The following is a 55,070-nucleotide window of genomic DNA, read 5'->3' as shown; positions in this document are numbered from 1 at the left end:
AGGTCGTGCTGGAGGGCGAGCCGCTCGTTGCCGTGCACGCGCAGCCCGAACCGCAGGTCCCGGCCACCCGGACCCACCGCGTGCGTCTGGACGTCGATCGAGGCTTCCCACTGCTCGTTGGGTTCCAGGTGCACGGTGTACGCGAAACCCTCGCGGTCGTACCGGGCCGACATCGACGAGGAGATGACCGTCTCCCGCCGGAAGTTGCCCCGGCGGTAGCCCAGCCGGAGCCGGTCGGACTCGACCTCGGCGTAGATCTCGCCCTTCTTGTTGAGGATCTCGTCCTTGACCTGGAACAGGTCGGCGAAGTCCGACGCCGCGTCCATCCGGACTTCCAGATCGACAGGCTTCTCGTCGTGGTTGAGGATGGTGAGCTGCTCGCAGAAACTGCCGCCCACCGCGCGCTCGCGGATGATCGACAGCTTCGCGTCCACGTAGTGCGTGGCCATCCCCGGGACGAGGAAGAACCGGGACTCGAAGTACTGGAGATCGTCGTAGGAGAGCGAGTTGAGCCGCTCACCGTTGATCGTCAGCACCCAGGTGGACAGAAACCGAGTGTCGAGGGAGAAGAGCCCGGTCGGCTCGCTCGGAGTCGCCTCGATGTCGCCGGTGTCCTCGCAGACGACGAACGTGTTGCCGTCCAGGATCCGGACCGTGTTGGACTGCCCCATCAGTACCCCTCCCCCGCGAAGCGTCGACGGGGCCCCCGGGCGTCCGGCGAACTCGGGAAGATCCGCTCCACCTGCACCACCAGCCGGGCGTCACCGGTCACCGTCATGTCCCCGCGCAACAGCGCGGCGAGGCCGTGCTCGCGACCCGCGGCGATGTCGTCGAAGAGGACGGGGCTCGCGCCGATGACCGTGTCGGCCTCCCGGTCCTCCTGGCTCACGTCGACCCGGCCGTGGTCGATTCTCAGCAGCCAGTGCCGGGTCTGCGCCCCCTCGTGCAGGTCGATACGCAGTGTCCCGGAGGTCTTCGCCAGCAGGGGGTCGTACCCCCGCCGGTCCAGGTCCTCGAAGAACCTCGTGGTCGCGTCCACCATCGAGTCCACTCCTCCCAGTTGCCGGGCCCCAGATCCCGCACCGCGCCCGCGCGTCGCGCGGCCGACCGGCGTTGCACGTCCCCGCACGGGTCCCCGCCGATCCTCCGGTCAACCTCGCCCGGATCGGGTGAGCGGCGTCGTCGTCCCGACAGCGCGGCGCCGGCCCTCCCGCGAGGGGAGAGCCGGCGCGCGCCCGCGGCGGACGGTCAGTTGTTCGGATCGTCGGCGCTGATGTCCGCGAGCACCGACTGCGGTTCGCGCTCGACCGCGAGGTCACCCATCGAGATCAGACCGACCAGGCGCCCGTCGTCGATCACCGGAAGCCGGCGTACGGCGTACGTGCGCATCAGGTCCGCGGCGGCCACCGCGTCGTCGTACTGACTCACGGTGATCACATCGCGGGTGGTGATCTGGCTGAGTCGGGTCGAGCCGGGATCCATGTTCTCCGCGACGCCACGCACCGTGATGTCCCGGTCCGTGACGATGCCGACCACGTTGTCGCCATCGGTCACCACCACGTCACCAATCGCACTGTCGCGCATCTCCTGCGCGGCGGCGATGAGCGTCTCGTTGCCGTCCATCGTCACCAACCGGGTCGTCATGAACTCTCCGACCGTTGTCATGGTGCTCCCCTCTCGGTGTCGGCACGGCCGTCTACCCGCCGCCCGGGAGGGGGTAACGCCGACCGCCGGTGCCTATCTGCGCGAGTGCGGGTGCCCCGGGTGCGGGCGCCGCGGATGCCGCAGGCGCCGCAACTCGTACAGCCCACTGCTGGTCAGCGAGAAGAAGATCGGCAGCAGCAGGAAGACCACAAGTGCGAGCAGCGGGTTGACCAGGTATCCGACGAGAACCGCCAGCCCGTACCCCAGGACGCCGGCCACGGCTCGCACCCGTTCACTGGGAAAGAACGAACCCGTCACGGCCTCGTCCAACAGATCACGATGTCGGGCCAGGTAGTGGTACAGCCCCAACCAGGTCACCGAGAGAAACGCGCCGGCCAGACCGTAGAGGAGCACGCCGGTCCGCTGGTCCGCCCGGTCCCCCTCCCGCAGGGCCTGCGAGAGCACCGAGGTGGCGAACGGCAGCAGCGCGGTGCTGAACAGCACCCCGAGGTTGTACCACTGGAGGCCCTTGCTACTGCTTGTCACCCGATTGAACGTGGCCCGGTGGTTGATCCAACTGACCGCCACGAAGACGTACGACGTGACGTAGGCGAGGTACGCCGGCCACTGCTCGACAAGCGCGTGCAGCAACTGACCGCGTCCCACCCGGGGTGGCTGGAGGTCGAGCACCAGCAGCGTGATGATGATGGCGAAGACACCGTCGCTGAACGACAGCAGACGGGACGTCTCCCGACGCAGGGTTGGGCCGCCGGGGCGGGCCTCGTCACCTGTCGTGTCGTCACCCATCCCACTCCTGCTCCTCCCCCCGCGTTCCTGCTCTTCCGCGAGTCGGCGCGGCAGCGCGTTATACCCGTCGGCGGGCGGCACACCCACCCGGGGGCGACACTCCTCGCGCTCCGCCGCCTACCGTGGGCGGGTGATGCCGGGCGAGGGGGAGCTGCGGGAACTTGTCAACGGCAGCCGTTGGCTGACCCGGGCGCTGGGCGTGGTACGTGACTCCGGGCTGCCGGACGCCTGGATCGGCGCGGGCGCCCTGCGCGACCTCGTCTGGGGCGAGCGCTATGGCGAAGGGTTCGACCCGACGGCCGTCCGGGACGTGGACGTGGTCTTCTTCGACCCGGCGAGGCTGACCCGCGACGACGACCACGAGGCCACCGCCCTCCTCGCGCGGACGTGGCCGCAGCCGCCGTGGGAGGCACGGAACCAGGCGGCGGTGCACACCTGGTACGCGGCGAAGTTCGGCGGTGACCCGATCGCCCCGTACCGCAGCGTCGCCGAGGCGATCGCCACCTGGCCGGAGTACGCGACAGCGGTGGCCGTCCGCCTGGACTCGACCGATCGGCTGGAGGTCTGCGCACCGTACGGTCTGGCGGATCTGCTGGGCGGGATCTGGCGGCACAACCCGGCCCGGGTGGACGTGGCCGGGTCTCGACAGCGGTTGGCCCGGCACCGCCCGGCGCGGCGCTGGCCCGGGGTGACCGTGATCGAACCAGGCTGACCAGCGACGGGCGCATCAGCCACGATGACGAGCGCGTCGACCCACCGCCACGGGCGCGGCAGCCGACCGCGACGGGCGCGCGTCAGCCCCGGGGCGGCATTCCGTAGATCCGCTCCACGTGCAGGCGCAACACGAGCCGCCCGTCGTCGACCATGGCCTGGCGGTACTCGTCCCAGTCCGGGTGCTCGCCGCTGAGCGCCCGGTAGAGCGCCACCAGCTCCTCCACCGTCTCGTCGCCGGGCTCGGCGGCGGGCGCGGTCAACTCGGCGCGCCCCTCGACAACGGCGTAGGCCCAACCGTCCTCGCTGCCGACGTGGAAGCTGGCGCGCGGGTCCCGGCGCAGGTTGGCGGTCTTGGCGCGGCCGGCGGTGACCGAGACCCGGATCAGGCCGGCGTCCCGGTCGAAGGAGTAGACCACCGTGGACAGCTGCGGCCGCCCGTCCCGCTTGATCGTCGCCAGCACGCCCATCGAACGGCCGGAGATCAGGTCGGTCAGCGCCTGCTGGGTGCGGTCATCCGGCACGGTTTCCTCCAACGGGGTCGGCTTCGTCCCATCAAAGCACGCCCATCCGACCGCCGCTCCGCCCGTACACGCCCGCTCGGACGCTGCCTCGCCCGGACACGACCGAGCCCCCGCCGGTCGTCGGCGAGGGCTCGGGGTGACCGCGAGGGTCAGCGTCGCTCGGCGGCGACCAGCTCGGCGAGCTGCACCGCGTTGAGCGCGGCGCCCTTGCGCAGGTTGTCGTTGGAGCAGAACAGGGCCAGCCCGTACTCGGCGGTCTCGTCGGCGCGGATCCGGCCCACGTAGGTCGGGTCCTGTCCGGCGGCCTGCAACGGCGTCGGCACGTCGGTCAACGCCACCCCGGGCGCGTCGGCCAACAACTCGTGGGCGCGCTGCGGGGTGAGCGGCCGGGCGAACCGGGCGTTGATCTGCAGCGAATGGCCGGTGAAGACCGGCACCCGGACGCAGGTGCCGGAAACCTTGAGGTCGGGGATCTCCAGGATCTTGCGGCTCTCGTTGCGCAGCTTCTGTTCCTCGTCGGTCTCGAACGAGCCGTCGTCGACGATCGAACCCGCCAGCGGGAGGACGTTGAAGGCGATCGGCTGGCTGAACGAGCGCGGCGCGGGAAACTCCACGGCCGACCCGTCGAAGGCCAGCCCGGCGGCGTGCTCGGCGACCTTGCGGACCTGCTCGTCCAGCTCGGCGACGCCGGCCAGCCCGGCACCGGAGACCGCCTGGTAGGTGGAGACGACCAGACCGACAAGCCCCGCCTCGGCGTGCAGCGGGCGCAGCACCGGCATCGCGGCCATCGTGGTGCAGTTGGGGTTGGCGATGATGCCCTTGGGGCGATCGAGGGCCGCGTGCGGGTTGACCTCGGCGACCACCAACGGCACCTGCGGGTCCATCCGGAACGCCGAGGAATTGTCGATCACCACGGCGCCGGCCTCGGCGACTCGGGGGGCCAACTCCCGGGCGGTGCCCTTGCCGGCCGAGAAGAGCACGATGTCCAGCCCGGAATAGTCGGCGGTCGCGGCCTCCTCGACTGTCACCTCACCGTCGCGCCACGGCAGCGCCCGCCCGGCCGACCGCGCCGAGGCGAACAACCGCACCTGCTCCGCCGGGAACTCCCGTTCCGCCAGCACCTGCCGCATCACGCCACCGACCTGGCCGGTGGCCCCCACAATGCCGATCCTCATGCCCGCGAGGCTACCGACCCCACCCCCGAACCCGGCACCCCTTTCCCACCGCCGGGCCGCACATCACAGAACCCACCCACCCACCACCACCCCCGGTTGATCATGAGGTTGTTGTCTCGCGCCGCGGCGTGTCGCGACTACAACCTCATGATCAACGAGCAGTGGGCGGGGTGCGCGGGGCGAGAAACGGCTGGTTAGGGGAGCAGGTCGCCTAGGGCTGCTGCGGTCAGGTCGTCGCGGATGACGGCGGCGTCGCCCTCGATGACCAGGGTCAGCGCGTCCGGGTGCAGGTGGGTGGCCGCCGCCGCGGAGACCTGCTCCACGTCGGCGGCGAGCAACGACTCCCGCAGCCGGGCGTGGTAGTCGTCCGGCAGGTCGTGCACCACGAGCGTGGTCAGCGCGGACGCGATCGCCCGAGGGCTCTGCAACTCGACCGAGAGCTGCCCGGCCCGCCAGGACCGGGCCACCGCCAACTCGTCCTCGGTCACCCCACCGGCCTGGGTACGGCTGATCTCACCCACCGCCTCGATCAGGGCCGGCACGGTGACCGCGGTCTGCACGCCGGAGCTGACCCCGAACCGACCGAAGCGGCGGGACGAGGCGAAGTCACCCCGAACGCCGTAGGTGTAGCCGTGCACCTCGCGGAGCAGGTGATTGAGGCGGGAGGTGAACGCCCCGCCGAGGACCGTGCCGGCGAGCGTCATCGGCACGTGGTCGGGGTGCGCCCGGTGCGGCGACGGGTGGCCCAGCCGCAGCGTGGACTGCACCGAGCCGGGTCGGTCCACCAGGATGATCCGCCGTCCGGCGTGCAGCGGCACGTCGATCGGGCCACCCCGCTCGGCCGGGCCGCCACCGGTGCCGGCGAACGCCGCGGCGGCCAGCGCGTCCAGGTCGATCCGGTCCAGGTCACCGGCGACGATCAGGGTGCCGGGACGCAGGAACCACTCGGAGTGGAAGACCGTCATGTCCTCCACGTCCAGCGCGGCGACCGACTCCGGATCGCCGTACATCGGCCGGCCCCACCGGTTCTGTGCGCCGAACAGGTCACCGCGCAGCGCGGCGTCGGCGCGGGGGCCCGGGTTGGCCCAGTCCATCCGCAGCGCGGTCGCCTCGTCGTCCCGGACCCGGCGCACGTCGGCGGGGTCCAGCCTCGGCGTCCGGACCGCTTCGGCGAGCAACTCCACGGCGGCGCTGAGCCGGTCCACCGGGACCACCACGCTGGCCTGGAACGAGTCCCAGTCCAGCCCGGTCGACAACGCGGTGCCCAGCCCTTCGACGGCGAGCGCGTACGCGGCGGCGTCCCGCTGCGCGGTCCCCTCCTCCAACGCCTTGGCCAGCACGCCGGACAGGCCCTCCTTGCCGACCGGCTCCTGGCTCGCGCCCACGTCGAGCAGCAGCAGGGCCACGGCGAGGTTCTGCCCGGGCAGGTGCGCGGCGACGACCTGACCACCGGCCACGGCGCGGCGGACCACCGGCGGGAACCGGTACGGACGGGCGGCACCCGGGCCGGGACGGTCGGCGATCAGCGTCATGAGGTCTCCTCGGGCAGGTAGGTCAGCAGCACCCGGTCGGTGGCGAGCACGTCGGCGGCGGCCTCGGCGACCTGCTCGGCGGTGACCGCGAGCAGACCCGGCAGCTGGTCGGCGATGCGAGCCGGGTCACCGAACTGCGTGGCGTACCGGCCGAGCAGATCCGCGCGACCATCCACGGTGGACAGTTGACGCCACCACCCGGTGCTGAGCATCGCCTTGGCCCGATCCAGCTCGGCGGCGGTGACCGGCACGGTGGCCAACTCGTCGACGACCTCGGCCAGCCCCTCGGCCAGTCGCTCGGCGCTCACTCCGGGGCGGGCGGTGGCGGTGGCGATCAGCGGTGCCGGGGCGTGCGCGAGGTCCACCCCGTACGCCCCGACCAGGTCCGGCTGCGCGATCCGTTCACCGTCGGCGAGTCGCTGGTAGAGCCGGCTGCCCCGACCGCTGCCGAGGACGGTGGCCAGCACGTTGATCACGTGGTATTCCGGGCTGCCGAACGGGTAGGTGCGGTGGGCGACGTACACCCGGGGCGCAGGCACGTCGGCGCTTACCGACTCGACCGCCGTCATCCCGGTCGCCGGGACGGTGCGTCCGTCCGGGGCGGCCGGGATGTCGTCGCGTGCCGGCAGCGCGCCGAAATACTTGTCGGCGAGCGCGAACACGTCGGAGGCGGTGGCGTCGCCGACCACGGTGAGCACCGCGTTGTTGGGCGCGTAGTAGGTCTGGTGGAACGCCTGGAAGGTGGCGAGGTCGGCGGCGTTCAGGTCGGCCATCGAGCCGATCGTCGCGTGGTGGTACGGGTGTCCCGCCGGGTAGAGCAGCGGCAGCAGACGCAGCCAGGCGTCGCCGTACGGCACGTTCTCGTACCGCTGCCGGCGCTCGTTCTTGACCACGTCCCGCTGGTTGTCGAGCGTCTCCTGGGTGAGCGCGGGGACCAGGCCGCCCATCCGGTCGGCCTCCAGCCAGAGCGCCAACTCCAGGTGCTCGGTCGGGACCGTCTCGAAGTAGTTGGTCCGGTCCGGGTTGGTGGTGGCGTTGAGCGAGCCGCCGGAGCCCTGGATCAGTTTCATGTGCTCGGTCTTCGCCACGTTGACCGAGCCCTCGAACATCAGATGCTCGAAGAGGTGGGCGAAGCCGGTCTGCCCGGTCGGCTCGTGTCGGGAACCGACGTCGTACCAGAGGTTGACGGCCACGGCGGGCGCGGTGCGGTCCTCACTCACCACCACGCGCAGGCCGTTGTCCAGTCGGGACGTCTCAATGGGCCAGGGGTAACCACTGTCGGGCATACCCCGACGCTATCCGATCTCGCGGGCGGAAAGGTGACGTGTGGTGGGTCGAGCGCGCCGACCCCGGGCATCGAGACCGCCGTCCGGGGTACCGGAGGGCCATGACCGTCACCCCGCCCCCGTCCCGGTCCGCCGCCGTCGTCGAACGTGCCAGCGCCGCGCTCGGCCGGCTGCGCCACGGCCGGCTGCTGCATCCGGCCGGTCGCTCGTTCGTCGGCGAGGTGGTGATCTGGGGTACGCCCGGACCACCCACCGGGGTCGGCCTGCTCGACGACCCCGGCCGGTACCGGGCCACCGTCCGGTTCTCCAAGGGCACCCCCACGCCCGGCGGCTGGCCGGACGTGCTGGGCGTCGCGCTGCGCCTGCACCGAGACGCCTGCCGACCGTTCGACCTACTGGTCAGCTCCAGCGGCGCGGCCCCGCTGCTGCGGAACCTGCCGCTGCCCCGACGCGGCTTCACCGGGACGTACAGCACGATCGTGGGTTACCGCGTGGGCCGGCGCCGGCTCTGGCTGGCGGCGCTTGCCGACCCCGACTCCATCGACCTCGGGCGCAGCCTGCGCACGGTGGCCGCCGCGACCAGGACGGACACGCCACGGCTGGTGCTCGCGGTCGCGTCCGCCGTCGGGCCGTGGCGGCCGGTGGGGCAGGTCGAGTTCGGTGCCCCGCTCGGCGCCGAGGAGGACGCCGCGCTCGCGTTCGACCCGGTGCGGAACCTGCCACCCGAACTGCGGGCGGCAGGTCCGCTGGCCTGGCTGCGGGAGCACACCTACCGGGGGTCCCGCCGGGCACGTGGGGCCGCCGCTCAGTCCGGCGGCTCGACCGCGACGACTGTCTGATCCGAGGTACGACGTTCCAGCACCGTGTCGGGCGCCGCGTTCTGGTCCGCCTCCCGGATGTCCGACTCGGCGAGGATGGCCGCGGCCTGCGCCTCCGGGTCGTCGCTGCCCACGGCGACCTCCTCGGGCAGGAGGTGGTGGGCGCGGGACTCCACCCGTTCCTGATCGCTCTGCTCGTCAGTCATGGCACCCCTGTTACCCCGACCCCGCCCCCGGCACGCGGTCTCCGCCCCGCATCTTGGGACGACGGGCCGGCGGTTCCCGTCGGGTCGGGTAGGCTCTCCCCCGTGACGCGTTCCTATCGATGGTTTAGGCAGCCGGCTCGCACGCCGGTGACTTCACCATGAACTGACGTCACCACGGACCGAGCCGGCTGGGCAGGAGCTGTCGTTCCTGCCCTTTTGCGTACGAGCAGCCGGCTCGTCCCGGGCACCGGCCCCGGGCACGGTCGGCGGAAGGATGCCCACCGTGACGACCCCGGAGACCGATCGGGTCAGCGATCAGCGAATCGACCGTGTCGTGCCGCTGACCACACCCGCCCTCCTACACCACGAGTTACCCCTGGACGCCTCGCTCGCGTCGGCCGTGCTGACCGGTCGCCGCGCGGTGGGTCGCGTGCTCGATCGCGAGGACGACCGCCTGCTGGTGGTGGTCGGCCCCTGCTCGGTGCACGACCCCGCCGCCGCCCTCGACTACGCGCGGCGTCTGCGTACGGCAGCCGACCGGCTGGCCGACGACCTGCTGATCGTCATGCGGGTCTACTTCGAGAAGCCGCGCTCCACTGTCGGTTGGAAGGGCCTGATCAACGACCCGGGCCTGGACGGCAGCGGGGACGTCAACACCGGTCTGCGGCTGGCCCGGGCGCTGCTGCTCGACGTGCTGCGCGTCGGTCTGCCGGTGGGCTGCGAGTTCCTCGACCCGATCACGCCGCAGTACATCGCGGACACGGTGGCCTGGGGTGCGATCGGCGCCCGTACCGTGGAGAGTCAGGTGCACCGCCAGCTCTCCTCGGGTCTGTCCATGCCGATCGGCATGAAGAACCGCCCGGACGGCAGCATCAGCACCGCTGTCGACGCGATCCGCGCCGCCGGGGTGCCACACGTCTTCCCCGGCATCGACTTCTCCGGCACCCCGGCGATCATGCACACGCGGGGCAACACCGACGGCCACCTGGTGCTGCGCGGTGGGGGCGGCCGGCCCAACTACGACGCGGATTCGGTCGCCGGAGCGCTCGACCTGCTCCGCGCGGCCGGGTTGCCGGAGCGGCTGGTGATCGACGCCAGTCACGCCAACAGCGGCAAGGATCACCGCAACCAGCCGCGTGTCGCCGCCGACGTGGCCGCCCAGCTGGCCGCCGGCCAGCGCGGGATCACCGGGGTGATGTTGGAGTCGTTCCTGCTGCCTGGCCGGCAGGATCTCGATCCGACCCGGGAGCTGGAGTACGGCCGGTCGGTCACCGACGCCTGCCTCGGCTGGGACGACACCGTCGAGGTCCTCGACCACCTGGCCTCCGCCGTGCAGGCCCGGCGGGCCACCCTGCCGGCGACGGTGTGACCGCCGCCACTGCGGCTCGTGGAACACGGGCGGGGGTCGACTCGTTGACCGAGGTGTCGGTGTGTCATGTGTCCCCGGGCCTCACCTAAATAGCCTTCGCGGAATACCGTCCGGCTGGAGCCGCGTAGTGCCACTCGCCGAGAGGCGACCTGCACACCGACACCAGCGCCGCCCCCGGCCCACAAGGCCGGGGGCGGCGCTGTCTCTGTGCCGGAAACCTCGCCCCCGCCGGCGGCACCGGAGCGAGGCAGCGGTCGGGCCACCCGCGTGACGTTTGACCGATTCCGGCCCGGGTAGCTGATCGACGTGACCGACGACGCACCCGTGACCGACGAGCCGGACACCCAGGCCCTCGACGACCTGCTCGACGACATCTACCGGGCGCAGGAGCGGGTCACCCAGGCGGAGATCTACCGCCGGGCGGTGGCCGCCGAACTCCCGCCCGACCTGCTCGCCCGCGTCGACGCGCTGCCCGAGGGCGAGTACTCGGTGGACGAGGCCAGCGACCTGCTGGGCGGTTCCATCGGCTGACCGACCGCAGAAGGGACACCGACATGACACGCCACGAGGACCATGACGAGAAGGTGCCGGCGCTGGGTCAACCACCGAAGGGCCGGGACACCACCCCCGAGCCGGACTTCGCGAACGAACACGACCGCACCGCCGTCGACCGGGACATCATCACCGGGGCGGACGAGGACGAACGGGAACCGGAGTCGCCGCACGGCTGGTCCGGCATGCAGCGCTGAGGTGGGTACGACGAAGGGGGCCGGCGTCTGCCGGCCCCCTTTCGCGTCCACTCGTCAGTCGTCGTCGTGGTGCCCACCCTCGGCGGCCTGCTGTGCCATCGCGTACGCCATCTGGAGGAAGTCGGACGCGGCGACCGCCGTCAGCGCGGTGGCCACCAGACGAGTCAGCCGGGGCGCCAGCACCAGGCCCCCGGTCAGCCCGGTGGCCACCCAGACCGCCAGGCAGAAGGGGCAGCTCAGCAGCTCGCCGATGGCATGCCGGGTCGGGCTGCCCGAGTCGCGGACCTGCTCCATCACCTCACCGCTGCCGATCGGGCGGTCGTAGCGGGTGAACGGCGCGCGGAGAGGGCTGGTCACGGCGTCCTTGGACAGCAGCCGGCTCAGCTTGTGCGTGGCGATGGAGAGCAACACGACGTCGGACGGGGCGGGACGCTCCGGCACCTGTCGACCTGTCACCTTGACCAGACCGGCAAGTGCCCCGGTCACTCCGGCGTAGGCGCCCATCGCCACCAGATAGCCGCCGAGCGGCCGGTGTTCGTGCGGCGCGTACGCCCGGCGCAGCCGCGCCGCCTTCTGTCGCAGGCCGGTGTCGCTCACCCGGTCTCCTTACCTCTCGTGGTGGTGTGGGAGCGGCGTGCCGCGGGGGCCGGCTCAGCCGGCCTGAAGGTTGTCGGCGACCTCGCGTGCCAGGTTGGTGAGCGCCTCGTCGGCCAGTTGGTCCGGACCCGAACCGTCCGACCCGTCGGCCAGGTCGAGCTGGATCCGGGCGCCGCCGGAATCGGCCGACTCCACCCGGATCTCGGCGGACCAGTCGGCGTCGCCACCCCACCGGGCTCGCAACTCGGCACCGTTGATATCCGCGGCGGGGGCGTCGCCTCCGCGCAGCGGTTCCGGCAGCCAGGCCGCGGCCCGGTCGGGGTCGGTGGCCGTGTTGAAGACCACCTCGGGTGGCGCGGACATCCCGCGCACGGCGCGCGCCGGCATCAGGAGTCCCGCAGACGGTTGGGGTCGACCTCTCGGCCCGGGTGACGCGCCAGGTATTCGGTCTCGAGCTCGGCCGTGCGCCGCAGGTGGTTGGCGAGCGCGGAGTCCGCCGCGTGCCGCAGGGTGTCCAGGCGGGTGCGGTGCAGGCTGTGCATCTCGCGGATCAGGTCCTCGTCGGTCAACTCCGTCGGGTCGATGCCGAGCAGGTCGCCGTCGAGAACGCCCGCCGGGTCGGCGAGGTGATCGCCACCCCACTCGGGCACCCGCTGCTCCGGGCTCATATCCGTGCTGCCGTTGGACGCAAAGCCGTCCTCACGTACCGATCCGGTCATCATCGCCCCCCTTGATCTCGGCTGGGCTGGCGTCTAGACGATTGCCCAGGCGTGGTGACGCCAAACCCTCCCGGCCGCGCGACAACTACGACACCGTGTCGGAGACCGGCGGCGCCCCCGGTACTCTCGGTGCCATGAGGCGGCTCTGGACCCCGGCGTGGATCGCACGTCACGTGGCCATGGTCGTGCTGGTCGTGGGCTTCCTCGGGCTGGGCTGGTGGCAGGTCAGCCGGGCCGCCGCCGGCAACAGCCTGAGCTGGGGGTACGCGGTCGAGTGGCCGATCTTCGCCGGCTTCGTGGTCTACGTCTGGTGGCGCGAGGTGAAGCTGGCCCGTCGCCGGACTACCGACACCGACGTGCCCTCGGCCGAGCCGGCCGCCGAGCCCGCGCCGGCGGTCATCGCGGGGTCCCGACCGGCGGTACGCCGGCCGGTGCGGGTGTCCCGGGCACCGTCCGGCGGCGACGCCGTCGAGGACACGGACCTGGCCGCCTACAACCACTACCTGTCATGGTTGAGCGCCAATCCGGGCGCCCGACCCGGTGACTATCCCGGCTGAGCCGGGCTCGGAAGGACGGACGACTGTGGGCGCTGCCCTTACCCGCTACCGCGCGATCGCCTGGATCGTGGGCGTCGTGCTGATCCTGTTGGTCGTGATCGGCATGCCGCTGAAGTACGTGTTCGACAACGCGGTCGTGGTGGAGACGGTGGGGCCCGCGCACGGGTTCCTCTACATGATCTATCTGGTGGCCGCGTTCGACCTGAGCCGTCGGGCCGACTGGCCGCTGAAGCGGATGCTGCTGGTGATGTTGGCCGGCACCGTGCCGTTCGTCTCGTTCTACGCCGAGCGCCGGGTCAGCGCCTGGGTGGCCGCGCCGCAGGAGACCCGGGCCCCGGAGCCGGTCGCCCGTTGAGCGGGCCGGTGGGCCGACGCCCGCTGAGCGGGCCGGTGGGCCGACGCCAGTGAGCGCGGGCCCACCGTTCGTCGGCTCAGCGGCTGGGCCGCCACGGCTCGGCGGAGGCGAGCGGGTCGACCCAGCCGCCGTACCTGTTCACTTCGCGGGCCCGCAACAGCGCCCGGGTGACCTGGCCGAACTGCCGCTCGTCGTCGGCACTGAACAGCAGCACCTCCGCTCCCCCGTACCACCCCCACAGCTCGTGCGGCGGTGGGCGCCAGCGATCGCCGACCAGGGCCAGCGCAGCCGGCAGCAGGAACACCGCACCGAGGATGAGGTAGGCCCCGGCGGTCAGGCGTTGCAGCCCGCCGGTGAAGCCGAGCAGCAGCCCGACACCGCCGAGCATGCTGGCGGTGATGATGACGGCCCGGACGGCGATCCGGTCGTGCGGGCCCCGGGTGGTGCGCAGATGGGTCAGGTCGGCGACCCGGTAACTGGTTCGGCCGACGGTGAACCTGTCGACGGTCACGATGATGCCGGGCCGGGCGTACAGCAGGGTCGACCGGTTACCCGGCACCGTTCGCGGCGGTCGCACCCTTGCGCCTTCACGATTCACGGTTCCTCCCGCGGGGGGACGCTTGGCCGAGGTGACCGACGGGTGACGGCTGCCGCTGTCTGCCGACGGGATTCCCGGCGTCAGCACCCATTGTGTTTGTGCCCCGCCAGCCGACCTGGGCAGTTACCGGTTCTCGACAGCTCACCCCGACGAGGGACATCGCCCAGAAACAGCATCCATTTCACCTTTTATCGGTTATGGCGAGCCATCATGCGGCGGCATACGCCCGGAACGACGAAAGTCGCATATCCGTCAGTGGGCTTTAAAGAGGGCGTTATCCCGCTGCAGCAGGTGTCAGCAGCGCCACCCAGCGCAGGAACACGAGAGGCCACTCGCCCAACTTTCGCCCCTGCTTCAACTGCGAGCGACATCCGTCCCGGGTTAGGTTGGGTGCGCCGGTCCGGCCCAGTGCCGTCCGCCCGGGTGGCCCCGGCCGGTGTCGCCGAGGGCGTCAGCAGCCCCGGCGGCCGTGGGAGAGGGGCCTTTCGCTCTTGTCATCCCTGAGAAACCTGCTGCGTACCGTGGCGCTGGCCGGCATGTCGGCCGCGCTTATCGCCCCGACGGCGGTGGCGCGCGCCGAGCCGTCCCCCGCCGACCTGACCCGCCGGATCGAGACATCTTCGGCCGAGTTGGAACGGGTGGTGGAGTCGTACAACAAGCTGCGTGAGGAGATCAAGGCCAACGAGGCCTCGGTGGCCCGGTTGAAGGCCCGCATCGGCCCGCTGGAGCAGCAGGCCGAGCAGAGCCGGGCCGACGTGACCGAGCTGGCCACCACGGCGTACAAGAGCGGCGGCCTGCGGACCGCGGACGCCCTGCTGCGTGCCGGCGGCTCCGCCGCCCTACTGGACCGGCTGGGCACGCTCGATCAGCTCACCCGCCAACGGCAGGAGAGCATCTCCGGCTTCACGGCCGACCAGCGACGACTGCTGGACGAGAAGGCCAGCCTGGACGCCACCCTGACCCGGCAGGCCGCGCGGGCCCGTCAGCTCACGGCGGGTAAGAAGCAGATCGAACAGGACCTGGCCAAGCTGTACGAGCTGCGTCGGCAGGCGTACGGGGCGGCCACCGAGCGTCCCGAGCCGAAGGCCGCGGCGGCGGTGGCCAAGGACGTTCCCGCGGTGGCCGGTGACGCCGGCGCCGCGGTGCGCTACGCGTTCGGCGCGGTGGGCAAGCCGTACGTCTGGGCAGCCGACGGGCCCAACGGCTACGACTGTTCCGGGCTGACCTCGGCGGCCTGGCGGGCGGCCGGCAAGTCCCTGCCGCACAACACCCGGATGCAGTGGGGTGCCGTCGCACACATCGGGCGGGGCGACCTGCGTCCAGGTGACCTCGTCTTCTACAGCGGGCTCGGGCACGTCGCCCTCTACGTGGGCGACGGCCAGGTGATCGACGCGCCGAGCGCGGGCCGCAACGTGCTCAAACGGGGCATGAACATGATGTCCATCCAGGGCTACGGCCGGGTCCGCTAGCGGACCCGGCAACGGCGAACGGCCAGCGTCCCCCTATCGGACGCCGGCCGTTCGCCGTCATTACTACCAGGTCAGGCTGCCTGCAGCCCCTCCGCCCGGGCCAGCTCACGCAGCCGGCCGAGGGCCTGGATCTCCAACTGCCGGATCCGCTCGCGGGACAGCGAGAACCGGGACGCGACCTCGGTGAGCGAGTGCTCCCGGCCGTCCTCCAGCCCGTAGCGGGCCCGCATGATGCCGGCGGACCTGTCGTCGAGGTGGTTGAGCAGCCCCTCGATGCGCTGCCGCTCCAGGCCGCTGAGGACGATGTCCTCCGGCGACGGCGCGTCGCTGTCGGCGACCAGGTCGCCGAGGCTGGTGTCGCCGTCGTCGCCCACCGGGGTGTCCAGCGAGACGGTGTCCTGCGACCAGCGGCGCAGTTCGTTGACCCGCTCGACCGTGACGCCGAGGGAGGCCGCGATCTGCTCCGGCTCCGGGTCGGCGCCCAGCTCGCGGGTCAACTGCCGGGCCACGTTGCGCATCCGGTTGACGTCCTCCACCAGGTGCACCGGCAGACGGACGGTGCGCTCCTGCTGCGCGATCGCCCGGCTGATCGCCTGGCGGATCCACCAGGTGGCGTAGGTGGAGAACTTGTAACCGCGCTCGTAGTCGAACTTCTCGACCGCCCGGACCAGGCCGGTGTTGCCCTCCTGGATCAGGTCCAGCATGGGCATGCCCGACCGCACGTACCGGCGGGCGATCGACACGACAAGTCGGAGGTTGGCGCGGATGAAGAGATCCTTCGCGCGCTCCCCCTCGACGACAAGCCACTCCAGGTCAGCCCGATCCCGCTCGGTACCGCCGGGGGCGGCATCCTCACCGAGCAGGTGCTCGGCGTAGAGGCCGGCCTCGATAGCCTTGGAGAGATCGACCTCCCGGGCGGCGTCCAGCAGTGGCGTCCGAGAGATCTCGTGCAGGTAGACACCGACCAGGTCGCGCTCCTCGGCCACCTGATCGGTGCGCATGCCGATGTTCTTGTCCACGTTGCCCACGGTCCCCTCGCTCGCGCCGGTTGCCCGGTTCCTTGCCATACCCCACGTCCGTCAACCCCTGGTAACTTCTGCTGTGCCCATCGGTGCTGACACCTACACAACAGATGAGACGTGTCGGGGATTCCGTGTGGTGAGTCGAAAGTGTCACGAATGCCTGAGTCTTAGCTGAGAGCACGGTCCACGTTTGCTGTCAGCATCCCGTCGGGTGGCTCGCCGCTGGGCACCACGCACGGGTCACACACCATGGCAACACCGCCCGCCGTGGGGGCACAGCGACCCGGGTCACCACCACGCTGCGATCCTGGTCACTGCCAGATACGCGCCGAAGGACCGGTCGGTTCATCCTCCGGGGTGTATTACCCCTCGGCCAGATGAACAATCCGAAGCCCCGTTCGCTTCCCGGGGCGCGTGCGCCCTACGGGGCGAGCAGGGCGAGGGCCCCGCGTACCTGGTCGGCGGAGCGGGCCAGCGCGGCCCGGGCGGCGTCCACCTCGGCACCGGAGACCAGCGAGACGAGCGCCGTCTTCAGGTCACCGTCGGCCTCGGCGAGCGCCTGCCGGGAAACCTCCTCCGAGCAGTCGGTCGCCTCGACCAGAATCGAGATCATTCGTCCGCGGAGCTTCGCGTTGGTGGCCACCATATCGATCATGAGGTTCGAGTAGACCCGCCCCAGGCGCACCATGACGGCTGTCGAGAACGTGTTGAGCACCAACTTCTGCGCCGTGCCTGCCTTCATCCGAGTCGACCCGGTGACCACCTCGGGTCCGGTGTCCACCCCGATGAACACGTCCACCGACCGGGCGGCCTCCGCCTCCGGATTGGCGCAGAGCAACACCGTCGAGGCGCCCTTGGCGCGGGCCGCGGCGAGCGCCCCGAGCACGTACGGCGTGCGTCCGCTCGCCGCCAGACCCACCACCAGGTCGTCGGTGCGCACACAACTGGCCGCCTCGACCGCGCCGCCCCGCTCGTCGTCCTCGGCGTCCTCCACGGCCCGCCACATGGCGTCCGGACCACCGGCGAGGTGGGCGCAGAACCAGTGCCGGGGTGAGTTGAAGGTGGGGGCGAGTTCGGCCGCGTCGAGGACGCCGAGCCGACCGGACGTGCCGGCCCCGAAGTAGTGCACCCGGTGGCCGCCGCGCAGCGCCTCGACCGCCAGGTCGACGGTGGCGGCGATCTCGTCGAGCACCGCGGCGACCGCCGCCGGCACCCGCCGGTCCGCCTCGTTGATCACGGTGAGCACGTCCCGGGTCGACATCAGGTCGAGGTCGACGCTCAGCGGGTTGCGGCGTTCGGTGGGTGCGCCCACCCGGACCGTCGGGCGGGCGTGCGGTGCGGGCAGGTCCTCGTCCGGTTCCACCGCACCGGGCGTCACGGCCGCCTCCGGTTGGCACCCACCCGGTGCGACTGGACCGCCTCGGCGGTCGACTCCAGGGCCTTGCGGGCCCGCGCCCGGTTACGGGCGGCCACCCCGACGAACAGACAGTCGACCACGGTGAGCTGGGCGAGCCGGCTGGCCGTCGCCCCGGAGCGGTAGGTGGTCTCCCGGGCCGCCGTGGTCAACACGAAGTCCGCCACGTCGGTGATCGGCGACCGCGGGAAGTTGGTGAGCGCCACGGTGACGGCACCCCGCGTACGGGCCTGCTCCAGCACCTCGATCACGTCGGAGGTCGTGCCGCTGTGCGAGATGCCGATCGCCACGTCGCCCCGGCCCAGGAGGGCAGCCGAGGTCAGCGCGGTGTGCACGTCCGGAAAGTAGAAGGCGATCCGGCCGATGCGGTGCAGCTTCTGCTGGAAGTCCGATGCGACGAACCCGCTGGCGCCAGCACCGTAGATGTCGATCCGACCGGCGCTGTTGATCGCCTCGACCACCTGCTCACAGATGGCGGGGTCGAGCTGCTCGGCAGTCTCCTCGACCGCCCGGGCGTCGTTGAACGCGATGGTGGCGATGATCTGGGCGAGGTCGGCGCCGGGCGGGATGTCACCGCCGACCACCCGGGCGTCCGGTGGCTCGATGCGGCGGGCGGCCTCGGCAGCGAGCCGGATCCGCAGCTGGGGGTAACCGTCCATGCCGACCGAGCGGCAGAACCGGATGACCGTCGCCTCCGAGGTCTCCGCCGCGGTGGCGAGGTCGGTGATGGTCCGCCGGGACGCGGCGGCCGGGTCGGAGACGACCAGCCGGGCAACCCGCTGCTCGGCGGGCGACAGCGACGGCAGCAGCCCACTGATGTGGACGATCAGCCCACCGGGCTCCTGACTCGCAGAAATCTTCGGACTCTTCGCCACGGATGAAACTTACTTTCACCTGGCGTGAGCGTCAACCATGACCGGCCGGGACGACGAAAACACCTCGACGGCCGGATCACCGGTCCCGCACAGCCTGCCACTCCCGCAGCACCGCCGCCTCATCCGCCGGGTCCAGTCCCCCCTGCCGGACGGCGGCCGGGTCCGCTGTCATCCAGGCCGCCGTCGCCCGAACAGTGTCGGACAGTGGACGGACCGCCAGCCCGGCGCCCAGAGCCGGTCTCGCGTCCCGGTCCATCAGGCCACCGGACTCCGGCAGCCGCACCCACAGCGGCAGGGCCCGCTCCCCCGACCACTCGCGGACGTCGTGGGCCAGCAGGAACTCCTGGTCCACCCAGGTGAGGACCGGATCGGCGACTCCCAGCCCGGCGGCCACCCCGTGCAGCAGGTCGGCGCGGGACATCGCCGGCCCGGTGCCGTCGTACGTGCCGGCGAGGCCGATGCCGGCGGCGTGCAGCAGCCAGCCGGCCAGATCGGCCACGTCCACGAACTGCACCCGGTCGGTCGGCCGGCCGGGCGCGAGCACCTCTCCGCCGGCCGACAGCCGCCGCACCCAGTACGGAAAGCGATCGCTCGGATCCTCCGCGCCGACGATCAGCCCCGCCCGGCAGATGAACGAGCGGTCCACACCCATCCGCTCCCGGACCAGCCGCTCGATGCTCACCTTGCACTCGCCGTACCAACGGTTGTCCGGGTCGGGCAGGCCGTCCACCTCCGGTGGGGCCGGCGGCAGCACCGGTGCGTCCGACGCGGTCTGACCCGGGGTGGTGTTGTCCGCGTACACCGAGATCGTCGACACGAAGGACCAGTGTCCGACCCGCTCGGCAAGGGCGGTGAGCGCGTACCGGGCGTGACTGATCTGGCGGGTCACGTCGACCACGGCGTCGAAACCGGCGTCGGCGAGCGGCGCCAGCGCCGCGGGATCGTCCCGGTCCACAGGCACGAACCGGACGCCGGCCGGCGCGGCTCCGGACACGCCCCGGGCCGCGCAGGTCACGTCGTGCCCCCGCGCGGCGGCGAGTCGAGCCACCGCCCGGCCGAGGAACCGGGTACCACCGAGAACGAGGATCCGCATCCGCCGATCCTGCGCCCTCAACCCCCGAACGAACCAACGAATCTGCCCACCGCAGACCGTGATCATGAGGTTGTTGCCACTCCGATCGGCGTGTCACGGCAATAACTCCATGATCGACGGAGGGGGAGGGGTGGGGTGGGGGGTGGGGGTGGGGTGGGGGCAGTAGGTTGGGGGTATGGCTGGGCGGAGCGTGTTGGTTACCGGGGGTACCGGTGGGCTTGGCGGGGCCGTTGTGGGCGCGTTCGTCGAGGCGGGCTGGCGGGTGGTCGTACCGGAGCGGAGCGCCCGGCCCAGCTCGGGCCCGGCGGCGGACGACCTGGTCCGACTGGTCGCGGACCTGAGCGAGCCGGCGGGCGCCGCGCGGGCGGTCGAGGCCGCCGCCGGTGATTCGGCCGCGCCGCTGCGGGCGGTGGTCAACCTGGTCGGCGGGTACGCCAGCGGCGGTCTGGTGCACGAGACGCCGGTCGAGGACTTCGAGCGGATGCTCACCGTCAACCTGCGACCCACCTACCTGGTCACCCAGGCCGCGTTGCCCCACCTGGTGGCGGCCGGTGGCGGCGCGGTGGTCTGCGTGGCGGCCCGCGCGGCGGTCGCCCCGTTCCCCGGCGCCGCCGGCTACGTGACGGCCAAGGCGGCGGTGCTGGCGCTGGCCAACGCGATCGCGGTGGAGTACCGGTCCCGCGACGTGCGCTGCAACACGGTGCTGCCAAGCGTCATCGACACCCCGGCAAACCGGGCCGCCCAGCCCGACGCCGACCACTCCCGCTGGGTGGCCCCGGCCGAGATCGCGTCGGTGATCCGGTTCCTCGCGTCGGCCGAGTCCGCGCCGACGAGCGGCGCCACCGTGCCGGTCTACGGGCGGGCCTGAGCCACCATCGGGTCACCATCCCCCTCCGCCGCCCGGGGGGACGCCGGCAGCCAGCTCCCCAGGTGCGCCTGGATCTGCTCGGTCACCTCCTCGGCCGGACGGCCCGCGTCCACGAGCACGAAGCTCGGATATTCGGGCAGGGCCCGGTAGGCGGTGTCCGCCGCGGTCAGCCAGCCCATCGTCTCGTGGTCGGTGCCGCGCTCCTCGATGCGCCGGTACGCCTCCGCCGGGTCGACCGCGAGCAGGAATGTCACCTGTGGGGTCGGGAACAGTCGGTAGCCGGCTCGGGCCAGCCGCTCCCAGCGGTGCCCGCCGTGGGCGCGGATGCTCGCGTACTGGCAGGCCGAGTAGCGGTCCATCACTGCCGTCCGGCCGGTGAGCAGGCAGGTGACCAGGGCTAGGGCGATGGCGAGCCAGCGCAGCACGGACTCCACCGCCAGCATGCCGTCGCGCCCGACGAGCCGCTGCGCGTCCGGCCGGCCGAGCCGGTGGGCGACCCGGCCGAGCCAGCGGCGCCCGCTGGCGTTGCGGCGGTAGGTGGCGGGGCTCCCGGCGGCCGTCAGCGCGTCGGCCAGCCGGTGCGCCTGCGTGGTCTTGCCCGAACCGTCGATGCCGATCAGGGCGACGGTGCGCAACCGGCCCCTGCCGCGTCGCATCCCCGATGATCTGGCCACCCTCCACAGATTATCCGACCGGCGCACCGACTCCGCGAGGTTTGTGCTGTTTCGACCCTGTTGACGCCCGACCGAGTCCCAAGCAGGTGTGGCCGACCGGAATGCCGGGTACGGGAGTCTGAAACCCAAACCGCCGGTCCACCAACACGACGACGGGAGATCCAGATGGCTGAGCGCGGGGACGAGAGTCTGGTGCACACCCTCAAGAAGGTCGCCGCCGTGCTCAAGCAGTCCGAGATCCCGTTCGCCCTGGGCGGCAGCTTCGCCGTCTACGCCCACGGGGGCCACTCCAGCGAGCACGACGTCGACTTCCTGATCCGGGAGGCCGACGTGGAGCAGGCCCTGGAGGCCCTGGTGGCCGCCGGCTTCGTCGCCCAGCGACCACCCGAGGACTGGCTGGTGAAGGTCTTCGACGACGGCCGGATGGTGGACCTCATCCACCGGCCGATCGAGACACCGGTGACCGAGGAGACGTTCGCCGACACGGTCATCCGGCCGGTGGACGCGATCCACATGCCGGTGCTGTCCGCCACCCAGCTGATGGTGCACAAACTGCTCAGCTTTTCCCAGCACTACTGCGACTTCGCCCGCGGCCTGCCGCTGGCCCGGTCACTGCGGGAGCAGATCGACTGGGAAAGGGTACGCAAGGAGACGCAGCACTCGCCGTACGCCGAGGCGTTCCTGGTGCTGCTGGACCGGCTGGAGGTGGTGCCGGCGGTCGGCACCCAGCCAGGAGAGGGGACACCGTGACCCATCATCGCGACATCGGCGCCGGGCCACCGGACGAGTACGTCGAAGCCGAGATCCAGCGCCTGCTCGCCGAGGACCCCGCCGTCGCCGAACAGGGGATCACCGTGGTCCGACGGGACCGCGCCCTCGTGCTGTACGGCGAGGTGGAGAGCCCGCACCGGCGCGCGGAGATCCTGCGCCGGGTGTCCGAGCGCTTTCCTGACGTACCGATCGCCAGCGACATCGGGGTGATCCGCGCCCAGGCGCCAACGGAGATCGAGCAACTGCCCTGAGGGAGGTTCCATGGTGATCCGGATCGCCGCGGTGGGTGACGTGCATCTGGACGAGGACGTGGTCGGACGGTTCCGACCGGCGTTGGAAGAGCTGCCGGAGTGCGCCGACGTGCTGCTGCTGGCCGGGGATCTGACTCGGCACGGCACCGAGGCCGAGGCGCGCTGCGTGGCGGAGGAGTTCGGTGGGTTGGCCGTGCCGGTCGTGACCGTGCTGGGCAACCACGACCACCAGTGTGACCAGGTGCCCCAGGTGGTCAAGGTGCTCGAGGACGCGGGCATCACCGTGCTGGAGGGCAACGGCGTGGTGTTGGACTGCGCGGGCGGGCGGCTCGGCATCGCCGGGGTCAAGGGCTTCGGCGGCGGGTTCGCCGGGCGGTGTGCGAGCGACTTCGGTGAGCCGGAGATGAAGGCTTTCGTACGGACCACCACCGACAGCGCGGACCGCCTCGGCGCCGCGCTGCGCTCGCTCGACTGCGACATGCTCGTCGCCCTCACCCACTACGCGCCGGTGCCGGACACGCTTGTCGGCGAGCCGTTGGAGATCTACCCGTTCCTCGGGTCGTACCAGTTGGGACAGGCGATCGACTCGGCGCCCACCGCGCTGGCCCTGCACGGGCACGCGCACGCCGGCAGCGAGCGCGGCACGACCCCCGGCGGGGTACGCGTCCGCAACGTCGCGCACCCGGTGATCAAGCAGGCGTACAGCGTCTTCCATGTCGGCGATCAACTTGATACCGACCAGGTTTCCACGCTCGGACCGTCGGGTATTCAGAGGTCATGGAGCTGATTCTTTGGATTCTCGCAGTCGTACTCGTGGTCGCCGGCATCCTCGCGCTGTTCCGCCGGCAGATCCTGTGGGGCATCGTCCTCATCGTTGTCGGGCTGTTGGTCGGCCCGGGTGGTGTCAGCATCTTCAATTAGCGTTCGCACGACGTCATAACCGGGACCCGTCGGGGTCGCCGCGACCGGAGCTCCGTCCTCCCGACAGGAGCACCGGCCGCGGCGATCCCGGCGCTTTTTTGTGGGCGTTCGTGCCACCGTCGGCGGTTTGAGCTGCTGCCGACGGGAAACTATCTCGACCATGGAGATATCTCAGGACGCGCCGAGGACCTCCGGCCGGCGACGGTGGTGGGCCCTCGTCGGCTTCGCCGCGGCCGTCTTCGTCGCGGCGGCGATCGGCGGGCTGGGGGTGCAGGGCACCACCGACGAGTACGCGAGCCTGCGGCAGCCCGACTGGGCTCCGCCCTCCTGGCTGTTCGGCCCGGTGTGGTCGCTGCTCTACGCGCTGATCGCCGTGGCCGGCTGGCTGGTGTGGCGGCGGGTCGGCTTCTCGACCGCGCTCTGGGCGTGGTCCGCGCAACTGGTGCTCAACGCCATCTGGACCCCGCTGTTCTTCGGCGCGGGGCAGTACGGGCTGGCGTTCGCCGAGATCGTGGTGATGTGGCTGGCGATCGGGCTCACCGTGGTGCTGTTCGCCCGGGTGTCCCGGGTGGCGGCCGCGCTGCTGCTGCCCTACTGGGCGTGGGTCACCTTCGCTGCCGCGTTGAACCTGTCGATCTGGCAGCTGAACTCCTGACCGACAGGTCCCGGCGGCGCCGCCCGCCGGGACCGACCGTGGCCGTTTCCGGGTCAGCAGCGAGGGACGCCGGGGATGTATCCGTCCGAACCGGTGTAGACGTACGCGTCGGCGATGTACCTACCGGAGCCGATGCGGTCCCAGATCGAGCTGGTGCCGTACGTGCCGGTGACACTGGTGCCGCTGGTCTGGCAGGCGATGGTCACCCGGGTCCCGTCGGCGACGGTGCCCACCGAGGCGTACCCGGTGCCGGGGCCGGAGCGGACGGTCAACGCGGTGCCGCTGGTGTCGACGGTGCCGTTGCCGCTGCCCGAGGAGCACCCGTTGTCACTGGTGTAGCTCTTGGTGCCCCAGTAGAGGCCGAGGGCGCCGTTGAAGCGGACCTGGATGTCGCCGCCGTTGAGCCGCTGCTCGTAGTGCAGGTGGGGGCCGGTCGAGCCACCGGTGCTGCCGACCCAGCCGAGCACCTTGCCGTAGCCGACCGTCTGCCCGACCGAGACGTTGAAGCCGTTGAGGTGGGCGTAGTAGGTGTTGTAACCGCCACCGTGGTTGATTCGGACGTACTTGCCGTAGCTGGTGCCGCCGAGATCCGTCACCCGGTCGACGGTGCCCGGGGCGCTGGCCACCACGGGGTCGCCGACGTCGTCGGTGCGGTTGAAGTCGACGGCGTACGCCGGGCTGTGGTCCGACCTGGTCTGGCCGGACCAGGACTGGCCGCACGGGAAGGGCACCTTGAAGGTCGGCGCGGCCAGCGCCGGGCTTGCCGGCACCAGCGCTCCCCCGACGAGCAGACCCGTCACCAGCAGGCTCATCCACCGCTTGCGCATGCGGCTCCTCCTATGTCGAAAACCTTCGATCCGATACGCCCAGCCTGACAGATATCGTCAATCTTCGAAAGAGTCCAGGATTCGGGATGGCAGCGCGCTCACCAGGCAGACCGCAGGTTTCGGGATTGTTACTCGCTCGTGTCTGACAGGGGGTGGACCGGAGCGAATGCAAGCGCTTACATGTGTGCACGCCCAATCGGACCGGCGACGGGTCACCAGCACGACCGCGCCGGCTAGGAAGGAGGACGGCATGGCGGTCTTTACCAGACCACGCCAGGCCTTCGTGATCGCCGGCGTACTCGGGCTGGCGCTCAGCGCCACCGCCTGCGGTACCGGCGACGACAAGAAGAGCAACAACGCGGGCTCCGCGGAGTGCGCCGCCTACGACAAGTACGAGGGCCACGACGGCAAGAAGGTCTCGATCTACGCGTCCATCCGTGACGCGGAGGCCGACCTGCTGGAGCGCTCCTGGTCGGACTTCACCAAGTGCACCGGCATCGAGATCGACTACGAGGGCAGCGGCGAGTTCGAAGCACAGCTCCCCGTGCGGGTCGACGGCGGCAACGCCCCCGACATCGCCTTCGTGCCCCAGCCGGGCCTGGTGAAGCGCTTCGCGGACGCCGGCAAGCTGAAGAACCTGAGCACCGACACCAAGACGATGGCCGAGCAGAACATGCCGGCCGACTGGCTGAAGTACGGCACCGTGAACGGAACGCTCTACGGCGTGCCGCTCGGCGCCAACGTGAAGTCCTTCGTCTGGTACTCGCCGAAGACGTTCAAGGAGAAGGGCTGGGAGGTTCCGACCTCCTGGGACCAGCTCATCGCCCTGAGCGACAAGATCGCCGCCAGTGGCATGAAGCCGTGGTGCGCGGGTGTCGAGTCCGGTGACGCCACCGGCTGGCCGGCCACCGACTGGATCGAGGACGTGGTCCTGCGGACCCAGGGGCCCGAGGTCTACGACCAGTGGACGACCCACGCCATCCCGTTCAACGACCCGAAGATCGTCGACGCGGTTGACCGCGCCGGCAGCATCCTCAAGAACGACAAGTACATGAACGGCGGCTTCGGCGGCGTCAAGAGCATCACCACCACCGCCTTCCAGGAGGCGGGCCTGCCGGTGACCACCGGCAAGTGCGCGATGCACCGACAGGCGTCGTTCTACGCCAACCAGTTCCCCGAGGGCACCAAGGTGGCCCAGGACGGCGACGCGTTCGCCTTCTACTTCCCGGCCATCGACGCCGCCAAGGGCAAGCCGGTGCTGGGCGCGGGCGAGTTCGTCGTCGGCTACGCCGACCGTCCCGAGGTCCAGGCGGTGCAGACCTACCTGGCTTCGGCCGAGTACGTGAACAGCCGCGCGAAGCTCGGCAACTGGGTCACGGCGAACAACAAGCTGGACATCGCCAACGTGGCCAGCCCGATCGACAAGCTGTCCGTTCAGATCCTGCAGGACAAGACGGGCACCTTCCGCTTCGACGGATCGGACCTGATGCCGGCTGCCGTCGGCGCGGGAACGTTCTGGAAGGGCATGGTCGAGTGGCTGAACGGCAAGCCGACCGCCCCGGTGCTCCAGGGCATCGAGAGCAGCTGGCCTAAGTGATCCCGGCGGTGGCCCGGTCCGCGATCGCGGGCCGGGCCACCGGCCGAGGTGGACCCGGAAGGGAGGGTTGATGAAGTTCGACTTCGCCGATCAGCAGCCGAAGTTCCTCATGCTGATGTACGGGCTGGTCGCCTTCGTGGTGGTCGTGGGTGGTCTGCTCCTGTTGCTCGACGTGGTGCCGGCCTGGTTCGCCCGCCGGCGGGAGGCTCAGCTCGTCGCGGCCTCCGTGGGCGGGGGCCCGCTGCCCCGCCGACGCAAGCAGCGGGAGGGGCTCTTCGCGTTCTTCTTCCTGCTGCCGACGCTGCTGCTGCTCGTCATCGGCCTGGTCGTGCCGGCCATCCGCACCACGCTGCTCTCCCTGATGGACGGAAGCAGCACCAACTGGGTGGGTCTGCGCAACTACGGCTGGATGTTCTCCGACGACTCGATCGTCCGGGTCCTGATCAACACCCTGGTCTGGGTGCTCCTCGTCCCGTTGGTGGCGACCGGGTTCGGCCTGATCTACGCCGTACTCGTGGACAAGGCCCGGTTCGAGGCGGTGGCCAAGTCACTGATCTTCCTGCCGATGGCCATCTCCTTCGTCGGCGCCAGCATCATCTGGAAGTTCGTCTACGCCTACCGGGGTGAGGGCGACCAGATCGGTCTGCTCAACCAGATCGTGGTCAGCGTCGGCGGTGAGCCGAAGCAGTGGCTGCTGGAATCACCGCTGAACACGCTGCTGCTGATCGTCATCATGGTCTGGATCCAGGCCGGTTTCGCCATGGTGGTGCTCTCCGCCGCGATCAAGGCCATCCCCGGCGACATCGTGGAGGCCGCCCGGCTCGACGGGGTCAGCGCCTGGCAGATGTTCTGGCGGATCACCATGCCGAGCATCCGGCCGGCGCTGATCGTCGTGGTGGTGACGCTCACGATCGCCACGCTCAAGGTCTTCGACATCGTCCGGACCTCGACGAACGGCAACTACGACACCAGCGTGATCGCCAGCGAGATGTACAACCAGGCGTTCCGGTACGGCCAGAACGGGCAGGGTTCCGCGCTCGCGGTCTTCCTCTTCATCCTGGTCATCCCGGTCGTGATCTACCAGATCCGCAACCTCCGTCAGCAGCGGGAGGGCTGAGATGACCACTGCAACGCCCACCGTCGCCACCGGCACCCAGAAGACCGACGGCACCCCGACCACCGCTGCCGGACGGGTCCGCAAGCGGCTGAACAGCCGCACCGCCACCCTCGTCTCGGTCATCATCGCGGTGGTCTGGACCATTCCGACATTCGGCCTGCTCGTCTCGTCCCTCCGCCCCGAGGACGAGATCAAGACCACCGGTTGGTGGACCGCGTTCACCAACCCGCAGTTCACCTTCGAGAACTACCAGCAGGTCCTGTTCGGGCGGTCGTCGTCCTCCGGCCAGCTCGCCGGGTCCTTCATCAACTCCCTGGCGATCACCATTCCGTCGGTGCTCTTCCCACTCGCCTTCGCCTGCCTGGCCGCGTACGCGCTGGCCTGGATCAACTTCCGCGGCCGGGACTGGGTCTACATCGCGATCTTCGCGTTGCAGATCGTGCCGTTGCAGATGGCCCTGGTGCCACTGCTGAAGTTCTTCTCCACCGGCGTCACCCTCGGCGGCGTCACCCTGATGCCGGCCTGGGACCTGGTCGACGAACAGAAGTTCGTCCAGGTGTGGTTCGCCCACACCTGCTTCGCGCTCCCGTTCGCCGTCTTCCTGCTGCACAACTTCATCTCGCAGCTGCCCGGGGACCTGATGGAGGCGGCCCGGGTCGACGGGGCCACCCACCCGAAGATCTTCCGCAGCATCGTGCTGCCGCTGATCACCCCGGCCCTCGCGGCGTTCGGCATCTTCCAGTTCCTCTGGGTCTGGAACGACCTGCTCGTCGCGCTGATCTTCGCCGGTGGCGGCAACGAGACCGCCCCGCTCACCGTCCGGCTCGCCGAGATGGCCGGTACCCGGGGCAACGAGTGGCAGCGCCTCACCGCCGGCGCGTTCGTCTCCATCGTCGTACCGCTCATTGTCTTCCTGTCCCTGCAACGCTTCTTCGTGCGAGGTCTGCTCGCCGGCAGCGTCAAGGGCTGACCCGCTCGCCCGCCGCCGCCTGGCCCCTCGGGCGGCGGCGGGCGCGTGGGGCACCGAGCGGGGGAAACCGTGACGAGGATCGATGATGTGGCCCGGTTGGCCGGCGTGTCCACGGCCACCGTCTCGCGAGCCCTGCGCGGGCTCCCGACGGTCTCCGCCGCCACCCGGCACCGGGTGCTCGCCGCCGCCGAGCAACTCGACTACGCGGTCTCACCGAGCGCGTCCCGGCTCGCCGGTGGCCGGACCGGCACCGTCGCGGTGGTGGTCCCCCGGATCACCCGCTGGTTCTTCAGCACCGTCGTCGAGGCGGTCGAGGAGTACCTCCACCAGTCCGGCTACGACCTGCTGCTCTACAACCTGGGCGGCCGGGAGCAGGTCCGCCAGCGGGTTCTCCGCACGGCCAACCTGCACAAGCGCGTGGACGCCATCATGCTCGTCGCCACGCCACTGCGGCCGGCCGACCTGACCGCGCTGGCCGCCCTGGACCTGCCCGGGGTCACCATCAGCTCGGGCAGCAGGGTGCCCCACTGGCCCTGCGTACGGATCGACGACGTCGCGGCCGCCCGGGCCGCCACCCGGCACCTGATCGACCTCGGCCATCACCGGATCGCGCACATCTCCGGCGACCCGGACGACGAGTTGGCCTTCACCACCCACCTCGACCGACGCCGTGGCTACCGGGCGGAGCTGCGCGCCGCCGGCCTGCGGCCCGACCCGAGCCTGGATGTCGAGTCCACCTTCACCATCGACGGCGGCAACCGGGCCACCGCCGAGTTGCTGGCCAGTGGCGAACCGCCGACCGCGATCGTCGCCGCCTGCGACGAGATGGCGATGGGGGCGATGACCGCGGTACGCGACGCCGGGCTGCGGGTGCCGCAGGACGTCAGCGTGATCGGCATCGACGACCACGACCTGGCCGGTGTGCTGGGACTCAGCACCATCGCCCAGCCCGCCGCCGAACAGGGACGGCTCGCCGCCCGCATGTTGCTCGACCCGCTCGGGGCACGCCCGCCGGGCCCCATCCTGAGCCAACGGAACGCCGGGCGCGACACGCCGGTGATCCTGCCCACCCGCCTGGTGGTCCGGGACTCCACCGCACCACCCCGGGCACACTGAAATCCACACACCGCACCACGGGAGACGACCCTGAACACCGACCCGACGCAGCAGAACGCCTCCGGCCACCCGGTCACCGGCTGGTGGACCGAGGCGACCATCTACCAGATCTACCCCCGCTCGTTCGCCGACTCGGACGGTGACGGGATCGGTGACCTGCCCGGCATCACCGCCCGCCTCGACCACCTGGTCGAGCTGGGCGTGGACGCGGTGTGGCTCTCCCCCTTCTACCCGTCGCCGCAGGCCGACGCCGGCTACGACGTGGCCGACTACCGCGACATCGACCCGCTGTTCGGCACGCTCGCCGACGCGGACAAGCTGATCGCCGAGGCCCGCTCCCGCAGCCTGCGGGTGATCGTCGACCTGGTCCCGAACCACACCTCGTCCGCGCACCGCTGGTTCCAGGCGGCGCTGCCCGCCGCGCCCGGCAGCCCGCAACGGTCCCGGTACATCTTCCGGGACGGCCGCGGGCCGGCCGGCGACCAGCCGCCGAACGACTGGCAGAGCGTCTTCGGCGGCCCGGCCTGGACCCGGACGGTGGACGCCGACGGGCAACCCGGCCAGTGGTACCTGCACCTGTTCGACACCGGCCAGCCGGACCTCAACTGGGACAACCCGGAGGTGCACGCGGAGTTCCTGGACGTGCTGCGGTTCTGGCTGGACCGTGGGGTGGACGGCTTCCGGGTGGACGTGGCGCACGGCCTGATCAAGCAGGCCGACCTGGCCGACTGGCAGGAACCACAGGAGATCCTCTCCGGCAACGAGATCGACAAGCCGCGCCCGCCGATGTGGGACCAGGAGGGCGTACACGAGATCTACCGGCAGTGGCGGCAGGTTCTCGACAGCTACCCCGGCGAACGGGTGCTGGTCGCCGAGGCGTGGGTGGAGCCGGCCGAGCGGCTGGCCCGCTACGTCCGCCCGGACGAGATGCACCAGGCGTTCAACTTCGAGTACCTGCTCGCCGCGTGGACCGCGCCAGCCCAGTACGCGGTGATCACCCGCTCGCTGGAGGCGACCGACTCGGTCGGCGCGCCGACCACCTGGGTGCTGTCCAACCACGACGTGGTGCGGCACGCCTCCCGGCTTGGCCTGCCGATCGGCACCGTACGGCCCAACGGCATCGGCATCGGCGACCCGCAGCCGGACGCCGCGCTCGGCCTGCGCCGGGCCCGGGCGGCCACCCTGCTGATGCTCGCCCTGCCCGGCTCGGCCTACCTCTACCAGGGTGAGGAGTTGGGGCTGCCCGAGCACACCACGCTGCCCGACGAGGCCCGGCAGGACCCGACCTGGGCGCGCAGCGGGCACACCCAGCGCGGCCGGGACGGCTGCCGGGTGCCGATCCCGTGGGAGGCCGACTCCCCCTCGTACGGCTTCGGACCCACCGACGCGAGCTGGCTGCCGCAGCCCGCGCTCTGGGCGGAGTACGCGCTGGACCGCCAGCGCGACGTTCCCGGCTCGACGTACGAGCTGTACCGCACGGCACTGCGGCTGCGCCGCGAGCACGGGCTGGGTCGCGGCACCCTGGAGTGGGTGTCGTCCGGCGACGAGTCGTTGACCTTCCGCAACGGCGAGCTGACCGTGCTGACCAACTTCGGTACGGCGTCGGTGCCGGTGCCGGCCGGTGCCGAGGTGCTGGCCAGCAGCGCACCGCTGGACGACGACGGCGCGCTGCCCACCGACGTCACCGTCTGGCTGCGGGGCTGACCCGAGCCCTGAGGGGGGCCAAGATCCGCGCACCATCAGGGATGTTGGCCCCTCACGCTCGCCCGAGGCAGCACTTTCCCTGATGGTGCGCGGATCTCGGAGCGTGGCCGGACGCGTGGTGCGCGGTTAGAGGCGGTTGGCGCGGGTGTGCAGCAGGTCGTGCACGTTCTCGATGTCCGCTGGCGAGGTTCGCGAGGCGAGCCAGTACATGACGCCGGTGGGGATGAAGAAGAGCTGGAACGCGGCCAACCCGACGGCGAAGTTCAACGGCGGTGGGAATGCCACCCGCAACCCCTGGAAGGCCACCCCGACCAATCCGTTGCCGGCCGCACGACCGACCCCGTTGACAAGGTTGCCCAGGCTGTAGACCGTGCCCCGGTGCTCCGGCGGGTTCACGTCGGCGATCAGCGCGAACCAGTTCGGCGAGTTGGCCGAGGTCAGCGCGAGCGCCACGATCGCGGTGAGCAGGCTCAGGCCCACCGACGGCTCGGTGATCACACTGGCCAGCACCGCGCCCACGACCGCGCCGCCGCCCGCGCCGTCCGGCACGTCGATGGTCACCGGGACGAAGAACAGCACCAGGTAGAACGGCAGCGCGGCGAGGATGCCGACCGCGGCGACCAACGCCCGACCCCGAGGGGTACGCCGCTGCGCCGCGTCGCCGATCAGGCCGCCCACGATGGAGAGCACCCCGCCGAGCTGGAACAGCGTGGCGAAGACGCTGCCCACCACCACGGCCGTCGACGTCGAGTAGCCCTGGGCCTCGGCCCGTTCGGCGAAGAGCACCGGCAGCCACACGAGTGAGCCGAACGCGGCCTGCGCGGTCAGGCCCTGCAGGATCAGCCACCTGTTGGTCCGTCGGGCCAGGATGCGCGGCAGGTCGGCGCGGCTGATCCGATAGTCGTACTCGGCGCCGGCGTCCAACCGGTCGGCCAGCTCCGGCTCGCTCTGGCCACGCCGGACGTCGTACGTGAACAGGTAGGCCACGGTGGCGACCAGGCCCACGCCGGTCAGGACCAGGAACGGTCGGCGCCAGTCGGTCGCCCCGAGCAGCCCACCGACGAGCGTGCCCGCCAGGGTGCCGACCCCCTGGGAGAGACCCCAGAAGCTCATCACCAGCCCGCGCCGGGTCGGTGAGATCAGGTCGGTGACCACGGAGAACCCGACCGAGCCGACCGCGCCGAGACCAACGGCGGCGACCAACTGTGCGGCCAGGAAGGTCAGGTAGCCGCCGGCGAGCGCGCTGCCGCCGGTGCCGGCCGCCCAGAGCAGCGTGCCCACCATGAGCAGCCGCTTGCGGTTGGTCCGGTCACCGACGTACGCCCAAGCGACCGCGGCCACGGCGCTGACCAGGAAGCTGATCGCGGTGACCAGACCCAGCAGCCGTCCCGACACGTCGAACGCGTCGGAGATCGGGCCGTAGAGCGGCGGGACCAGCCCGATCGCCACGTTGTCCAGGGAGGCGAGCAGCACGAACACCACGACGCTGTACAACCGGTGCGCCGGACCACCGCCCCGGCCGGGCGGGCGTGAGTCGGGCGCCGCCCGACCCCGGTCGGGCCCGCCACTGCTCACCGTCATGACCGGCAGCCAACCAGACCCCGCCGAGGGGGCCGTCACGCGGGTGGGTGCCGGTCGGCTTGCGCCGGCACCCACCCGCGTCGATCCCGACGCTCAGGCCAGTCAGGGACCGCTGGGCGAGTCACCCGGTCAGCGCCTGTCGAGCACCAACCCGCGCGCCGCCGCGTACTGGTCGCGCACGGCGGGGACCGGCTCGGCCGCGTACTCCTCGGTGCCCTCGACCGCCCAGTTCGGCGGCGTCGGGCCGCCCAGGGCGACCCAGGCGGCCTGCCGGGCGGCGCCGTCGGCGACGTACTCCCCGGCCGGCGGCACGACGACCGGGCAGCCGAAGACCTGCGGGGCGATCCGACGCACGGCGGCCGACCGGGCTCCGCCGCCGACCAGGATGACCCGGCGGACGGTGGCACCCTGCGCGGTCAGCGCGTCCAGGCCGTCGGCGAGCGCGCAGAGCATGCCCTCCACGGCGGCCCGCGCCAGGTGCGCGGGGGTCGACGTGCGCAGGGTCAGCCCGTGCACCGCGCCGGTGGCGAGCGGCCGGTTCGGCGTCCGCTCGCCCTCCAGGTAGGGCACCATGACCAGCCCGTCCGCGCCGGCCGGCGCGGAGAGCGCCAGGTCGGCCAGCTCGTCCAGGCTGACGCCGAGCAGCGCGGCGGCGGCGTCCAGCACCCGGGCCGCGTTGAGCGTGCAGACCAGCGGCAGGAAACGACCGGACGCGTCGGCGAAACCCGCCACGGCACCGCTCTCGTCGGCCGCCGGCACGTCGGCCACGCTGAACACGGTGCCGGACGTGCCGATCGAGACGACCACGTCGCCGGGGCCGGCACCGACGCCGAACGCGGCGGCGGCGTTGTCCCCGGTGCCCGCGCCGAGCAGCGCGCCGCCCGACCCACCCAGCTCGTCGGCCAGCTTGCCGGCCGACTCCGCCGGACCGAGCACCTCGGGCAGCACCAACTGCCGGCCGAAGGCCCGTTCCAACAGGTCCGGTCGGTAGTCGCCGGTCGCCGGCGACCAGTAGCCGGTGCCGCTGGCGTCACCACGGTCGGTGCGCAGCGCGCCCAACCCCGGTGCGCCGCCCAGCCGCCACGTCAGCCAGTCGTGCGGCAGGCAGACGGCGGCCACCCGGGCGGCCGCCTCCGGCTCGTGGGTGGCCAGCCACCGCAGTTTGGTGATGGTGAAGCTGGCCACCGGGACACTGCCGGCGGCTTCGGCCCAGAACCGACGCCCGGCCGCGCCGCCGCCGGCCTCCTCGACGAGATCGGCGGCGGCGTCGGCGGATCGGGTGTCGTTCCACAACAGCGCCGGGCGGACCACCCGGCCGTCCTCGTCGAGACACACCATGCCGTGCTGCTGGCCGGCGACGGAGATCGCCGCCACGTCGGCCAACCCGCCGGCCTGGTCGACGGCGCTTCGCAGCGCCTGCCACCAGGCTTCCGGGTCGACCTCGGTGCCGTCCGGGTGCGGTGCCCGGCCCTGCCGCAGCAGAGCCCCGGTCTCCGCGTCCCGGATGACCACCTTGCAGGACTGGGTGGACGAGTCAACGCCTGCGACCAACGGCATGGCGGGGCCTCAGCGGGCGCCGAGCAGGTGCTCGACGGCGAGCTGGTTGAGCCGGACGAAGGCGAAGCCCCGCTCGGCCACCGCGTCGACGTCGACATCCTCGAACGCGGACCGGTCGGCCAGGAACTCCTCGTAGCTCTCACCCGCGTTGAGCGTCGGCGTGTTCAGGTCGCCGACCTTGCTGGCGGCGAGCGCCTCCAGCACCTCGGGGTCGGCGCGGAACGCGGCGGCCCGCTCCTTGAGCAGCAGGTACGTGCTCATGTTGGCCGCCGCCGACGCCCAGACACCGTCCATGTCCTCGGTCCGGGAGGGCTTGTAGTCGAAGTGCCGCGGCCCGTCGTAGGCCGGCCCGCCGTTGGGGCCGCCGTTCTCCAGGAGGTCCACCAGGGCGAACGCGTTCATCAGGTCACCGTGGCCGAAGACCAGGTCCTGGTCGTACTTGATGCCGCGCTGGCCGTTGAGGTCCAGGTGGAACAGCTTGCCCTGCCAGAGCGCCTGGGCGATGCCGTGGGCGTAGTTGAGCCCGGCCATCTGCTCGTGGCCGACCTCCGGGTTGAGGCCGACCAACTCCGGGTGGGCCAGCTGGGAGATGAAGCCGAGCGCGTGCCCGATGGTCGGCAGCAGGATGTCGCCGCGCGGCTCGTTGGGCTTGGGCTCCAGGGCGAACCGCAGGTTGTAGCCCTTGTCGATGGAGTACTGGGTGAGCAGGTCGACAGCCTCGCGGTAGCGGTCCAGGGCGGCGCGGACGTCCTTGGCGAGGTCGTACTCGGAGCCCTCACGGCCGCCCCACATCACGAACGTGCTGGCGCCCAGCTCGGCGGCCAGGTCGACCTGGCGCAGCACCTTGCGCAGCGCGAAGCGACGGACGTCGCGGTCGTTGCTGGTGAAGCCGCCGTCCTTGAAGATCGGGTGGGTGAAGAGGTTCGTGGTGACCATCGGCACCACCAAGCCGGTCTCGTCGAGGGCCTTGCGGAACCGGGCGATGTGCTGGTCCCGGGTGGCGGCGTCGACGCCGAACGGGATCAGGTCGTCGTCGTGGAAGGTGATGCCGTACGCGCCCAGCTCGGCGAGCCGGTGCACCGCCTCGACCGCGTCGAGCTCGGGACGGGTGGCGTCACCGAACGGGTCGCGAGCCTGCCAGCCCACGGTCCAGAGGCCGAAGGAGAACTTGTCGGCGGGGGTGGGACGGGGTGCCATGAGCGACCTCCGGGGTGGTGTTGTCCGCTATTTGTTCAGCGATTGAATTATTTGCTCACCCTATGGCACTGTCAAGGGGTGAGCCTCACCCACGCCCCGGCCGGCGCAGTCCGTCAGGGCAGTCTGCGCGAGCTCAACCTCGCCCTGGTCCTGGGCCGGATCGCCACTGCCGACCGACCTCCGTCCCGGGCCGACCTGGCGACCGCGACCGGCCTGACCCGAGCCACGGTGTCCGCGGTGGTCGAGGACCTGCTCGCCGGGCAGTTGGTGAGCGAGTCCGACCCCGCCCCCCGCGCCGGCGCCGGCCGACCGGCCCGTGGTCTCGTCCTGGCCGAACAGGGGCCGGCGGGGCTCGGCCTGGAGGTCAACGTCGACTACCTGGCGGTCTGCGTGGTGGACCTCGCCGGACAGGTCCGGCACCGCACCGTACACCGGGCCGACCTGCGCCCGGTGGCCCCGGCGGACGCCCTCGCCCAGCTGGTCGAGATCGCCGGGACGGCCCGCGACGTCGCCGCCGGCGAGGGCCTCACCCTGGTCGGGGCCGCGCTCGCGGTGCCCGGCCTGGTGGACGACGCCGGGCTGGTCCGGCTCGCGCCGAACCTCGGCTGGCGCGACGTGCCGGTGCCCGCGCTGCTCGCCGAGCACCCTCCGCTTGTCGAGCAGGTGCCCGGCATCCCGGCGCTGGTGGTGGACAACGAGGCAAACCTCGCCGCGCTCGGCGAGCTGCACTCCCGGCCACCCGGCCCGGCCAGCTTCCTGCACATCTCCGGGGAGGTGGGCATCGGCGCCGGCATCGTGCTGGACGGCGCGCTGTTCCGGGGCGTCCGCGGATGGAGCGGCGAGATCGGGCATCTCCCGGTCCACCCCGAAGGCCGTCCGTGCCGCTGTGGCGGCCAGGGCTGCCTGGAGCAGTACGCCGGCCAGGAGGCGATCGTGACCGCCGCCGGGTTGGCCCGGACGGAACTCCCCGCGGACACCGCGACAGCGCGACTGGCCGAGCTGGCCGAGGCCGGTGACCCGGACGCGCTGCGGGCGCTGCACGACGCCGGGACGGCGCTCGGTGTCGCGGTGGCAGGTGTCGTCAACCTGCTCGACCTGGACACCGTGGTGCTCGGTGGGGGTTACGCGGCGCTGGCGCCCTGGCTGTGCCCGCCGGTGCTCGCCGAGATCGCCAGCCGGGTGCTCACCGCCGCCTGGTCGCCGGTCACGGTCCGGCCGTCGACGCTCGGCGCGGAGGCCGCCGCGGTGGGCGCCGCCGGGTCGGTGGCCCGCCGGATCATCGCCCAGCCCGCCGGCTGGCTGGGTCGCTCCGGCTGATCGACGGCCCCACCCAGGGCCGGGTCGACGAGGTGATCAGGCGGTCCGCGCCACCGGCGGTCCGGCGGCCGGCCGGTCCCGGTCGGTGCCGATCGACAGCGCCGGGTCACCCGAGGGGCCTGCCCAGGCCGTGCGGGTCCGCCGGTCCGGGTCGACCGACGAGTCTCCCGAGCGCCCACCGGGCCGGTCCGGGTCGTCCGGCCAGTCCCCCGACTGCGTCGTGCTCTGCGCCTGCTGCCGGCGAGTGACCTCGTCGAACTCCCGCATGCCGCCCAGCAGCGCGTCGCGGCCCTCCGGGCTCATCCCGGCCAGTACGACGGCGAGCTGCGCGTGACGGTCGGCCCGCAGCTCGGCGAGGAGTCGACGGCCCTCCGGGGTGAGGTGCAGCGAGATCTCCCGCCGGTCGAAGCGGCCCGGCTCGCGCTCCAGCAGGCCGGCGGCGACCAACCGGTCGCAGAGGCGGCTGGCGGAGCTGAGCAGCATGCCGAGCCGGGTGGCCAGCCGGCGCAGGTTGATCCCGTCGTGCTGCTCCACCACCGTCACCGCCCGTAACTGGGCGCCGGACACCCGGCCGGCGGCGCCCTCCCGGGTGGATTCCCAGATGCCCAGCAGGGCAGCGGCCGCCGCATCCAGCGCGGCAGCCATACTCGTCTCGGGGTCCGTCCGACGGTGCAGTTCAGCCATGGTGGGCCCGAGAATACTCCGAAACCACTGGTGGTCGAGCTTTCAGCGAGGGAGCGACGATGAGCGAACCGGTCAATCAGGCACGCCGTGCCCTGAATGAGACACCGGCGGACCGGCTCGTCGGCGGTATCGGTGAGGTGGTCGCCCACTCGTACGCGATCACCGACGTCGAGCTGTACCAGGTCGACTACCGGCTCTCGGAGTTGCTGCCACTCACCGAGGGTGACTCGATCACCAGTCCCGGGCATCCCGCCTGGCGCGCCTTCGACCACCAGTCGCCGATACTGACCGACGGCACCGCCTGGTTCCCGGTGACCATGCGTGGCGAGCGTCGAGGGGTGCTGCGCATGGCGCCCGTCCCGGACGACCGGGTGGTCCTCGCCGAGCTGGCCGACATCGCGACCGCGCTCGCCCACGAGGTGACGGCCGTCTCCGCCGGCACCGACGTCTACCGGGCGGCACGGCGCAGCCAGCGCCTCACCCTGGCCGCCGAGATGCAGTGGGACCTGCTCCCCGGCCGCAGCCGGATCCGTCCCTCGTTCAGCCTGGCCGGGCAGTTGGAGCCGGCGTACGCGGTCCGCGGCGACAGCTTCGACTGGTCCGACGACGGGCAGCGACTGTGGTTGTCCACAGTCAATGGCAACGGCGAGGGCGTCGCCGCCTCCCTGCTCACCTCGTTGGCCACCCACGCGCTGCGCAACGCGCGCCGGGCCGGGCTGAGCCTGGCCGACCAGGCCGCCCTCGCCGACCGGGCCCTCTACGACCTGTACCGGGGGGAGCAGCACCTCTCCGCGTTGCTGATGGAGCTGGACCTGCGGTCCGGGATGATGACAGTGGTCGACGCCGGCTCACCCCGGCTGGTCCTGCTGCGCGACGGTGAGGTCACCGAGCAGCCCCTGGAGGCGCAGTTCCCACTCGGCATGTTCGAGGAGACCGACTACCAGGAGCAGAAGTTCCCGATGGAACGCGGCGACCGGGTCTTCGTCGTCAGCGACGGAGTGGTGGAGGCCACCGGGCAGCACATGCGCTACGGCGAGACGGCACTGGACCGGTTCCTGCGCCGGACCGGGCCGATGGAGCCACTGGACGCCGTCCGGTCCCTGATCGGTGACCTGCGCGCCTTCGTGGCCGGTGACCTGGTCGACGACGCGGTGGTCGTCTGCCTGGACTGGACCGGCCCGCAAGCGTGACTAGCGGTCGTCAGTACGCTCCGCGGCCGTTCAGGACCGCGCCGAAGGTCTTCCAGAGGATGGTGAGGTCGGCGGCGAGGGACCAGTTCTCCACGTAGTAGAGATCGAGCCGGATGCCGTCCTCCCAGCTCAGGTCGGAGCGGCCGCTGACCTGCCACAGCCCGGTCATGCCGGGCTTGACCAGCAGTCGCCGGGCCACGTCGCCGTCGTAGCGGGCCACCTCCGAGGGCAGCGGCGGCCGGGGTCCGACCATGCTCATCTGGCCCAGCAGCACGTTCACCAGTTGCGGTAGCTCGTCGAGCGACCACTTGCGCAACAACCGGCCGACGCGGGTGACCCGGGGGTCGTGGCGCATCTTGAACATCAGGCCGTCGGTCTCGTTGCGCGCGGTCAGCTCGGCGAGCAGCGTGTCGGCGTTCACCACCATGGTGCGGAACTTGAACACGCCGAACTCCTCCCCGCCCCGGCCGACGCGGACCTGCCGGAAGAGCACCGGGCCCCGGCTGTCCAGTTTGATGGCCAGGGCGATGACCGCGATCAGCGGCAGCAGCAGCGCCAGCGCCAGCGACGAGGCCGACCGGTCGACGAGCCCCTTCACCAACTTGCGCGCACCGCGAAACTCCGGCGCCTCGACGTGGATCAGCGGCAGGCCGGCAACCGGGCGGGTATGGATTCGCGGGCCGGCGACGTCGGTCAGCGCGGGCGCCACGACCAGGTCGATGCCGGTGCCCTCCAACTGCCAGCCGAGGCGGCGCAGCCGGGTCGCGGTCAGCTCACCGGAGGCGGTCACCGCCACGGTGTCCGCGCCGATGGCCGTGGCGGCCTCCGGGATGCCGCGGAACGACCCCACCACGGGTACGTCGCCCAGTCGCTGCGCCACCGGTGCGAGTAGCGCGTCCGGAATGCACGCGCCCACCACCTGGTAGCCGGCGTACGGCTCGCGGCGCAACGTGTGCACCAACTCCAACACGTGGGCGGTGTCACCGACCACCAGCACCCGGCGCGACCAGCCGGCACCCACCGAGCGGGCCCGGTGCAGGCGCTTTCGGGCGCCGAACCGCGCCACCTCCAGCCCGACGGTGCCCACCGCGAAGGAGATGCCCAGGAAGCCCCGCGAGACGCCAAGCTCGGTGATGTAGCCGATGATGGCTATCGCGCCGGCCAGGCGCAGGCTCGCCGAGCTGACCCGCCGGTACTCGTCCGCCCCGTAACCGATCACCCGGTCGTCGTAGCAGCCGAGCGCCTTGAGCGAGATCAGCCAGGCCAGCACCAACCCGGGGGCCACCAGCACGTACGGGACCTCGGAGCCGGACGGCTGGTCGTCGCCGAAGCGGGTGACATAACCGATGAGCAGCGCGACGATGAGCACGGTGGTGTCCAGGACCACCATGACCCGTACGTAGGACCGCTCGTCGGCGCGCGCCACCAGCCCGGCACGTTTGTCGTTCGGCTCCGCCGTCGTGGCGGGGGTCAACAGTGTCGCCGCGGTCACCGGCCCTCCCACTCTGCTCAGGATGGCCCCGGCCAATGGGTCGGACCGGAGGCGGACCGGCTCTGCCGGAACAGTCGACATCCTGCCTCGATAACTATGACTGCCGATTGCTTCGGACGTATTGCCGTCACTTTTCTTCAACCTGGAAGCCAAAAAGAGGCCTGCCTCCCGGATCCGGTCGGCAGGCCTCCGACCTGGAGTACGTCAGCTCAGCGCGGTGCGGGCGGACGCCGCGCGATGGCGCTGAGGAAGATGCTGCCGATCTCGCTCGGGTCCTTGGTGACGAAGACATCGCCACCGGTCACCTTGGTGATCGACTCAAGCTCGGCCTTGCTGACGCCCTCGCCGATGCCGATCATGATGACCTGGACCGGCCGATCCGGATCGGCGAGTTGCTTGAGCTTGGCGAGCAACTGCTGCTGGTTGAGGCCGTCGTCGTCCTCGTTCTTGCCGTCGGTGAACAGCACGATCGAGTTGACCCGACCGGCTTGCCAGTTGTCCTGCACCGCCTGGTACGCGGCGAGCATCGTGTCGTAGAGGCCGGTGTCGCCACTGGAGGGCTTGACGCCGCCGAGCGCACCCTCCAACTGGGCCCGCTGGCCGGAGAGCGGCCCGATGGGAACCAACTCCCGGTAGTCCCGGTTGCCGACCAGCTTGGTGGAGAAGGTCCACAGGCCGATCGACCAGGAGTCGTCGAAGAGGCCGAGGCCACGACGGGCCGCCTCGACGGTGACCTCCTCCCGACTCCGGTTGTTCGCGGAGGGCACCGGGTCCTTCATCGAGCCGGAGACGTCGATGACGGCCAGCATCCGGCCGGACTGGGTGGCGATCGACCAGCTGGAAACGACCCGCTGGATCGCGGCCGGGTCCAGCCCACCCGCGGCGGTACCACCGTTCGCTGGCGCGGTCGGCGCACCACTGGCCGGGCTCGGGGCCCCCTGCGGCGCCTTGAAGCCGTCGCCCCAGTTACCGTCCGGCGCGCGCAGCGACTGCGCGGCGAGCCGGTCCCGGAAGGCGGGGCTGGTGAGAAGCTCGAACAGCACCCGGGCCGCGGACGCCTTGCTCGGCTCGATCCCGGGCAGCACCGCGTACGGGTAGTCCAGCGGCATCGGGGCCGGCTCCATGTAGAGCGCGGCGAGCGGCACCGGCGGCTTCTCGCTGTTGTAGGCGATCACGTCTTCCTCGGACAGGGCCGCCGCGCCAAGAGAACTGGCGATGGTGGTCCCGTCGTTGGCCTTCGGGAACCGCGCCAGCAGGTCGTTGCGCAGCGAGGAACGCCCGGTGGCCAGTGCGCGCAACGCACCGACGGTCTTGCGCTGGGCGTCACCGCCGGCACCGTTGGCGGCAGCGGTCAGCGAGAGCAGACCGGACAGACCGGCGGCGTCGCGGGTCGGCTCGACGATCCCGGTACGCAGCGGCGTGCTGGTGTTGTTCACCTGGTTGAGCAGGTCGGTCCAGTTGAACTTCTTGTCCGGCCAGCCCAGCCGGAGGGCGATCGGCTCGGGCATCGCGACGACGATGGGGCTGCGCGCGATGGACGCGCCGTTGGTCGGAGCGAACGCGGTCGCGTCCTTCTTCAGCCGCAACAGCCAGGTCGAGGAGTCCGGCACCCAGACGTCCGGGCTGACCGCGGTGCCGCTGGCCTGCCCCACACCGGCGAGGACCGCGCCGTGCTTGGCCGCCACCACGGCCGCCACGTCGACCGGGTCGGACGCGGAGACGTCGACCCGGATGCAGTCGGTGCCCACCGCGGCGCCGTCCTTGACCCACTGGGACGCGGCGGCGTCCACGGCGGGTGCGAGCTCCGAGGCGACCGCCACCGCAAGCCGGATCTCACCCGTGCACTTGGACTGGATCAACTCCCGATAGCCGAACCACGCGCCGCTCGTGACGACGAGCACCGCAGCCGTCGCGGCTGCGGCTGCTAGGTGGAGTTTCGAACGCATGCGATGGCGGCCTGCTGACACGGTGACCATCTTGCGTACAAGGTGCCGTCTCTGCCACATCCGTTCGGCCTAAAGTTACGGAGGAGAAACAGTTCACCACTATTTAGCAACACAGTGTGACGCAACGGCCCCGAGGTGTTGTCGATTCAGCCCGAACCGCACGTCCCGTGTCGGCCCTCACGGCAGCACACACGTCGGGCTCGGCACCGACACCGGCTCCCCGACCGCCTCCGGAACGCCGGTCTCGATGTCGCGCCGGAAGACCCGCACCATGTCCGCCCGTTCGTCGGCGACGTAGAGGTGCTCCCCGATCAGCGCGAAGTGCCGGGGCCACTCACCACCGGTCTCCACTTCGGCCACCAACGTGGGCAGCTCCCCGGCCAGGGTGAAGGCCGACAGGGTTCCCACTCCCCGGTTGGCGACGTAGAGAAACCGGCCGTCCGGGCTGACCGCGACCTCCGAGGGCTGCACATGACCCGGCCGCTCACTCGCCTCGACCCGACCCCGCCTGTGCAACGCCCCGTCGTCGGTCAGCTCGTACGCGGTGACCGACGCGTCCAGCTCGCCGACGAGGTAGCAGCGTCGTCCGTCCGGGTGGCGGGCCAGGTGGCGGGGCCCGGTGCCGGGTGTCGTGCGGACGCGTGGCGCACGGGGCACCAGCCGCCCGCTCGCCTCGTCCAGGTCGTACCGGTAGACCGAGTCGGTGCCGAGATCCACCGCGAGGAGTGGGCCCCGGGCCGTTCCCGGGGAGACCATGTGGGCGTGCGCGTGGTCCTGCCGCTCCGGGTCGGGGCCGTGCCCCTCGTGCACCACCAGGTCGGTGCGCTCGCCGGGCACCCCCTGCGGGTCGAGCGCGAAGACCGCCACGCTGCCGCTGCCGTAGTTGGCCGCCACCAGGTGACCGCCGTCGGGCAGCACCGCCAGGTGGCAGGGCTCCGCGCCACCCGTCGACCGGCTGCCCAGCGGATCCAGCCCGCCGTCCGGCCCGACCCGCCAGGCGCTGATCTCCCCGGCCGTCAACTCGTTCACCGCGTAGAGCACCGGGCGGGTGGGGTGCCGCGCCAGGAAGGACGGGGACGGTGTGACCGCCACCGTGCCGAGCGGGGTCAGCGCCCCGGTCGTCGGGTCGCGACGCGCGGCGACGATGCCGCTGCCCCGCCCACCACTCTGCGCGGTGTAGCCCCCGATGTGGACGACCTCACCCTGACCACTCACGTCCCACTCCTTAGCCGGCGTCCTCCGCTGATCCAACCAGAGGCTGCCCGCATCGCCCGCCCGTTAACCGGCTTTGCCGGCCGGATCTCAGGCCGTCGGCACCTTCTCCCCGCGCTGCCGGGCGACATGCTCGACCAAGGAGATCAACACCATCTTCCCGGACTGCCGGTCGCGGGCGTCGCAGAGCACCATCGGCACGTCCGGGTCCAGGTCGAGGGCCCGGCGTACGGTCTCCAGGTTGAACCGGCGGGAGTCGTCGAAGCAGTTCACGCCCACCACGAACGGGATGCCACGCTGCTCGAAGTAGTCGATGGACGGGAAACAGTCGGCGAGCCGGCGGGTGTCGGCGAGCACCACCGCGCCGAGCGCGCCGAAGGCCAACTCGTCCCACAGGAACCAGAACCGATCCTGGCCCGGTGTGCCGAACAGGTAGACCTGCAGGTCGTCGTTGATGGTGATCCGCCCGAAGTCCATCGCCACCGTGGTGGTCGACTTGCCCTCCACCCCGGAGACGTCGTCGGTGCCGATCCCGGCGCCGGTCAACACCTCCTCGGTCTGCAACGGGCGCACCTCGCTGAGGGCACTGACAAGTGTCGTCTTGCCAGCCCCGAAGCCTCCCGCGATGAGGATCTTCAGTGCCAGCGGGATGGTGGTGCCGGTGCCCGTATGGTCATAGCGCACGGAGTCCACTGACCACCGCCTTGAGGATGTCGTCGTCGGGAAGAATTCCGGCGGCCGGCGGCTCGTGCACCGCGACCAGGCCCTCGGCCAGGAGATCATCGAGTAGCACTCGGACCACACCGACCGCGAGGTCCAGTTCGGCTGCCAACTCGGCCACCGACACCGGCCGGAGGGCCAGCGCGATCAGCCGCCGATGCTCCGGAAGCAGGTGCGGATGGCCCGTCGCGTCGACGTCCGATTCCGCAAGCACGAACGCGACCAGGTCGAAACCGTCGGCGGCGCCGCGTACCCGGCCTTTGGTGAGGGTGTACGGGCGCACCACCGGGCCGGCCTCGCCGTCCAGCCACTCGTGTTGCGGCCCGGGGGGCTCAGCCCGCATCACCGGCTCCCGTCGACGATCGGGCCGGCACGGCGAGGCTCTCCCCCACCCGGATGACGAGCATCGCCATCTCGTACGCGACCAACCCGATGTCCGCGTCGGCGTCGCTCACCACCGCCAGGCAGGCGCCCTGTCCGGCGGCGGTGACGAAGAGGTACGCCGACTCCATCTCGACCACCGTCTGCCGGACCGGGCCGCCGTCCACGTGCCGGCTGGCGCCCCGCGCCAGGCTGGAGAAGCCCGCGGCGAGCGCACACAGGTGCTCCGCGTCGGAGCGCTCCAACTCGGCCGAGCAGCCGAGCAGCAGACCGTCGGCGGACAGCACCACCGCCTCCCGGGCGGCCGGCACCCGTTGCACCAGCTCGTCGAGCAGCCAGTCCAGGCCGGCGCTCTGCTTCGTCGAATGCCGCACTAGGCGTCCCTCTCAGTCGCGGTCGGGGGTTCGGGGGGCGTCACCGGGCTGCCCGGGGCCGCCGGTCCGGTGGGCGCTGTCGGCGTCGCCGGAGCGGCCGGCGTGGTGACGGTGGCGCGTCCGCGCGCCGTGCCGGCCTGCAGGGCCGCCATCACCCGGCGCACCTCCTCGGGGGAGCGGGGCGCCGGGGTGTCGGTGACTGTCGACCGGGGCTGGGCGGCGGCGGGGGTACGACGGCGTACCCGCCGGGGCAGACCGTCCAGCTCGTCGTCCACTGTCGACCCCGCGTCGCCCGGCCCGTCACCCGCCGGTAGGCCCGAGGTCGGTGCGCCGGTGGGTGGGGCGGACGGTGCGGCGACGGCGCGCGGCGCCGTGGGTGGGCGGGTGCGGGGCGTGGTGCCCCGACGAGTCGGGCGGGCCAGTCGCCGGGCCGGGTCGGCCGACGCGGCGGGCAGCGTGGCGGGGTCGGGTCCGGCCGGCGGCTCGGCGGTGACCAGGTCGGCGGGGATCAACACCACGGCGGTCACCCCGCCCGCCTCGGAGGGGCGCAACCGCACCCGTACGCCGTGCCGGGCCGCCAGCCGGGCCACGACGAACAGGCCGAGCCGGGCGCTCTGCGCCGGGTCGAATTCGGGCGAGCTGGCCAGCCGGGTGTTGGCGGTCTCCAGGGCCGCGTCGGACATGCCCAACCCCTGGTCGGTGATCTCCAGGGCGTAGCCGTTGGCCACCTGTTCCCCGGTGACGGTGACCCGGGTGTCCGGCGGGGAGAAGGCGGTGGCGTTCTCGACCAGCTCGGCGAGCAGGTGGATGACGTCGCCGACCGCCCGGCCCAGCACGCCGGCGGGCTGCGCGCCGGTGATGTCCACCCGGTCGTACGCCTCGACCTCGGAGATCGCGCCGCGGACCAGGTCGACCATCGCGACCGGGTTGCGCCAACCCCGGCCGGGCGCGGAGCCGGCGAGGATGACCAGGTCCTCGGCGTGCCGGCGGAGCCGGGTCGCCAGGTGGTCGACCTGGAAGAGCTCGGCCAGCTCGTCCGGGTCCTCGGCGCGACGCTCCATCCGGTCCAGCAGGTGCAGTTGGCGGTGCACGAGGCTCTGGCTCCGGCGGGCGATGTTGAGGAAGACCTCGTTGAGCCCACGACGCAGGGCGACCTCGTCCACGGCGGCCTGGACGGCGGTGCGCTGCACCTCGGTGAAGGCGCGCCCGACCTCGCCGATCTCGTCGTCGCCGTACTCGAGTGGCGGCGCCTCCCGGGCCACGTCGACCTGCTCGCCACGACGCAACCGGGCCACCACGTCCGGGAGACGGTGTTCGGCCAACTCGAGCGCGGCGGTGCGGACGCCACTGAGGCGCTGGACCAGCGTGCGGCCGAGCCGCAGCGCCACCAGCACCGAGACCACCACGGCGACGAGCCCGAGCACACCGGCGGCGGCGAGCCGCACCAGGATGCGGACCGCCATCGGCACGGAGCGGTCGGTGAGCCCGTCGGCCTCGGCCAGCTCGAAGTCGCGCAACTGCTGCTGCACCGCGTCATGGCTGGCCTGCCAGGCCGCCGCGTCGACCGGCGGTCGGCCGGACCGGTTGGCCACCAGCAGCGCGTCCTGCATCGTGCGCAGCCGGGTGAACGCCTCGCCCTCGGTCAACCGTTGGTACGTGACCCGGGCGGTCTCGGGCAGGTCGGCCACGGCGTTGTCGATGAGCCACCGTTGGTTGCCGATGGCCTGCACGAGTTGGGTGTGCTCCCCCTCGGCGAACCGTCCGGTGCTCAGGGCGCCGGTGAGCAGCGCGTCGCTCTGGCCGAGCAGCTCGCGGGAGCGGCCGAACGCGGTGAGCGCCAGTGCCTGCCGGTTGAGGTCTGGGTCGTCGAGGGTCGCCATCGCGGAGAACGCCTGGAAGGCGGCAGTGATCATGCCGCTGTACAGGCCGACCGCGCCGCTGCGGTCCACACTGCGGTCGTCGATGAACTGCCGGCCGGCCGGCAGCGCCGCCAGGGCGCTGACCAGGTGGTCGATCCGGGCCTCCAGCGGACCGTCGGCGGCGTCGCGCAGGGCTTCGCCGTCGACGCGGCGGCGCAGCTCGTCGACTGCCCGGTCGGTGCGGGCCCGTTGCTCGGCCAGGACGGGCAGCCGGGTGGTGCCCGCGAGCTGCACCACGGAGAGTCGCCGCTCCCGCTGCAGCTCGGTGACCACGACCTCGCCGGGGCGACCCAGGTCGTAGAGCAGGGTGCGGGCGGAGAGCAGGCCCAGGGCCGGGCCGAAGGTAAGCGTGGTCGCGAAGATCCACAGCGCCAGGAGCGCGGTCACCGGCGCGACGACCAACGCGGTCAACTTCGAGCGGATCGGCCAGTCGCGGGTTCTCATCAGACCTCGCCCGTGCAGGGGTGGCAGGAGGGGTGCCGGCACCGCCGGGCAACGCGTCGGCCGGCGGTGCGCCCGGCGTGACGCCGGACACCGGCGCGGGCGCCTTGGGCAGGATACGTAATCGGGGGCCGATGCACTACTGCCCGTCGAGCCGACATCGACGCTCCGGGATGCGCCTCACCGGGCCACGGCGGATGCGCTCCCGGTCGCCCCGGGGCCGGTGCGCTTTCTGGACTGGATCAGGTCTGCGCCGGTTGGCGGGGCGGTGGCCCTCGAACAGCGCCCCTCCCCCGCTCCCGGACGCAAGCCGGCCAGAAAGTACCCCGGATGGGGATTGGCGATCAGTGCGCGGAGGGAATACCAGGTGACGAAGGAGGAGCCCATGTCGCCAACGCAGGTAATCGTCATCGTGCTCGTCGTGCTCGTGATCGTCGCGGTGCTGGCCGTGGCCGTCCGGTCGCTCGGCCGCCGTCGCGCGCTGCGCGACCGGTTCGGGCCGGAGTACGACCGGGTGGTGGAGGAGCAGGACAGCCGGTCCGCCGCGGAGCGCGAACTGCGCGACCGGGAACGCCGGCACGCCGAGCTCACGCTCACCCCGCTCAGCCCGGAGTCCCGGGCCCGCTACAGCGCCGCCTGGGAGGAACTCCAGGTGCGCTTCATCGACTCGCCCGGCGAGACGGTTGGCGACGCCGACGCTCTGGTCACCCGGCTCATCGAGGAGCAGGGCTACCCGACCGGGGACTTCTCCGACCAGATCGCCCATCTCTCCGTCGAGCACGCTCGCACGCTTACCAACTACCGCGACGCGCACGACATCCACCTGCGCAACTCCCGGGGCGAGGCGAGCACCGAGGAGTTGCGGCAGGCGGTCGTGCACTACCGGGCACTCTTCGCCGATCTGCTCGGCGAGGAGCCGGTCGGCCACCGTACGCCCGAACAGCGCCACCACCCGGACCACGACTCCACGAGCCGCTGAGGAGGCCACCCCGATGCGCCAGGAAGAGCAGCAGGTGAGCAACGACCACCCGGAGGCCGTCCGGTCCGCGCCCGTCCCGGTACCACCCACCGGCGACCGGGCCGGCCACTCGGACGCCCCTGAGGGCGCCCTGGACGACCGGGACGCCTTCGACGACCAGACCGCCCCGAACGAGCGGGACGCCTCGAACGAGTGGACCGCCCCCGGCGAGCGGACCGACGGCGCCGAGCGGACCGACGGCACCGCCTGGACCGGCGACACCGCACGAGTCGACGACACCGACCGGGACGCCCCGTACGACCCGGTCGACGACGAGCACGCCGACGACGCCGACCCGCGCCACCGGCGGGACGACCGTTCGGCCGACGAGGTCGGTTTCCACGAGCCGGGGCCACTGCCCACGGCGTTCGGTGCCACCACGGTGGCCGACGCGGTGGCGGCCTCGGCACTGGCCAGCCCCAACCCGCAGGATCAGCCGGACCCCAGGGCCGAGCGGACGGCCCAGCCGGGCGACGGCGCCGAGGACGGCGAGCGTGAGGGCCTGCGGGCCGACCCCACGGCCGAGTTGCACCGCCGGGACGCCGCGCCGGGGACCGACCCGGACGCGGTGGCCGCCGGTGCCGCCGGTTACGGCAGCGCGACGCCGGAGATGGTCGACCCGGACGCGGACGGCGAGCCGGTCGACACCGAGGGCGACGGCACGTCGTTGGGGGCCGCCGGGACATCGCGGCCCGCCGAGTCGACCGTCGCGGCCGAGCCGGCGACACTCCTGGACACCGACACCGCGCAGGGCTTCCGGGACCGCTGGCGGGACGTGCAGCTGCGATTCGTCGATGATCCGCACGCGGCGGCCGGCGAGGCGCAGTCGCTGGTGGAGGAGGCCATCCAGGCTCTCTCCTCGGCGCTGGCCGCCCAGAAGAACACGCTGGGCGGGTGGCAGGACGCCGGCTCGGCCGACACCGAGCAACTGCGGATGGCGGTGCGCAACTACCGGGACTTCCTGGACCGCGTACTGGGTCGCTGAACGATGCTCCGAGGGGCGCCCCGGCCGGTCGGTCGGGGCGCCCCTCGCCCTGTGGGACCACCTGCGCGACCATCCGATTCGCCCGAAACGAACTCAACAGACGTCGAGGCGTGAAAACGTGCGCACGGGGTAATAGGGCGCGCGCACCAACCAGCGCAGACGGCGGGACGAGGGGTGACGGGATGGACGGCGACGGTCTTCGGCTCAACATGAACGGCCTGGACTACCTGATCCTGGCGCTGTACTTCGTCACCGTCCTCGGGGTTGGCATCGCCGCGCGCCGGGCGATCCGGACCAGCGTCGACTTCTTCCTCTCCGGCCGGTCCCTGCCGGCCTGGGTGACCGGGCTCGCCTTCGTCTCGGCGAACCTGGGCGCGTTGGAGATCATCGGTATGGCCGCGAACGGCGCCCAGTACGGCGTCATGACGGTCCACTACTACTGGATCGGCGCGGTGCCGGCGATGGTCTTCCTCGGCATCGTGATGATGCCCTTCTACTACGGCTCCAAGGTCCGCAGCGTGCCGGAATACCTGCGGCTGCGGTTCAACCGCCCCACCCACCTGCTCAACGCGCTCAGCTTCGCCGTCGCCCAGGTGCTCATCGCCGGCGTGAACCTCTACGCGCTGGCCCTGGTGATGCAGGCGCTGCTCGGCTGGCCGCTCTGGACCGCGATCGTGGTCGGCGCGGCGATCGTGCTGGCGTACATCACCATCGGTGGTCTGACCGGCGCGATCTACAACGAGGTGCTCCAGTTCTTCGTCATCCTGGCCGGCCTCATCCCGGTCACCGTGATCGGCCTGGTCAAGGTCGGCGGGGTGAACGGGCTGATGGACGCGGTACGCGACTCCAAGCTCGGCGAGGCGGGCCTGCACGCCTGGCAGGACACCGGCAGCACCGCCAACCCGCTGGGCGCGCAGTGGATCGGCATCGTCTTCGGCCTCGGTTTCGTGTTGTCCTTCGGCTACTGGACGACGAACTTCGCCGAGGTGCAGCGGGCGCTGTCCGCGAAGAACATGAGCGCCGCCCGGCGTACGCCGATCATCGCCGCGTACCCGAAGCTGTTCATTCCCCTGGTCACGATCATCCCCGGCCTGGTGGCCCTGGTGACGGTGAAGGGCCTGGGCGCGGAGAGCGGGGACCTGCAGTACAACAACGCGATCCCGCTGCTGATGCGCGACCTGCTCCCCAACGGCGTGCTCGGCGTCGCGGTCACCGGCCTGCTGGCCTCGTTCATGGCCGGCATGGCGGCCAACGTGAGCGGTTTCAACACCGTCTTCACCTACGACATCTGGCAGGCGTACATCCGTCGGGACCGGCCGGACGACTACTACGTACGGGTCGGCCGGTGGGCGACGGTCGCCGCCGTGGTGGTGGGCATCGGCACGGCGTTCATCGCGGCCGGGTTCAGCAACATCATGAACTACATCCAGGCGCTCTTCTCCGTCTTCAACGCGCCGCTGTTCGCCACCTTCATCATCGGCATGTTCTGGAAGCGGATGACCGCGCTCGCCGGCTTCTGGTCGCTGCTGCTGGGCACCCTGGTGTCGCTGAGCCTCTACCTGCTCTACAAGGGCGGCGTGATCGACTTCAACTCCGACCTGGAGGAGAGCTTCTGGGGTGCCGGCCTCGCCTTCGTCACGGCGGTGGTGGTCGCCGCGATCATCACCCCGCTCACCGCGCCGAAGCGCGACGAGGAGCTGCGCGGGCTGGTCTACGGCACGGGCGGCGTCGACATCAAGGGTGACGTGCTCGCCGGGGACGCCGTCTGGTACCGCTCCCCCGTGCTGCTCGGTCTGATCGCGGTCGCGCTGGCCGCCCTCTTCTACATCCCGGTCTTCTAGGAAAGGAGTCGGCAGATGAGCAGCAACGACGGCCAGCCGGCACAGGACCCGCTGATCGACCAGACGCAGGAGGAGCAGCGCCGCTCGGCCGCCGCCCGGTTGTTCGACATCCGTCGGGTGATCGGTGGCCTCTTCGTGGCGTACGGGGTCATCGTGACGCTGATCGGCCTCTTCGACAGCGCCGCCGAGATCGACAAGGCCCAGGGTGTCCGGATCAACCTGTGGGCCGGTTTGGTGATGCTCGTCTTCGGCCTGCTCATGCTGCTCTGGCAGTGGCGGCGTCCGGCGGAGCCGCCGGCCCCCAACGAGCAGCAACCCGGCACCTGACGGCTGCCCCTTCGACGCGATCCCGGCCCTCGCGGCACGAGCCCGGCCCTTCGGCATGAGCCCGGCCCTTCGGCATGAGCCCGGCCCGAGGGGGTACGCCGGGGGAAGCAGGCAACGTGTCGGACACAGGAGGCACCACCATGACCGATCGCGATCGGCAACCACCGTTGGAGGACAGCCCGGAGGTGGCCGCGGCGGTGGACGATGACGCCACCGTCCCGCAGTTTCGGACCGGCGGCGGCCCCGACCGGGACACCCCCGGGTTCGCCGAGCCTCGCAGCCGGCCGGATGACCTCGCTCCGGACACCGACGAGCTGATCGGCGACCCGTACGGCGCCGGCACCGGAGCGACCGGGACGGGCACCGGGGCCGGTGGCGACAACATCCGCACGGGTGCCGAGCAGCCCTGGGAGCCGGAGGATCTGGTGATGGCCCGCGGGCAGGACCTCACCCCGGAGAACCTGGACAAGGCCCGCCGTGATCTGGCCGAGCAGGGTCGGGCGGCAATCGAGCGCACCGTGCCCTGATCGGGCACAGGGGGGGTCCCCGACCCGACCTTGACGGTCGGATCGGGGACCCGGGGGACCTGCCGCCGGCAGTGCCTCACCTACTGCCGGCGGCGGGTGGTTACTGTCGCGATCCGGTCAGAGCGCCGGGTACGCGTTGCGCATGAGCTCCTGGAACTGGGCGGAGAACCACGCACCCGAGATCGGCGCGTCACCCAGGGCCCCGGACGGGTTGTTGCCGTTACGGGCGTTGCCGCCGTAGGTCGGGTCACACATCCGGTCGAAGCCCTTGCCCTCGTTGTTCGGGATCTCCTTGCTGGAGCCGTCCGACTCACCCGGCGGCTTCACCCAGACGTACGCGTCGATGCCCGCCGCCGGGTTGGCCCGCGGCCGCTCACCGAGACCGGCGCCGGCCTGGTTGCACCAGTTGCCGAGGTGGGCCCGACGGTCGATGCGACCACCGTTGACGTAGGTGTCCACGCTCGTCATCGCGCCCGGCCCGGTGGGCCGCGCGGAGCCGCCCCAACCGTTGCGGGAGGTGTCGATCAGCATGCCGATGTTCGAGTTGAAGCCCAACGAGACCAGCTTGGTCCGGAACGCCTGGGCGAACGACAGCTCGTCGACGTAGAAGTTCCAGTCGACCCACTTGGACTGCCGCACCGTCTGGCCGTTGACGTTGTCGGTGACCTTGAAGTACGGCTCCTGCAGGGCCGAGTAGTTGGCCGTGTTGGTGATGAAGCCGTGCACGTTGTTGACGGTGCTACCGGAGGCGACGGCGGCGGTCTTCAGGATCTCGGCGCTCGGGCCGAAGTTGCTGTCCCAACCGAGCCAGCCGTGGTGGCCGGCGTCGATGTAGTTGTAGACGTTGCCGAGGGCACCGAGCTTGGCGAGGGCGTAGCCGACACCGTTCACGTACGCGCCGTTGGCCTTGACCGTGTCACACATGACCGTGCCGCCGGGCTGACCCGAGGTGTTGGTCACGATGTTCGGCAGCGAGTCGATCTCGATGATGTTGACGATCCGCAGGTTCCGGTACTTCGCGTCACCCTGGATCGCGGCGATCGGGTCGATGTACTCGGCCTTGTACTTCGGCAGCTCGTCCGGGCCCAGCTCACCGTTGGAGGAGAGCGCGGAGCAGTCCCGGCCGGGCAGGTTGTAGATGACGAACTGGATGTAGCCCGCGCCCTGGCGCAGCGCCTCGTCCAGGTGCTCACGCACTCCGAAGGCACCGTTGGAGCTGCTGTCCGGGGTGCCGTTGATCGCGGCGATCCGGTCCAGCCACACGGCGGTGGGGTTGTTGGAGACCCGGCTTCCGCCCGGCTCGGCGTTCGCCTTGGCCTTCCACTCCGGGTTCACGTAACCCGGCACCCCGACGTACGGGTTGTCCACCTTCACGCCCGGCGGCGTGCTGGTCGGGGGCGCGCTGGTCGGGGGTGCGCTGGTCGGGGGCGCGCTGGTGGGGGGCGCGCTGGTCGGCGGCGCGCTGGTCGGCGGCGCCGAGGTGGGGGTGGTGCCACCGTTGCAGACCACGCCGTTGAGGGTGAACGAGGTCGGCTTCGGGTTGCTGCCACTCCAGGCGCCGTTGAAGCCGATGTTCGCCGACGCGCCGGCGGCGAGGGTGCCGTTGTAGGACATGCTCCGGGCGGTCACCTGGCTGCCGGACTGACTGAACTGGGCCGACCAACCCTGCTGCACCCGCTGGCTGGAGTTGGGGAAGGTCCAACCCAGCGTCCAGCCGTTGACCGGGTCGCCGAGGTTCTTGACGGTGATGCTCGCGGTGAAGCCGCCGGCCCAGTCGTTCGTCGTGTAGCCGATCTCGCACTGCGTCGCGGCCTGCGCCGCCGTGACCGGGATCGTTACCAACCCACCGGCGACCAGGGCACCCGCGCCGGCGAGCGCGAGGGCCCGGCGTTGGCCGGACAGCCTTCTCCACACATTCATGCCACTGATCTCCTTGGGCGAGACCGGGCCCACGTACGGCCCGGCGAGACGGCCCGGTGGGCGTCCTGCACGGACGGCCGCCGGCGCCAACGGGATTTTTCGGGGACGCCCGACCCGGACGGGCGATGGTGGTGGTGGTGCACGACCAGCGCGAAGCCGGTCGATTGGCGGCGGGATGTCGCCCCGGTGAACCGGGTGCCCTCGACTGCCTGCCTGCGCGGTGTGGCTCCCCGAACCGCGTGCGCCGATTCTTACATGGGAGCGCTTCCATGGCAATGGCTCGATGCGTGGGGCGCTGTTCGCCGCTGGGCCGTTTCGGACGATACCCCCGAGTTCGCCCTAGCGGCACGTCCGAGACGCGGCCGGCAGTACCGGATGGCCGAGGCGCTCCGGCACGCCGAACGCCGAACGCCGTGGGACGCCCGCAACGCGTCGCGGCACCAGAGATGACGCGTCGTGCGCGGAAAGCCGCGTAGCACCCCTTCACCTCTTACTCGACCAAAGGTCAAAACGCGAATCTTTCACTTCATAAGTCATGAAACGGTCTAACGTCGGTCTTAGCTCGGTTGTCGCCGGGCTCAGGACAACAGGGATGGAGTGACGCAGGTCATGGCTAAGAAGATGCTCGGGAAGGTCGTTGCGGGCGCCGCGCTCGGCGGCGCGTCGCTCCTGGTGTTCGCACCGGGGATCGCCTACGCCAACGGCCACGACGACGGCAGGGACCAGGACGGCAAGGTCTACGCCAAGCCGCACGTCGTCAAGGCCGGCGAAGAGGTCAAGCTCCTCGAGATCTGCCCGGATCGGCAGGAGCACGCGTTCGTGTGGTCCAAGGTCACCGGCAAGGTCAAGCTCAAGCCGGCCGACGAAGACCGGGGCGAGGACCGCGAGTGGGGCGAGGAGGAGGACTCCTACGACCACGAGAACGGCAAGGACGACGAGGGCAAGGACGAGCACGGCAAGGACGACAAGGGCAAGGACCACGAGGGCAAGGACGACGAGGGCAAGGACGAACACGGCAAGGACGACAAGGGCAAGGACCACGAGGGCAAGGACGAGAACGGCAAGGACGAACACGGCAAGGACGACAAGGGCAAGGACGCCGAGGACAAGGACAAGTCCGGCGGCCAGGGTGGCGGCGCTGCCGCCGATGCCTACGAGGACGAGGACAAGGGCAGCAAGGACTGGAAGGGCGAGGAGCACGGCCAGGACGCGGACGACAGCCGCGACGAGAAGGACTGGGGCTCCAAGGACGAGGACAAGAAGGACTGGGAGTCCAAGGACGAGCACGGCTCCGACAAGAGCTGGGACTCCAAGGACGAGCACGGCTCCGACAAGGGCCGGGACTCCAAGGACGAGGACGAGTACGGCTCGGACAAGGGCTGGAAGTCCGAGGACGAGCACAGCTCCGACAAGAGCTGGGACTCCAAGGACGAGGACGAGTACGGCTCGG

The 55,070-nt window shown here is 71.4% G+C and carries 58 protein-coding genes (1 of these 58 only partly in view); 27 read left to right on the top strand and 31 right to left on the bottom strand.

What is annotated here, in order from left to right; genetic code table 11:
- The 4 genes from ACLQ29_RS06010 to ACLQ29_RS05995 all read right to left on the bottom strand — a co-directional run.
- A protein-coding gene (locus ACLQ29_RS06010; RefSeq protein WP_425770597.1) for a glycogen debranching N-terminal domain-containing protein crosses the window boundary here: on the bottom strand, positions 1-671 show its 5' end (the start). It extends 1,390 nt beyond the left edge of the window; only the first 671 of its 2,061 coding nucleotides appear in the window; its start codon is at positions 669-671; the stop codon falls past the left edge of the window.
- Entirely contained in the window at positions 671-1,042 is a 372-nt protein-coding gene (locus ACLQ29_RS06005) for an SCP2 sterol-binding domain-containing protein (protein ID WP_425770595.1), read from the bottom strand. The genes ACLQ29_RS06010 and ACLQ29_RS06005 overlap by 1 nt, the downstream gene beginning before the upstream one ends.
- Positions 1,043-1,248: 206 nt before the next feature.
- Complete coding sequence (locus tag ACLQ29_RS06000; RefSeq protein WP_425770593.1) at positions 1,249-1,665, bottom strand: CBS domain-containing protein; 417 nt, start codon at positions 1,663-1,665, stop codon at positions 1,249-1,251.
- Positions 1,666-1,737: 72 nt separating this feature from the next.
- Complete coding sequence (locus ACLQ29_RS05995; RefSeq protein WP_425770591.1) at positions 1,738-2,451, bottom strand: TMEM175 family protein; 714 nt, start codon at positions 2,449-2,451, stop codon at positions 1,738-1,740.
- 133 nt (positions 2,452-2,584) lie between these two features.
- Here ACLQ29_RS05995 and ACLQ29_RS05990 point away from each other — a divergent pair, with 133 nt between their 5' ends.
- Complete coding sequence (locus tag ACLQ29_RS05990) at positions 2,585-3,163, top strand: nucleotidyltransferase family protein (RefSeq protein ID WP_425770774.1); 579 nt, start codon at positions 2,585-2,587, stop codon at positions 3,161-3,163.
- 82 nt (positions 3,164-3,245) lie between these two features.
- On the opposite strand, the gene ACLQ29_RS05985 is transcribed toward ACLQ29_RS05990, so the two are convergent.
- From ACLQ29_RS05985 to ACLQ29_RS05970, 4 genes are all read right to left on the bottom strand, one after another.
- Positions 3,246-3,686 carry a PPOX class F420-dependent oxidoreductase gene (locus tag ACLQ29_RS05985; RefSeq protein ID WP_425770589.1) on the bottom strand — a complete coding sequence of 147 codons (441 nt, stop codon included), beginning with the start codon at positions 3,684-3,686 and terminating at the stop codon, positions 3,246-3,248.
- 149 nt (positions 3,687-3,835) lie between these two features.
- Complete coding sequence (locus ACLQ29_RS05980; RefSeq protein ID WP_425770587.1) at positions 3,836-4,861, bottom strand: aspartate-semialdehyde dehydrogenase; 1,026 nt, start codon at positions 4,859-4,861, stop codon at positions 3,836-3,838.
- A gap of 194 nt (positions 4,862-5,055) precedes the next feature.
- Positions 5,056-6,393 (bottom strand): M16 family metallopeptidase, encoded by a 1,338-nt coding sequence (locus ACLQ29_RS05975; RefSeq protein ID WP_425770585.1) that lies wholly within the window; start codon positions 6,391-6,393, stop codon positions 5,056-5,058.
- Complete coding sequence (locus ACLQ29_RS05970) at positions 6,390-7,679, bottom strand: M16 family metallopeptidase (RefSeq protein ID WP_425770583.1); 1,290 nt, start codon at positions 7,677-7,679, stop codon at positions 6,390-6,392. Before ACLQ29_RS05970 ends, ACLQ29_RS05975 begins: the two co-directional genes overlap by 4 nt.
- 101 nt (positions 7,680-7,780) lie before the next feature.
- Between ACLQ29_RS05970 and ACLQ29_RS05965 the strand changes: the two genes are divergently transcribed.
- Positions 7,781-8,518, top strand: a complete 738-nt coding sequence (locus ACLQ29_RS05965; protein WP_425770581.1) for a phosphodiesterase — start codon at positions 7,781-7,783, stop codon at positions 8,516-8,518.
- Here ACLQ29_RS05965 and ACLQ29_RS05960 read toward each other — a convergent pair.
- Entirely contained in the window at positions 8,485-8,703 is a 219-nt protein-coding gene (locus ACLQ29_RS05960; RefSeq protein WP_425770579.1) for a hypothetical protein, read from the bottom strand. The genes ACLQ29_RS05965 and ACLQ29_RS05960 overlap by 34 nt on opposite strands.
- 274 nt (positions 8,704-8,977) lie before the next feature.
- On the opposite strand from ACLQ29_RS05960, the gene ACLQ29_RS05955 reads away from it, so the two are divergent.
- The 3 genes from ACLQ29_RS05955 to ACLQ29_RS05945 all read left to right on the top strand — a co-directional run bounded on the left by ACLQ29_RS05955 (position 8,978) and on the right by ACLQ29_RS05945 (position 10,821).
- Positions 8,978-10,072 carry a 3-deoxy-7-phosphoheptulonate synthase gene (locus ACLQ29_RS05955; RefSeq protein ID WP_425770578.1) on the top strand — a complete coding sequence of 365 codons (1,095 nt, stop codon included), beginning with the start codon at positions 8,978-8,980 and terminating at the stop codon, positions 10,070-10,072.
- A 297-nt stretch (positions 10,073-10,369) separates the two neighbouring features.
- Positions 10,370-10,603 carry a hypothetical protein gene (locus ACLQ29_RS05950; protein WP_425770773.1) on the top strand — a complete coding sequence of 78 codons (234 nt, stop codon included), beginning with the start codon at positions 10,370-10,372 and terminating at the stop codon, positions 10,601-10,603.
- A 23-nt stretch (positions 10,604-10,626) separates the two neighbouring features.
- Positions 10,627-10,821 carry a hypothetical protein gene (locus ACLQ29_RS05945; RefSeq protein WP_425770576.1) on the top strand — a complete coding sequence of 65 codons (195 nt, stop codon included), beginning with the start codon at positions 10,627-10,629 and terminating at the stop codon, positions 10,819-10,821.
- 54 nt (positions 10,822-10,875) lie between these two features.
- On the opposite strand, the gene ACLQ29_RS05940 is transcribed toward ACLQ29_RS05945, so the two are convergent.
- The 3 genes from ACLQ29_RS05940 to ACLQ29_RS05930 are packed head-to-tail and all read right to left on the bottom strand — an operon-like array spanning position 10,876 to position 12,140.
- Positions 10,876-11,418, bottom strand: a complete 543-nt coding sequence (locus ACLQ29_RS05940) for a DUF1360 domain-containing protein (protein ID WP_425770574.1) — start codon at positions 11,416-11,418, stop codon at positions 10,876-10,878.
- 54 nt (positions 11,419-11,472) lie between these two features.
- Entirely contained in the window at positions 11,473-11,805 is a 333-nt protein-coding gene (locus ACLQ29_RS05935) for a hypothetical protein (RefSeq protein ID WP_425770572.1), read from the bottom strand.
- Positions 11,805-12,140: a DUF6158 family protein gene (locus ACLQ29_RS05930; protein WP_425770570.1), complete on the bottom strand. Its 336-nt coding sequence runs from the start codon at positions 12,138-12,140 to the stop codon at positions 11,805-11,807. Before ACLQ29_RS05930 ends, ACLQ29_RS05935 begins: the two co-directional genes overlap by 1 nt.
- A 131-nt stretch (positions 12,141-12,271) precedes the next feature.
- Between ACLQ29_RS05930 and ACLQ29_RS05925 the strand changes: the two genes are divergently transcribed.
- Both ACLQ29_RS05925 and ACLQ29_RS05920 read left to right on the top strand, forming a co-directional pair.
- Positions 12,272-12,694: a hypothetical protein gene (locus tag ACLQ29_RS05925; protein ID WP_425770567.1), complete on the top strand. Its 423-nt coding sequence runs from the start codon at positions 12,272-12,274 to the stop codon at positions 12,692-12,694.
- A gap of 25 nt (positions 12,695-12,719) precedes the next feature.
- On the top strand, positions 12,720-13,049 hold the full coding sequence (locus ACLQ29_RS05920; RefSeq protein ID WP_355028951.1) for a DUF3817 domain-containing protein: 330 nt from the start codon (positions 12,720-12,722) through the stop codon (positions 13,047-13,049).
- A 76-nt stretch (positions 13,050-13,125) separates the two neighbouring features.
- Here the strand turns inward: ACLQ29_RS05920 and ACLQ29_RS05915 are convergent, their stop codons facing one another.
- Positions 13,126-13,626 carry a DUF6232 family protein gene (locus ACLQ29_RS05915; protein WP_425770565.1) on the bottom strand — a complete coding sequence of 167 codons (501 nt, stop codon included), beginning with the start codon at positions 13,624-13,626 and terminating at the stop codon, positions 13,126-13,128.
- A gap of 512 nt (positions 13,627-14,138) precedes the next feature.
- Here ACLQ29_RS05915 and ACLQ29_RS05910 point away from each other — a divergent pair.
- Positions 14,139-15,116, top strand: coding sequence for an NlpC/P60 family protein (locus ACLQ29_RS05910; RefSeq protein WP_425770563.1), 978 nt, complete (start codon positions 14,139-14,141; stop codon positions 15,114-15,116).
- Between the two features lie 71 nt (positions 15,117-15,187).
- On the opposite strand, the gene ACLQ29_RS05905 is transcribed toward ACLQ29_RS05910, so the two are convergent.
- The 4 genes from ACLQ29_RS05905 to ACLQ29_RS05890 all read right to left on the bottom strand — a co-directional run bounded on the left by ACLQ29_RS05905 (position 15,188) and on the right by ACLQ29_RS05890 (position 19,520).
- Positions 15,188-16,183 (bottom strand): sigma-70 family RNA polymerase sigma factor, encoded by a 996-nt coding sequence (locus ACLQ29_RS05905; RefSeq protein WP_425770561.1) that lies wholly within the window; start codon positions 16,181-16,183, stop codon positions 15,188-15,190.
- Between the two features lie 376 nt (positions 16,184-16,559).
- Positions 16,560-17,516: an N-acetylmuramic acid 6-phosphate etherase gene (gene murQ, locus ACLQ29_RS05900; RefSeq protein ID WP_425770559.1), complete on the bottom strand. Its 957-nt coding sequence runs from the start codon at positions 17,514-17,516 to the stop codon at positions 16,560-16,562.
- Positions 17,513-18,427: a MurR/RpiR family transcriptional regulator gene (locus tag ACLQ29_RS05895; RefSeq protein ID WP_393373903.1), complete on the bottom strand. Its 915-nt coding sequence runs from the start codon at positions 18,425-18,427 to the stop codon at positions 17,513-17,515. Before ACLQ29_RS05895 ends, murQ begins: the two co-directional genes overlap by 4 nt.
- Before the next feature lie 76 nt (positions 18,428-18,503).
- Complete coding sequence (locus ACLQ29_RS05890; RefSeq protein ID WP_425770557.1) at positions 18,504-19,520, bottom strand: NAD-dependent epimerase/dehydratase family protein; 1,017 nt, start codon at positions 19,518-19,520, stop codon at positions 18,504-18,506.
- A 175-nt stretch (positions 19,521-19,695) separates the two neighbouring features.
- Here ACLQ29_RS05890 and ACLQ29_RS05885 point away from each other — a divergent pair, with 175 nt between their 5' ends.
- The gene (locus tag ACLQ29_RS05885; RefSeq protein ID WP_425770555.1) at positions 19,696-20,388 is read left to right on the top strand and encodes an SDR family NAD(P)-dependent oxidoreductase; all 693 of its coding nucleotides are present in this window, start codon (positions 19,696-19,698) and stop codon (positions 20,386-20,388) included.
- On the opposite strand, the gene ACLQ29_RS05880 is transcribed toward ACLQ29_RS05885, so the two are convergent.
- Positions 20,373-21,044, bottom strand: coding sequence for a thymidylate kinase (locus tag ACLQ29_RS05880; protein WP_425770772.1), 672 nt, complete (start codon positions 21,042-21,044; stop codon positions 20,373-20,375). The genes ACLQ29_RS05885 and ACLQ29_RS05880 overlap by 16 nt on opposite strands.
- Before the next feature lie 183 nt (positions 21,045-21,227).
- On the opposite strand from ACLQ29_RS05880, the gene ACLQ29_RS05875 reads away from it, so the two are divergent.
- The 5 genes from ACLQ29_RS05875 to ACLQ29_RS05855 all read left to right on the top strand — a co-directional run bounded on the left by ACLQ29_RS05875 (position 21,228) and on the right by ACLQ29_RS05855 (position 23,660).
- Positions 21,228-21,812 (top strand): nucleotidyltransferase, encoded by a 585-nt coding sequence (locus ACLQ29_RS05875; RefSeq protein ID WP_393373912.1) that lies wholly within the window; start codon positions 21,228-21,230, stop codon positions 21,810-21,812.
- Positions 21,809-22,084, top strand: a complete 276-nt coding sequence (locus tag ACLQ29_RS05870; protein WP_204941733.1) for a hypothetical protein — start codon at positions 21,809-21,811, stop codon at positions 22,082-22,084. Before ACLQ29_RS05875 ends, ACLQ29_RS05870 begins: the two co-directional genes overlap by 4 nt.
- A gap of 10 nt (positions 22,085-22,094) precedes the next feature.
- The gene (locus tag ACLQ29_RS05865; RefSeq protein ID WP_425770553.1) at positions 22,095-22,871 is read left to right on the top strand and encodes a metallophosphoesterase family protein; all 777 of its coding nucleotides are present in this window, start codon (positions 22,095-22,097) and stop codon (positions 22,869-22,871) included.
- Positions 22,862-23,005, top strand: a complete 144-nt coding sequence (locus tag ACLQ29_RS05860; RefSeq protein WP_007464364.1) for a GPGG-motif small membrane protein — start codon at positions 22,862-22,864, stop codon at positions 23,003-23,005. Before ACLQ29_RS05865 ends, ACLQ29_RS05860 begins: the two co-directional genes overlap by 10 nt.
- Positions 23,006-23,165: 160 nt before the next feature.
- The gene (locus tag ACLQ29_RS05855) at positions 23,166-23,660 is read left to right on the top strand and encodes a TspO/MBR family protein (protein ID WP_425770552.1); all 495 of its coding nucleotides are present in this window, start codon (positions 23,166-23,168) and stop codon (positions 23,658-23,660) included.
- A 53-nt stretch (positions 23,661-23,713) separates the two neighbouring features.
- Here ACLQ29_RS05855 and ACLQ29_RS05850 read toward each other — a convergent pair whose 3' ends face one another.
- A complete protein-coding gene (locus tag ACLQ29_RS05850) occupies positions 23,714-24,487 on the bottom strand; it encodes a peptidoglycan DD-metalloendopeptidase family protein (RefSeq protein ID WP_425770551.1) in 774 nt (257 codons plus the stop codon).
- Positions 24,488-24,737: 250 nt separating this feature from the next.
- Between ACLQ29_RS05850 and ACLQ29_RS05845 the strand changes: the two genes are divergently transcribed.
- The 5 genes from ACLQ29_RS05845 to ACLQ29_RS05825 all read left to right on the top strand — a co-directional run bounded on the left by ACLQ29_RS05845 (position 24,738) and on the right by ACLQ29_RS05825 (position 30,991).
- Positions 24,738-26,084: an ABC transporter substrate-binding protein gene (locus ACLQ29_RS05845; protein ID WP_425770550.1), complete on the top strand. Its 1,347-nt coding sequence runs from the start codon at positions 24,738-24,740 to the stop codon at positions 26,082-26,084.
- 70 nt (positions 26,085-26,154) lie between these two features.
- A complete protein-coding gene (locus ACLQ29_RS05840) occupies positions 26,155-27,201 on the top strand; it encodes a carbohydrate ABC transporter permease (protein WP_425770549.1) in 1,047 nt (348 codons plus the stop codon).
- Between the two features lies 1 nt (position 27,202).
- Complete coding sequence (locus tag ACLQ29_RS05835; protein WP_425770548.1) at positions 27,203-28,171, top strand: carbohydrate ABC transporter permease; 969 nt, start codon at positions 27,203-27,205, stop codon at positions 28,169-28,171.
- Positions 28,172-28,240: 69 nt separating this feature from the next.
- Positions 28,241-29,287 (top strand): LacI family DNA-binding transcriptional regulator, encoded by a 1,047-nt coding sequence (locus ACLQ29_RS05830; protein WP_425770547.1) that lies wholly within the window; start codon positions 28,241-28,243, stop codon positions 29,285-29,287.
- Positions 29,288-29,317: 30 nt separating this feature from the next.
- Positions 29,318-30,991, top strand: coding sequence for a glycoside hydrolase family 13 protein (locus ACLQ29_RS05825; RefSeq protein ID WP_425770771.1), 1,674 nt, complete (start codon positions 29,318-29,320; stop codon positions 30,989-30,991).
- 126 nt (positions 30,992-31,117) lie between these two features.
- Here ACLQ29_RS05825 and ACLQ29_RS05820 read toward each other — a convergent pair whose 3' ends face one another.
- The 3 genes from ACLQ29_RS05820 to xylA form a co-directional block, all read right to left on the bottom strand.
- Positions 31,118-32,572 carry an MFS transporter gene (locus ACLQ29_RS05820; protein ID WP_425770546.1) on the bottom strand — a complete coding sequence of 485 codons (1,455 nt, stop codon included), beginning with the start codon at positions 32,570-32,572 and terminating at the stop codon, positions 31,118-31,120.
- Between the two features lie 129 nt (positions 32,573-32,701).
- Complete coding sequence (gene xylB, locus ACLQ29_RS05815; protein ID WP_425770545.1) at positions 32,702-34,129, bottom strand: xylulokinase; 1,428 nt, start codon at positions 34,127-34,129, stop codon at positions 32,702-32,704.
- 9 nt (positions 34,130-34,138) lie between these two features.
- On the bottom strand, positions 34,139-35,326 hold the full coding sequence (gene xylA / locus ACLQ29_RS05810) for a xylose isomerase (protein WP_425770543.1): 1,188 nt from the start codon (positions 35,324-35,326) through the stop codon (positions 34,139-34,141).
- Between the two features lie 78 nt (positions 35,327-35,404).
- Between xylA and ACLQ29_RS05805 the strand changes: the two genes are divergently transcribed.
- Complete coding sequence (locus ACLQ29_RS05805) at positions 35,405-36,643, top strand: ROK family protein (protein ID WP_425770542.1); 1,239 nt, start codon at positions 35,405-35,407, stop codon at positions 36,641-36,643.
- Between the two features lie 36 nt (positions 36,644-36,679).
- Here the strand turns inward: ACLQ29_RS05805 and ACLQ29_RS05800 are convergent, their stop codons facing one another.
- Complete coding sequence (locus ACLQ29_RS05800) at positions 36,680-37,327, bottom strand: MarR family winged helix-turn-helix transcriptional regulator (protein ID WP_425770541.1); 648 nt, start codon at positions 37,325-37,327, stop codon at positions 36,680-36,682.
- A gap of 59 nt (positions 37,328-37,386) precedes the next feature.
- Here ACLQ29_RS05800 and ACLQ29_RS05795 point away from each other — a divergent pair, with 59 nt between their 5' ends.
- The gene (locus tag ACLQ29_RS05795; RefSeq protein ID WP_425770540.1) at positions 37,387-38,517 is read left to right on the top strand and encodes a PP2C family protein-serine/threonine phosphatase; all 1,131 of its coding nucleotides are present in this window, start codon (positions 37,387-37,389) and stop codon (positions 38,515-38,517) included.
- Positions 38,518-38,527: 10 nt separating this feature from the next.
- Here ACLQ29_RS05795 and ACLQ29_RS05790 read toward each other — a convergent pair whose 3' ends face one another.
- The 7 genes from ACLQ29_RS05790 to ACLQ29_RS05760 all read right to left on the bottom strand — a co-directional run bounded on the left by ACLQ29_RS05790 (position 38,528) and on the right by ACLQ29_RS05760 (position 47,005).
- On the bottom strand, positions 38,528-40,009 hold the full coding sequence (locus ACLQ29_RS05790) for a sugar transferase (RefSeq protein WP_425770539.1): 1,482 nt from the start codon (positions 40,007-40,009) through the stop codon (positions 38,528-38,530).
- Between the two features lie 209 nt (positions 40,010-40,218).
- Positions 40,219-41,976, bottom strand: coding sequence for a substrate-binding domain-containing protein (locus tag ACLQ29_RS05785; protein ID WP_425770538.1), 1,758 nt, complete (start codon positions 41,974-41,976; stop codon positions 40,219-40,221).
- 156 nt (positions 41,977-42,132) lie between these two features.
- Entirely contained in the window at positions 42,133-43,170 is a 1,038-nt protein-coding gene (locus tag ACLQ29_RS05780; RefSeq protein ID WP_425770537.1) for a lactonase family protein, read from the bottom strand.
- Between the two features lie 87 nt (positions 43,171-43,257).
- A complete protein-coding gene (locus tag ACLQ29_RS05775; RefSeq protein WP_425770536.1) occupies positions 43,258-43,860 on the bottom strand; it encodes a GTP-binding protein in 603 nt (200 codons plus the stop codon).
- Entirely contained in the window at positions 43,841-44,230 is a 390-nt protein-coding gene (locus tag ACLQ29_RS05770; RefSeq protein WP_425770535.1) for a DUF742 domain-containing protein, read from the bottom strand. Before ACLQ29_RS05770 ends, ACLQ29_RS05775 begins: the two co-directional genes overlap by 20 nt.
- Complete coding sequence (locus tag ACLQ29_RS05765) at positions 44,220-44,642, bottom strand: roadblock/LC7 domain-containing protein (RefSeq protein ID WP_393373967.1); 423 nt, start codon at positions 44,640-44,642, stop codon at positions 44,220-44,222. Before ACLQ29_RS05765 ends, ACLQ29_RS05770 begins: the two co-directional genes overlap by 11 nt.
- The gene (locus tag ACLQ29_RS05760) at positions 44,642-47,005 is read right to left on the bottom strand and encodes a nitrate- and nitrite sensing domain-containing protein (protein ID WP_425770534.1); all 2,364 of its coding nucleotides are present in this window, start codon (positions 47,003-47,005) and stop codon (positions 44,642-44,644) included. Before ACLQ29_RS05760 ends, ACLQ29_RS05765 begins: the two co-directional genes overlap by 1 nt.
- A gap of 382 nt (positions 47,006-47,387) precedes the next feature.
- On the opposite strand from ACLQ29_RS05760, the gene ACLQ29_RS05755 reads away from it, so the two are divergent.
- From ACLQ29_RS05755 to ACLQ29_RS05735, 5 genes are all read left to right on the top strand, one after another.
- On the top strand, positions 47,388-47,981 hold the full coding sequence (locus ACLQ29_RS05755; RefSeq protein WP_357817055.1) for a hypothetical protein: 594 nt from the start codon (positions 47,388-47,390) through the stop codon (positions 47,979-47,981).
- A 13-nt stretch (positions 47,982-47,994) separates the two neighbouring features.
- A complete protein-coding gene (locus ACLQ29_RS05750) occupies positions 47,995-49,005 on the top strand; it encodes a hypothetical protein (protein WP_425770533.1) in 1,011 nt (336 codons plus the stop codon).
- Between the two features lie 182 nt (positions 49,006-49,187).
- Positions 49,188-50,846 (top strand): sodium:solute symporter family protein, encoded by a 1,659-nt coding sequence (locus ACLQ29_RS05745; protein ID WP_425770532.1) that lies wholly within the window; start codon positions 49,188-49,190, stop codon positions 50,844-50,846.
- Between the two features lie 15 nt (positions 50,847-50,861).
- A complete protein-coding gene (locus tag ACLQ29_RS05740; protein WP_393373978.1) occupies positions 50,862-51,173 on the top strand; it encodes a hypothetical protein in 312 nt (103 codons plus the stop codon).
- Positions 51,174-51,313: 140 nt separating this feature from the next.
- Positions 51,314-51,700: a hypothetical protein gene (locus ACLQ29_RS05735; protein ID WP_393373980.1), complete on the top strand. Its 387-nt coding sequence runs from the start codon at positions 51,314-51,316 to the stop codon at positions 51,698-51,700.
- A 117-nt stretch (positions 51,701-51,817) separates the two neighbouring features.
- Here the strand turns inward: ACLQ29_RS05735 and ACLQ29_RS05730 are convergent, their stop codons facing one another.
- Positions 51,818-53,620, bottom strand: coding sequence for a glycoside hydrolase family 6 protein (locus ACLQ29_RS05730; protein ID WP_425770531.1), 1,803 nt, complete (start codon positions 53,618-53,620; stop codon positions 51,818-51,820).
- 609 nt (positions 53,621-54,229) lie between these two features.
- Here ACLQ29_RS05730 and ACLQ29_RS05725 point away from each other — a divergent pair.
- The coding region (locus ACLQ29_RS05725) for a hypothetical protein (RefSeq protein ID WP_425770530.1) at positions 54,230-55,070 on the top strand (841 nt) is incomplete at its 3' end.

Origin of the sequence: Micromonospora sp. DT228, from assembly GCF_049841595.1 — a bacterium.
Classification (GTDB): Bacteria; Actinomycetota; Actinomycetes; order Mycobacteriales; family Micromonosporaceae; genus Micromonospora.
This window is presented reverse-complemented; position numbering and strand designations above follow the sequence as displayed.

Bases quoted from the DNA above. Each gene is read 5' to 3' on its own strand.
- ACLQ29_RS06005 (WP_425770595.1), bottom strand. From the start codon at position 1,042: ATGGTGGACGCGACCACGAGGTTCTTCGAGGACCTGGACCGGCGGGGG.
- ACLQ29_RS06000 (WP_425770593.1), bottom strand. From the start codon at position 1,665: ATGACAACGGTCGGAGAGTTCATGACGACCCGGTTGGTGACGATGGAC.
- ACLQ29_RS05995 (WP_425770591.1), bottom strand. From the start codon at position 2,451: ATGGGTGACGACACGACAGGTGACGAGGCCCGCCCCGGCGGCCCAACC.
- ACLQ29_RS05990 (WP_425770774.1), top strand. From the start codon at position 2,585: ATGCCGGGCGAGGGGGAGCTGCGGGAACTTGTCAACGGCAGCCGTTGG.
- ACLQ29_RS05980 (WP_425770587.1), bottom strand. From the start codon at position 4,861: ATGAGGATCGGCATTGTGGGGGCCACCGGCCAGGTCGGTGGCGTGATG.
- ACLQ29_RS05975 (WP_425770585.1), bottom strand. From the start codon at position 6,393: ATGACGCTGATCGCCGACCGTCCCGGCCCGGGTGCCGCCCGTCCGTAC.
- ACLQ29_RS05970 (WP_425770583.1), bottom strand. From the start codon at position 7,679: ATGCCCGACAGTGGTTACCCCTGGCCCATTGAGACGTCCCGACTGGAC.
- ACLQ29_RS05965 (WP_425770581.1), top strand. From the start codon at position 7,781: ATGACCGTCACCCCGCCCCCGTCCCGGTCCGCCGCCGTCGTCGAACGT.
- ACLQ29_RS05960 (WP_425770579.1), bottom strand. From the start codon at position 8,703: ATGACTGACGAGCAGAGCGATCAGGAACGGGTGGAGTCCCGCGCCCAC.
- ACLQ29_RS05955 (WP_425770578.1), top strand. From the start codon at position 8,978: ATGCCCACCGTGACGACCCCGGAGACCGATCGGGTCAGCGATCAGCGA.
- ACLQ29_RS05945 (WP_425770576.1), top strand. From the start codon at position 10,627: ATGACACGCCACGAGGACCATGACGAGAAGGTGCCGGCGCTGGGTCAA.
- ACLQ29_RS05935 (WP_425770572.1), bottom strand. From the start codon at position 11,805: ATGCCGGCGCGCGCCGTGCGCGGGATGTCCGCGCCACCCGAGGTGGTC.
- ACLQ29_RS05930 (WP_425770570.1), bottom strand. From the start codon at position 12,140: ATGATGACCGGATCGGTACGTGAGGACGGCTTTGCGTCCAACGGCAGC.
- ACLQ29_RS05925 (WP_425770567.1), top strand. From the start codon at position 12,272: ATGAGGCGGCTCTGGACCCCGGCGTGGATCGCACGTCACGTGGCCATG.
- ACLQ29_RS05905 (WP_425770561.1), bottom strand. From the start codon at position 16,183: ATGGCAAGGAACCGGGCAACCGGCGCGAGCGAGGGGACCGTGGGCAAC.
- ACLQ29_RS05890 (WP_425770557.1), bottom strand. From the start codon at position 19,520: ATGCGGATCCTCGTTCTCGGTGGTACCCGGTTCCTCGGCCGGGCGGTG.
- ACLQ29_RS05885 (WP_425770555.1), top strand. From the start codon at position 19,696: ATGGCTGGGCGGAGCGTGTTGGTTACCGGGGGTACCGGTGGGCTTGGC.
- ACLQ29_RS05880 (WP_425770772.1), bottom strand. From the start codon at position 21,044: ATGCGACGCGGCAGGGGCCGGTTGCGCACCGTCGCCCTGATCGGCATC.
- ACLQ29_RS05875 (WP_393373912.1), top strand. From the start codon at position 21,228: ATGGCTGAGCGCGGGGACGAGAGTCTGGTGCACACCCTCAAGAAGGTC.
- ACLQ29_RS05865 (WP_425770553.1), top strand. From the start codon at position 22,095: ATGGTGATCCGGATCGCCGCGGTGGGTGACGTGCATCTGGACGAGGAC.
- ACLQ29_RS05860 (WP_007464364.1), top strand. From the start codon at position 22,862: ATGGAGCTGATTCTTTGGATTCTCGCAGTCGTACTCGTGGTCGCCGGC.
- ACLQ29_RS05855 (WP_425770552.1), top strand. From the start codon at position 23,166: ATGGAGATATCTCAGGACGCGCCGAGGACCTCCGGCCGGCGACGGTGG.
- ACLQ29_RS05850 (WP_425770551.1), bottom strand. From the start codon at position 24,487: ATGCGCAAGCGGTGGATGAGCCTGCTGGTGACGGGTCTGCTCGTCGGG.
- ACLQ29_RS05845 (WP_425770550.1), top strand. From the start codon at position 24,738: ATGGCGGTCTTTACCAGACCACGCCAGGCCTTCGTGATCGCCGGCGTA.
- ACLQ29_RS05840 (WP_425770549.1), top strand. From the start codon at position 26,155: ATGAAGTTCGACTTCGCCGATCAGCAGCCGAAGTTCCTCATGCTGATG.
- ACLQ29_RS05835 (WP_425770548.1), top strand. From the start codon at position 27,203: ATGACCACTGCAACGCCCACCGTCGCCACCGGCACCCAGAAGACCGAC.
- ACLQ29_RS05820 (WP_425770546.1), bottom strand. From the start codon at position 32,572: ATGACGGTGAGCAGTGGCGGGCCCGACCGGGGTCGGGCGGCGCCCGAC.
- xylB (WP_425770545.1), bottom strand. From the start codon at position 34,129: ATGCCGTTGGTCGCAGGCGTTGACTCGTCCACCCAGTCCTGCAAGGTG.
- xylA (WP_425770543.1), bottom strand. From the start codon at position 35,326: ATGGCACCCCGTCCCACCCCCGCCGACAAGTTCTCCTTCGGCCTCTGG.
- ACLQ29_RS05800 (WP_425770541.1), bottom strand. From the start codon at position 37,327: ATGGCTGAACTGCACCGTCGGACGGACCCCGAGACGAGTATGGCTGCC.
- ACLQ29_RS05795 (WP_425770540.1), top strand. From the start codon at position 37,387: ATGAGCGAACCGGTCAATCAGGCACGCCGTGCCCTGAATGAGACACCG.
- ACLQ29_RS05770 (WP_425770535.1), bottom strand. From the start codon at position 44,230: ATGCGGGCTGAGCCCCCCGGGCCGCAACACGAGTGGCTGGACGGCGAG.
- ACLQ29_RS05760 (WP_425770534.1), bottom strand. From the start codon at position 47,005: ATGAGAACCCGCGACTGGCCGATCCGCTCGAAGTTGACCGCGTTGGTC.
- ACLQ29_RS05755 (WP_357817055.1), top strand. From the start codon at position 47,388: ATGTCGCCAACGCAGGTAATCGTCATCGTGCTCGTCGTGCTCGTGATC.
- ACLQ29_RS05750 (WP_425770533.1), top strand. From the start codon at position 47,995: ATGCGCCAGGAAGAGCAGCAGGTGAGCAACGACCACCCGGAGGCCGTC.
- ACLQ29_RS05745 (WP_425770532.1), top strand. From the start codon at position 49,188: ATGGACGGCGACGGTCTTCGGCTCAACATGAACGGCCTGGACTACCTG.
- ACLQ29_RS05740 (WP_393373978.1), top strand. From the start codon at position 50,862: ATGAGCAGCAACGACGGCCAGCCGGCACAGGACCCGCTGATCGACCAG.
- ACLQ29_RS05735 (WP_393373980.1), top strand. From the start codon at position 51,314: ATGACCGATCGCGATCGGCAACCACCGTTGGAGGACAGCCCGGAGGTG.
- ACLQ29_RS05730 (WP_425770531.1), bottom strand. From the start codon at position 53,620: ATGAATGTGTGGAGAAGGCTGTCCGGCCAACGCCGGGCCCTCGCGCTC.